The organism is Bradyrhizobium sp. CCBAU 51745 (genome assembly GCF_028128715.1).
Lineage (GTDB): Bacteria > Pseudomonadota > Alphaproteobacteria > Rhizobiales > Xanthobacteraceae > Bradyrhizobium > Bradyrhizobium manausense.
Genome location: NZ_LBJP01000093.1, coordinates 517,811 through 574,419 on the forward strand (window position 1 = coordinate 517,811; position 56,609 = coordinate 574,419).

54 protein-coding genes (1 of these 54 cut by a window edge) are annotated in these 56,609 nt (G+C 63.2%); 38 read left to right on the forward strand and 16 right to left on the reverse strand.

Features of this window, described 5'->3' with window-relative positions:
- Positions 1-455: 455 nt before the first annotated feature.
- The 3 genes from XH98_RS38605 to XH98_RS38615 form a co-directional block, all read right to left on the reverse strand.
- Positions 456-593 (reverse strand): hypothetical protein, encoded by a 138-nt coding sequence (locus XH98_RS38605; RefSeq protein WP_271621702.1) that lies wholly within the window; start codon positions 591-593, stop codon positions 456-458.
- Positions 594-1,012: 419 nt separating this feature from the next.
- Positions 1,013-1,240, reverse strand: a complete 228-nt coding sequence (locus XH98_RS38610; protein WP_057756911.1) for a hypothetical protein — start codon at positions 1,238-1,240, stop codon at positions 1,013-1,015.
- Between the two features lie 202 nt (positions 1,241-1,442).
- Complete coding sequence (locus tag XH98_RS38615; protein WP_271621703.1) at positions 1,443-1,787, reverse strand: response regulator transcription factor; 345 nt, start codon at positions 1,785-1,787, stop codon at positions 1,443-1,445.
- Between the two features lie 160 nt (positions 1,788-1,947).
- On the opposite strand from XH98_RS38615, the gene XH98_RS38620 reads away from it, so the two are divergent.
- Both XH98_RS38620 and XH98_RS38625 read left to right on the forward strand, forming a co-directional pair.
- Complete coding sequence (locus XH98_RS38620; RefSeq protein ID WP_271621704.1) at positions 1,948-2,898, forward strand: sensor histidine kinase; 951 nt, start codon at positions 1,948-1,950, stop codon at positions 2,896-2,898.
- Positions 2,899-3,215: 317 nt separating this feature from the next.
- Entirely contained in the window at positions 3,216-3,734 is a 519-nt protein-coding gene (locus tag XH98_RS38625) for a protein phosphatase CheZ (protein WP_271621705.1), read from the forward strand.
- A gap of 244 nt (positions 3,735-3,978) precedes the next feature.
- Here XH98_RS38625 and XH98_RS38630 read toward each other — a convergent pair whose 3' ends face one another.
- The 4 genes from XH98_RS38630 to hemE all read right to left on the reverse strand — a co-directional run bounded on the left by XH98_RS38630 (position 3,979) and on the right by hemE (position 8,307).
- Positions 3,979-4,125, reverse strand: coding sequence for a hypothetical protein (locus tag XH98_RS38630; protein ID WP_271621706.1), 147 nt, complete (start codon positions 4,123-4,125; stop codon positions 3,979-3,981).
- A 150-nt stretch (positions 4,126-4,275) separates the two neighbouring features.
- On the reverse strand, positions 4,276-5,016 hold the full coding sequence (locus XH98_RS38635; protein ID WP_271621707.1) for a serine hydrolase domain-containing protein: 741 nt from the start codon (positions 5,014-5,016) through the stop codon (positions 4,276-4,278).
- A gap of 440 nt (positions 5,017-5,456) precedes the next feature.
- Positions 5,457-7,088 carry a sensor histidine kinase gene (locus tag XH98_RS38640; protein WP_271599772.1) on the reverse strand — a complete coding sequence of 544 codons (1,632 nt, stop codon included), beginning with the start codon at positions 7,086-7,088 and terminating at the stop codon, positions 5,457-5,459.
- Positions 7,089-7,272: 184 nt separating this feature from the next.
- Positions 7,273-8,307 carry a uroporphyrinogen decarboxylase gene (hemE, locus tag XH98_RS38645; RefSeq protein WP_271621708.1) on the reverse strand — a complete coding sequence of 345 codons (1,035 nt, stop codon included), beginning with the start codon at positions 8,305-8,307 and terminating at the stop codon, positions 7,273-7,275.
- Between the two features lie 112 nt (positions 8,308-8,419).
- Here hemE and XH98_RS38650 point away from each other — a divergent pair, with 112 nt between their 5' ends.
- Entirely contained in the window at positions 8,420-8,635 is a 216-nt protein-coding gene (locus XH98_RS38650) for a hypothetical protein (RefSeq protein WP_271621709.1), read from the forward strand.
- A gap of 166 nt (positions 8,636-8,801) precedes the next feature.
- The gene (locus XH98_RS38655; RefSeq protein ID WP_271621710.1) at positions 8,802-10,706 is read left to right on the forward strand and encodes a diguanylate cyclase; all 1,905 of its coding nucleotides are present in this window, start codon (positions 8,802-8,804) and stop codon (positions 10,704-10,706) included.
- A gap of 6 nt (positions 10,707-10,712) precedes the next feature.
- Here XH98_RS38655 and XH98_RS38660 read toward each other — a convergent pair whose 3' ends face one another.
- Both XH98_RS38660 and trhO read right to left on the reverse strand, forming a co-directional pair.
- Positions 10,713-10,931: a SlyX family protein gene (locus XH98_RS38660; protein ID WP_220003974.1), complete on the reverse strand. Its 219-nt coding sequence runs from the start codon at positions 10,929-10,931 to the stop codon at positions 10,713-10,715.
- Positions 10,921-11,688 carry an oxygen-dependent tRNA uridine(34) hydroxylase TrhO gene (gene trhO / locus XH98_RS38665; protein WP_271621711.1) on the reverse strand — a complete coding sequence of 256 codons (768 nt, stop codon included), beginning with the start codon at positions 11,686-11,688 and terminating at the stop codon, positions 10,921-10,923. The genes XH98_RS38660 and trhO overlap by 11 nt, the downstream gene beginning before the upstream one ends.
- A 184-nt stretch (positions 11,689-11,872) precedes the next feature.
- Here trhO and ggt point away from each other — a divergent pair, with 184 nt between their 5' ends.
- From ggt to XH98_RS38690, 5 genes are all read left to right on the forward strand, one after another.
- On the forward strand, positions 11,873-13,459 hold the full coding sequence (gene ggt / locus XH98_RS38670; protein WP_271621712.1) for a gamma-glutamyltransferase: 1,587 nt from the start codon (positions 11,873-11,875) through the stop codon (positions 13,457-13,459).
- A 220-nt stretch (positions 13,460-13,679) separates the two neighbouring features.
- Positions 13,680-14,243 (forward strand): (2Fe-2S)-binding protein, encoded by a 564-nt coding sequence (locus XH98_RS38675; protein ID WP_271621713.1) that lies wholly within the window; start codon positions 13,680-13,682, stop codon positions 14,241-14,243.
- 4 nt (positions 14,244-14,247) lie between these two features.
- Positions 14,248-15,264, forward strand: coding sequence for an FAD binding domain-containing protein (locus tag XH98_RS38680; protein ID WP_271621714.1), 1,017 nt, complete (start codon positions 14,248-14,250; stop codon positions 15,262-15,264).
- A gap of 2 nt (positions 15,265-15,266) precedes the next feature.
- Positions 15,267-17,558: a xanthine dehydrogenase family protein molybdopterin-binding subunit gene (locus XH98_RS38685; RefSeq protein WP_271621715.1), complete on the forward strand. Its 2,292-nt coding sequence runs from the start codon at positions 15,267-15,269 to the stop codon at positions 17,556-17,558.
- Positions 17,559-17,620: 62 nt separating this feature from the next.
- On the forward strand, positions 17,621-18,085 hold the full coding sequence (locus tag XH98_RS38690; RefSeq protein WP_057756944.1) for an FKBP-type peptidyl-prolyl cis-trans isomerase: 465 nt from the start codon (positions 17,621-17,623) through the stop codon (positions 18,083-18,085).
- A gap of 168 nt (positions 18,086-18,253) precedes the next feature.
- On the opposite strand, the gene XH98_RS38695 is transcribed toward XH98_RS38690, so the two are convergent.
- On the reverse strand, positions 18,254-18,472 hold the full coding sequence (locus XH98_RS38695) for a CsbD family protein (RefSeq protein WP_271621716.1): 219 nt from the start codon (positions 18,470-18,472) through the stop codon (positions 18,254-18,256).
- Positions 18,473-18,598: 126 nt separating this feature from the next.
- Here XH98_RS38695 and XH98_RS38700 point away from each other — a divergent pair, with 126 nt between their 5' ends.
- The 3 genes from XH98_RS38700 to XH98_RS38710 all read left to right on the forward strand — a co-directional run bounded on the left by XH98_RS38700 (position 18,599) and on the right by XH98_RS38710 (position 20,184).
- Entirely contained in the window at positions 18,599-19,114 is a 516-nt protein-coding gene (locus tag XH98_RS38700; protein ID WP_057756946.1) for a cupin domain-containing protein, read from the forward strand.
- 126 nt (positions 19,115-19,240) lie between these two features.
- Positions 19,241-19,669, forward strand: coding sequence for a VOC family protein (locus XH98_RS38705; RefSeq protein ID WP_271621717.1), 429 nt, complete (start codon positions 19,241-19,243; stop codon positions 19,667-19,669).
- 26 nt (positions 19,670-19,695) lie between these two features.
- Positions 19,696-20,184, forward strand: a complete 489-nt coding sequence (locus XH98_RS38710) for a VOC family protein (protein ID WP_271621718.1) — start codon at positions 19,696-19,698, stop codon at positions 20,182-20,184.
- A gap of 173 nt (positions 20,185-20,357) precedes the next feature.
- Here the strand turns inward: XH98_RS38710 and XH98_RS38715 are convergent, their stop codons facing one another.
- Positions 20,358-21,494 (reverse strand): hypothetical protein, encoded by a 1,137-nt coding sequence (locus XH98_RS38715; protein ID WP_271621719.1) that lies wholly within the window; start codon positions 21,492-21,494, stop codon positions 20,358-20,360.
- 2 nt (positions 21,495-21,496) lie between these two features.
- On the reverse strand, positions 21,497-22,195 hold the full coding sequence (locus tag XH98_RS38720) for a FecR family protein (protein ID WP_271621720.1): 699 nt from the start codon (positions 22,193-22,195) through the stop codon (positions 21,497-21,499).
- 174 nt (positions 22,196-22,369) lie between these two features.
- Here XH98_RS38720 and XH98_RS38725 point away from each other — a divergent pair, with 174 nt between their 5' ends.
- Positions 22,370-23,674 (forward strand): phospholipid carrier-dependent glycosyltransferase, encoded by a 1,305-nt coding sequence (locus XH98_RS38725; protein WP_442868693.1) that lies wholly within the window; start codon positions 22,370-22,372, stop codon positions 23,672-23,674.
- A gap of 76 nt (positions 23,675-23,750) precedes the next feature.
- Here XH98_RS38725 and XH98_RS38730 read toward each other — a convergent pair whose 3' ends face one another.
- Complete coding sequence (locus XH98_RS38730; RefSeq protein ID WP_057756959.1) at positions 23,751-24,392, reverse strand: OmpA family protein; 642 nt, start codon at positions 24,390-24,392, stop codon at positions 23,751-23,753.
- A gap of 498 nt (positions 24,393-24,890) precedes the next feature.
- On the opposite strand from XH98_RS38730, the gene XH98_RS38735 reads away from it, so the two are divergent.
- From XH98_RS38735 to XH98_RS38800, 14 genes are all read left to right on the forward strand, one after another.
- Complete coding sequence (locus XH98_RS38735; RefSeq protein WP_271621722.1) at positions 24,891-26,300, forward strand: caspase family protein; 1,410 nt, start codon at positions 24,891-24,893, stop codon at positions 26,298-26,300.
- A gap of 255 nt (positions 26,301-26,555) precedes the next feature.
- On the forward strand, positions 26,556-26,813 hold the full coding sequence (locus XH98_RS38740) for a hypothetical protein (RefSeq protein ID WP_057756961.1): 258 nt from the start codon (positions 26,556-26,558) through the stop codon (positions 26,811-26,813).
- A gap of 122 nt (positions 26,814-26,935) precedes the next feature.
- On the forward strand, positions 26,936-27,190 hold the full coding sequence (locus XH98_RS38745; RefSeq protein ID WP_271621723.1) for a hypothetical protein: 255 nt from the start codon (positions 26,936-26,938) through the stop codon (positions 27,188-27,190).
- Positions 27,191-27,297: 107 nt separating this feature from the next.
- Positions 27,298-28,458: a winged helix-turn-helix domain-containing protein gene (locus XH98_RS38750; RefSeq protein WP_271621724.1), complete on the forward strand. Its 1,161-nt coding sequence runs from the start codon at positions 27,298-27,300 to the stop codon at positions 28,456-28,458.
- Positions 28,459-28,753: 295 nt separating this feature from the next.
- Positions 28,754-30,082 (forward strand): MFS transporter, encoded by a 1,329-nt coding sequence (locus tag XH98_RS38755; RefSeq protein WP_271621725.1) that lies wholly within the window; start codon positions 28,754-28,756, stop codon positions 30,080-30,082.
- A 250-nt stretch (positions 30,083-30,332) separates the two neighbouring features.
- Complete coding sequence (locus XH98_RS38760; RefSeq protein WP_271621726.1) at positions 30,333-31,439, forward strand: efflux RND transporter periplasmic adaptor subunit; 1,107 nt, start codon at positions 30,333-30,335, stop codon at positions 31,437-31,439.
- A 178-nt stretch (positions 31,440-31,617) separates the two neighbouring features.
- Entirely contained in the window at positions 31,618-34,755 is a 3,138-nt protein-coding gene (locus XH98_RS38765; protein WP_271621727.1) for an efflux RND transporter permease subunit, read from the forward strand.
- 33 nt (positions 34,756-34,788) lie between these two features.
- Positions 34,789-35,388, forward strand: coding sequence for a TetR/AcrR family transcriptional regulator (locus XH98_RS38770; RefSeq protein ID WP_271621728.1), 600 nt, complete (start codon positions 34,789-34,791; stop codon positions 35,386-35,388).
- Positions 35,389-35,544: 156 nt separating this feature from the next.
- Positions 35,545-36,168: a flavin reductase family protein gene (locus tag XH98_RS38775; RefSeq protein WP_271621729.1), complete on the forward strand. Its 624-nt coding sequence runs from the start codon at positions 35,545-35,547 to the stop codon at positions 36,166-36,168.
- A gap of 289 nt (positions 36,169-36,457) precedes the next feature.
- Positions 36,458-38,725: an acyl-CoA dehydrogenase gene (locus XH98_RS38780; RefSeq protein ID WP_271621730.1), complete on the forward strand. Its 2,268-nt coding sequence runs from the start codon at positions 36,458-36,460 to the stop codon at positions 38,723-38,725.
- Positions 38,725-40,008, forward strand: coding sequence for an acetyl-CoA C-acetyltransferase (locus XH98_RS38785; protein WP_271621731.1), 1,284 nt, complete (start codon positions 38,725-38,727; stop codon positions 40,006-40,008). The genes XH98_RS38780 and XH98_RS38785 overlap by 1 nt, the downstream gene beginning before the upstream one ends.
- 2 nt (positions 40,009-40,010) lie before the next feature.
- On the forward strand, positions 40,011-42,107 hold the full coding sequence (locus XH98_RS38790; RefSeq protein ID WP_271621732.1) for a 3-hydroxyacyl-CoA dehydrogenase NAD-binding domain-containing protein: 2,097 nt from the start codon (positions 40,011-40,013) through the stop codon (positions 42,105-42,107).
- Positions 42,108-42,114: 7 nt separating this feature from the next.
- Positions 42,115-42,525 (forward strand): acyl-CoA thioesterase, encoded by a 411-nt coding sequence (locus XH98_RS38795; RefSeq protein ID WP_271621733.1) that lies wholly within the window; start codon positions 42,115-42,117, stop codon positions 42,523-42,525.
- A 221-nt stretch (positions 42,526-42,746) separates the two neighbouring features.
- A complete protein-coding gene (locus tag XH98_RS38800; RefSeq protein ID WP_057756983.1) occupies positions 42,747-42,938 on the forward strand; it encodes a hypothetical protein in 192 nt (63 codons plus the stop codon).
- Positions 42,939-43,157: 219 nt separating this feature from the next.
- Here the strand turns inward: XH98_RS38800 and XH98_RS38805 are convergent, their stop codons facing one another.
- Positions 43,158-43,550, reverse strand: coding sequence for a nuclear transport factor 2 family protein (locus XH98_RS38805; protein ID WP_271621734.1), 393 nt, complete (start codon positions 43,548-43,550; stop codon positions 43,158-43,160).
- A 155-nt stretch (positions 43,551-43,705) separates the two neighbouring features.
- On the opposite strand from XH98_RS38805, the gene XH98_RS38810 reads away from it, so the two are divergent.
- Complete coding sequence (locus XH98_RS38810) at positions 43,706-44,380, forward strand: HAD family hydrolase (RefSeq protein WP_271621735.1); 675 nt, start codon at positions 43,706-43,708, stop codon at positions 44,378-44,380.
- Between the two features lie 112 nt (positions 44,381-44,492).
- Positions 44,493-45,338, forward strand: a complete 846-nt coding sequence (locus XH98_RS38815; protein WP_271621736.1) for a DeoR/GlpR family DNA-binding transcription regulator — start codon at positions 44,493-44,495, stop codon at positions 45,336-45,338.
- A gap of 6 nt (positions 45,339-45,344) precedes the next feature.
- On the opposite strand, the gene XH98_RS38820 is transcribed toward XH98_RS38815, so the two are convergent.
- Both XH98_RS38820 and XH98_RS38825 read right to left on the reverse strand, forming a co-directional pair.
- Entirely contained in the window at positions 45,345-45,770 is a 426-nt protein-coding gene (locus XH98_RS38820) for a type II toxin-antitoxin system VapC family toxin (protein ID WP_271621737.1), read from the reverse strand.
- Complete coding sequence (locus tag XH98_RS38825) at positions 45,767-46,048, reverse strand: type II toxin-antitoxin system Phd/YefM family antitoxin (protein ID WP_271621946.1); 282 nt, start codon at positions 46,046-46,048, stop codon at positions 45,767-45,769. The genes XH98_RS38820 and XH98_RS38825 overlap by 4 nt, the downstream gene beginning before the upstream one ends.
- Before the next feature lie 228 nt (positions 46,049-46,276).
- On the opposite strand from XH98_RS38825, the gene glpD reads away from it, so the two are divergent.
- The 9 genes from glpD to XH98_RS38870 form a co-directional block, all read left to right on the forward strand.
- Positions 46,277-47,827: a glycerol-3-phosphate dehydrogenase gene (gene glpD / locus XH98_RS38830; protein WP_271621738.1), complete on the forward strand. Its 1,551-nt coding sequence runs from the start codon at positions 46,277-46,279 to the stop codon at positions 47,825-47,827.
- Positions 47,824-48,900: an ABC transporter ATP-binding protein gene (locus XH98_RS38835; RefSeq protein WP_271621739.1), complete on the forward strand. Its 1,077-nt coding sequence runs from the start codon at positions 47,824-47,826 to the stop codon at positions 48,898-48,900. Before glpD ends, XH98_RS38835 begins: the two co-directional genes overlap by 4 nt.
- Before the next feature lie 13 nt (positions 48,901-48,913).
- Positions 48,914-49,999 carry an ABC transporter ATP-binding protein gene (locus XH98_RS38840; protein WP_271621740.1) on the forward strand — a complete coding sequence of 362 codons (1,086 nt, stop codon included), beginning with the start codon at positions 48,914-48,916 and terminating at the stop codon, positions 49,997-49,999.
- Positions 49,999-50,979, forward strand: a complete 981-nt coding sequence (locus XH98_RS38845; RefSeq protein ID WP_271621741.1) for a carbohydrate ABC transporter permease — start codon at positions 49,999-50,001, stop codon at positions 50,977-50,979. Before XH98_RS38840 ends, XH98_RS38845 begins: the two co-directional genes overlap by 1 nt.
- Entirely contained in the window at positions 50,979-51,785 is an 807-nt protein-coding gene (locus XH98_RS38850; protein ID WP_057757005.1) for a carbohydrate ABC transporter permease, read from the forward strand. Before XH98_RS38845 ends, XH98_RS38850 begins: the two co-directional genes overlap by 1 nt.
- An 11-nt stretch (positions 51,786-51,796) precedes the next feature.
- Positions 51,797-52,126, forward strand: a complete 330-nt coding sequence (locus tag XH98_RS38855) for a DUF2160 domain-containing protein (RefSeq protein ID WP_057757008.1) — start codon at positions 51,797-51,799, stop codon at positions 52,124-52,126.
- Between the two features lie 77 nt (positions 52,127-52,203).
- The gene (locus XH98_RS38860; protein ID WP_220003936.1) at positions 52,204-54,000 is read left to right on the forward strand and encodes an ABC transporter substrate-binding protein; all 1,797 of its coding nucleotides are present in this window, start codon (positions 52,204-52,206) and stop codon (positions 53,998-54,000) included.
- Between the two features lie 361 nt (positions 54,001-54,361).
- On the forward strand, positions 54,362-55,828 hold the full coding sequence (locus XH98_RS38865) for an FAD-binding oxidoreductase (RefSeq protein ID WP_271621742.1): 1,467 nt from the start codon (positions 54,362-54,364) through the stop codon (positions 55,826-55,828).
- Positions 55,829-55,841: 13 nt separating this feature from the next.
- Positions 55,842-56,609: the 5' portion of an ABC transporter substrate-binding protein gene (locus tag XH98_RS38870; RefSeq protein ID WP_271621743.1), read on the forward strand. It continues 312 nt past the right edge of the window; only the first 768 of its 1,080 coding nucleotides appear in the window; its start codon is at positions 55,842-55,844; its stop codon lies beyond the right edge, outside the window.

The window sequence follows — 56,609 nt, forward strand, 5'->3', positions numbered from 1 at the left end:
AACCAGGATGAAGTGCCAGAACGACGGGTTCGCGAGTGAAAGAGGTGAACTGAGGCAGCTTTACTGACGCTGGACAACGTTGGGAGGCGGACCCCCGTCGGCCTTGGGCAGCCCTTCGTCGTCTATCCGCTCCTTGAGGTCGGCGGCCCTCTCGATGAAGCCAGCCGCCACGGCTGGGTCGGAGCTCGTTTTGGCCAGCTTAAGTAGCGTCGCCGCTACTTCTCGGGTGTTCTTCGTAACCACGGCATTCCCTAACAAATATCAAGTGCAGGGAAGATTCTGAAACACCTGATTCCGTTCCGGGACTTGGTGCAAAAATGTACACAAGCGATAAAAAGGCCTCAGCTCCGGGGCTGGCGCCGCGCTGAGGCCTTTTGCCTCGGTCTTACGTTGTCGAGGCGTGATTTCCGAACAGACAAATTTGGGTCCGACTGTTTTGTTCCCCGCAACGGGCTTTAGTGCATCTTGCGGCGGAAGCCATCTGCGATTTTCCGCTGTTGCTCGATGTCCTCGCGGACCATCTGTCGCAATTCATCGATGGTCAAAGGAGTGTGGCGGACGACTGGCTTCGCTGGCGCTTCCTTGTCGGCCATGGGCTTGGAAAACCTCTCAGTCACCTGATCTCGATCGCTGCCGGTGGACCAGTGATCAATACAACAAACGTTATGCTTTGACACTCACACAAGTTAATGGGCTGGCCGCGAGCACTACCGTCAGATGGGCCTTACTAAGACACCAGCCAGAGCAAAATGAAATAGTTTGAGCGCATCGTTCGCCGTTGCTGCGATGGCTATCAGCGCGCCGAACTTCACTTGGTAAGGCATTCCCCGCCCCCGCATGTCGTCGGCCCGTCCGGCGCACCGGACGAACCGTTCTGCAATCACATCTTCGCTTAGTGCATGTGAATCAGGAAACAGCCGACGCCGCCGCCGACGAGTACGGCGGGCACGGCCCACAAAATCAAGACCGGCATTTCTCCTCCAATTGCTTGTCAGAGCAGCACGCCGAATGGTTATTGCTCGGTGCAGACCTTTGTGGTCTTCACGGCGGACTCGGCTTCCGTCTTGGTCGTGTAGACGCCGTCGCCCACGACCGTCGTGGTGGTGGTCGTTGGCTTGGTGTCGACGACAGTGCACTTCTTGGTGGTCGCGTCGCGAACGATGTAGAACTCGGCGGCGGTGGCCGCTTGGGTCACGAGGGCAAAAGCGGCGAGTGCGCCGCATACGATCAGCTTCTTCATGGTGTTCTCCTCAAACAGGGCTAAGTAGTCACTGCTAATGAGGAGGCTCGGCCGAAGTTCCACCTTTTCCCAGCGCGGCGGAACGCTGGAATCTCGTCACAGGGATGAACGGCGGCCCTTTCCAAGTGGGCTGCCTCCCGCCATCGATGACACCAAAGCGCGCGTCCTGCGTAGAGATCGACTAAATAGACGCCGCGCCCTTTTACTCTGCGATCTCCCTGATGGTCCGGACGAGTTCCTCGGGATTGAAAGGCTTCTTCACGATGCGGCTGCCCGGGACGGGGCGTGGTGTCGTTGGCGAGAAGCCGGTGGCGTAGATGACCGGCAGCTCCGGATCCTGCTCTCGGTATCGCTCCGCGATCTGCCACCCGTCGATCTGTCCCGGCAGCGTGACGTCCGTGACCAGCACATCCGCGACGCGGCGCTTGCACCAGGCCAGTGCCTCCTCGCCGTTGCTCGCGTGGATCACGTGATAGCCTGCCTCGCGCAGCGCCTCGACGACGAATTCGCGGATCAGAGGGTCGTCCTCAACAAGAAGTACGCTCACTGCTGGCTCTTAAAATCGCTTGCGTTATCAAGCAATCGAACGGCGCAACATGTGGGTCGTTCCCCATCCGAGGAAGGTTTGCGGGAGAGCCGGGCCGATGCTTGGACCTGGGTGCGCCAAGGCGAGGAACGGCTATCGGGGACAGGCGTTTTTTCAATTCATGAACAGGCTCTATCCGCTCGTTCTTGAGCACCGGCTTCCGACTCCCGTCCGGTACGGCGTCTCGGCGACAATGATGCTGGGCTGCGCCGTACTGCAGATGGTCTTGCAGATGCAGACCGGCTCGCCGGGGTATTTCCTGCTGCTCCCCGGCGTGTTTCTCTCGGGCCTGATCTTCGACCGCGGGTCAGGAATATTCGCCGCGATCATCGCCGTCGCAGTCGGCGCCTATCTCAGCTATGCCGGCAGCAACGGCATCGACTATTTCGCGCCCAATGCGCTCTTTGCGATCACCGCAGCCGGGACGGCCGCTGTGGCCGAATTCCAGCGCGCCGAACTGCGGCGGGTCATGCTGGCGGACAAGACCAAGGCCTTGCTTCTGCAGGAGATGGCCCACCGGACCAAGAACAACCTGGCGATCCTCGGCGGGATGATCAGGTTGCAGGCAAGGCACGGCGGTCCCGTAGTCGAGGCCGCTCTGGAATCCACTGCCCGTCGGTTGCAGGTGATGGCGGAGGTCTACGACCACCTTTCGCCCACACGAGATTCTCGCTCGGTGAACATGCGCTATTTCCTGAGCGACGTCGTCGAGAAGGTCTTCCAGTCCTTGGCTCCTTCCGGACCGATCGCCTTCCAGGTGGTCTGCGAGGACGTCGACCTCGCCAGCAACCACGCGCTCGCGATCGGCATGATCACGAACGAGCTTGTGACGAACGCGATCAAGTATGCTTTTCCCGGCGACAGACCCGGCCACATCGCGGTCGCGTTCTCGAGTGGCACCGGCATCGAGCTCTCGGTCTCAGACAACGGCGTAGGCCTACGGGAGGGGGAAGAGCCCGGGGGATTGGGGTCGCGCATCGTTCAGCTGCTGGCCCAACAGCTCGAAGGCGAAACGTCCTACGAACGGCTCGATCCCGGCCTCAAGGTCCGGGTGCGGGCGCATCCTCGATAGTTCGGTACGGAAGCGAGCGTAGCTCCGCTAGGCGCCAAGAACCTTCTCTTCGTTCGGTATTTTCCCGGGGTGTCGAATTTCATCAGCTTTAACAATTTCTCAGAATGATCACGCTCATGATGCGGGAGTCTGACCAACAAGCAGAAGCCCTTGCTGCAATGAGGAAAGCCATTGCCGCGAGTTGCCCGGCCGAACGCCAGAAGTGGCTTCGGGTTGCTTTGGCTTGGGCTGACCTCGCGCGTCGCTCTAAGGGCAACCTCGCCGCGTAGAGGCAGCCCTGATCGCGACGTTTTTGCCCCGGAATTCGGAGATCTCTGATGATTGCGCCAGAAGAAGAGAGGATGCTGAAAACGCTCTTGGTCGAGATGTTCGGCCACATCAGCAGCATGCGGCGGGAATTTGCCGCTCTTCAAGGCGACACCAAGGGCAGTTTCGCGACGATGACAGACACCCTCGACGCGATCGTCGAGAACACGGAGGCAGCTGGAAATGCGATCCTCGAAAGCATGGAGGCAATCGGCGACAGCGTCGCGAAGTTGCAGAGCGTCAACGATTCGACCGCCGCGTCAGTATGCGATGAGATCGCCAATAGCTCAAACAAGGTGTTCGAGGCTTGCGCATTTCAGGACCTTACAGGGCAGCGGATCACGCGAGTGATCAAGTCGCTGCAGTTTATGGAGGACCACATCAACAGGCTGGTCCGCATGTGGGGAAAAGAGGAGCTGGCACGGCTAGCTGCCGAGCTTGCCGTCCAAAGCGCCCCAGACTTTCTGCAGGGCCCACAGCGGCCGACCGCGGCGATTTCCCAGGACGACATCGACAAGCTGTTCGCGTAAACAGATGGCACCAGTTTCGTCTTAACCGGGTCACTTGCGGAGACTTGCTTCTTTGGCCGGGTTTTCCTGAGGCTCATTCCAAAGCGGGTCTGAGGGCGGGGTGTCCACGTCGGCTTGGGGCCAAAACCGGTCCGTGCCGCAATGCTGAGCAAGGTCAACTACGGACCCATACGCCGACATCCGATTTGTCACCTCGGTTTCGCCATCGACGTGTTGCGATGAGCCTGAATGCGGACCAGGTCACCTATCCAGAAAACGACGGATAGCCCAGCCACGAAAAAGCCGGGTGGGGACCGGGCAGGGCTGCGCCGACCAAATTGGGCATGATCGCCATGCCATGAAAGCCGTTGGTCAGCACGACGATCGCGCATCCTTGTTGCTGCGAGCCCATCGCGAAGGCCTTAAATCTCCCGCGATCGCAGTCGCCCTACTGAAAAAAGGCGCTGGTATCTGTCTCAAGACCCCAGCCGAGTCCCCATGCAATCTGCGCGTCTTGGATGCGCACCTGTGGTTCGAGCCAATCGCTAGCGGCTTCTCGCTTTTATCCTGTCCCCGACAACACTGCCGTCAGGAAGAGAGCGTAGTCCTCCGCCGTCGTCAGCAACGAAGCCGCACTGTTGGGCACGAGCCGCCTGATTGTCGTGCCGGGCTTTTCTTCCGCGTCGTGCGGGGCCGCATGGTTCGTTTCGAATGCTGACTGCCAAACATAGCTTGATCGATTCATGCCGAGCGGTTCGAAGATCAAACGACGGATAGTTGTATCGAGGTCTTCGCCGGTGACCGATTCGACGACGCGTTGAAGCCAAACGAAGCCCTCGCCGGAATAGCTGAAGCGCTCCCCCGGAACAAAGTAGGTCTTGAGCGGATGTTCGGCCGAACGCCAATTGGGAAGTCCAGATGTGTTGCTTAGGACGTGGAGTATGGTGATGGTGGCCGCACGGGGATCGTCTGCCACATAGTCCGGGACGTATTGCGACAACCGGGCGTCGAGTGTGAGCTTACCCGCACTGACGAGTCGGAGAACACAGTAGGCGAATAGAGGCTTGGACAGCGAGGCCGCCGCAAAGACCGTTTGTAGATCGACTGCAATCCTGTCGTGCGAGTTGCGGACAGCGGCAGTAATTCGCGTTGTTGCCTGACCATCCCTTACGATCGCCATGGACAGACCGGGGACCCGCGCGTCGGCAATGAGCTGTTCAAGGGCTGATGCTGAAAAATGAGACACTTGAAGGAGTTTCCAAAGACCGCTGTCTTTGTAGCAGAAAGTCGAAATGAGAGGCATAACCAATCTTAACGATGACACCGAGGCCGCTGTTCAATATCTGGTTTGGACCCTCGAAGAGACCGAAATGATTGGCAGTCGGGATGCCGCCGACTATGCGCATCTCGCAATCGACGCGTTGCGCAAGCGCAGGCCTCGGCGTGCAAAAGAACTGTCGCTACGTTCGGACCCGTCCTAGCGTCTCGGCCAGCGTCACCGCGCCGAATGGCTAGGTAAGATAAGCGAGGCAACCGGATTTATGTGCAGCCTTGATACTCGAAGTCAGGCCATTGAGTGCGGATTCAGCGAGGTATCGCATCATAAGCACCCAGGCGTTCTTGCCTTTTGATAATGTTAGAGCTGAAAACGCCATTATCGTGGTTGTGAGGAACTCTCGGTGGAGAGGCAAAAAAGGATTTAGGGTGGAAAGCCAATTTTGATTGCATCGAACGTCGCAATATTCATCCTGCGACAGGCAGCACTAGTTCAAAGACCGAACCTTCTGAACTCGACTTTCCAAGTCTCAGCTTGCCTCCGTTCTTTTCAATCAAGTTTGCCGAGATGCCGAGCCCCAGGCCCATTCCTTCCAATTTGGTGGAAAAGAATGGATCGAAAATTCGCTCTCGGTATTGGTCAGGAATTCCGGGTCCGGAGTCGTGGACGGATACAACTACGTTCGATTGACCATCGAAGCTGGCCTTGAGCTGCAGAAGTCTTGCCGCCGCAGGGCGCGCCTTCATCGCATCCATGGCATTCCTGACAAGGTTTAGGAGCACCTGCTGGAGCTCCAACCCGTCTATGCTCACGTCCGGCAGGTCATGTTCCAGCTCCGCAGTTACGGTGATTCCCTCAGCCCGAAGATCGTGTTTGAGCAACCGCAAGGCGAGTTGCGCCGAACTTGCGGGGTTGGTTGACGTACCTTGATGGACTCCCTTTGTGGTCAGCTCTCGAATACTGGAAATGATTGCGCCTGCCCGCAGGCCGTCGGCTTCGATGTCACCAAGTAGTTCTTCGATGTCCGCGACATTGACTGGCGCCGATCGCAGCTGGAGACGCGCCGTGTTGGCATTCAGTGTGATGGCCGCCAAGGGACTTCTCAGCTCATGGGCAAGTGCGCCCGTGACAGCCTGTATGCTTAAATTCCGATATGCGAGCTCGCGTCGCTGCAGTGCAATGGCACTGGCAAGACGAGAATAAAGCAGCATCGTTTCGATGATCAAGACCACCAGAAGCATGCAACTGCTGACAAGCACAAAGCCGCGCGCAGCGTACCAGCCGACGCTGAATCGTACCGAGCTGGCGAACATCGCCACCAGGAAGTTCGGCATGCAAGCCAGCAATGTCACAAGTAACCACAGATCAAGGATCGTATGTCGGCGAGAAAGCAGAACAGCGAGAGTTGTCGCTCCCCATAGCGCCAAAACCAGATTGATCTGGTTGCCGAATTGCGTCTGTTGCCTGACGTCGTCGGTGTAAAAGCTGGGAAGATATTGCGCCTTTGTCGCTACGATCCAAGTCAGTACCGCAACCATCGACATGACCGCCGCAACAGTGGCTAGGATTGTTGCCCTGATCGATCCCCTGGGCCGCTCGGCTCCATCCGTATGCTTGGTAAGCGCGTAGATCAGGATCGCCGCCGGAAACGTCGTGTGCCAGAGAACGTACAACCAACCCGGCGTGTTCAGGCCGTCACCGATAAGACCGTTGGGAGCGTAGCCGCCAGGGAATGACAGGGTTTGCAGAAATGCGAACGAGCCGCTGCAAATGTAAGCACTCGCGACAGCAAGAAGGGCCCGCTGCGGCTGGATAGCATATTGTGCAAACAGAAGAGATGCGGTTACGCCATCCGCAATGGCCAAGGCTGTTTGCAGGACCGGGATAAAGGCATCTATCCGACCCAGTTGAATACTTGCGAACGGCGCAATTGCCACTGCCGCCGCAACCAGCAGGAACGCCACTCCGGTTGCCACAGTCTGATGATGCCTGTCGGCAGGCAAGTTTGCAAAAACCAAGGGGAAATCTTGCTCTGCCGACCGAGCGACATCAGCTTTGCCCGTCGGTCCATCGCGTTGCGGTGCGTCATCACAGATCAAACGGTCGCCTCGTCTAACGTCGACCGGTCGCTGACAGCCTGCGAATTACGACCAGCGGGATGATGCCATCCTACATCTGTTTTGCCCGACGGGTCAAACGATATTCGGAAAAATCAAATTAGGTGCGGCGCGAAATTCTTCAATGATTTGTACTGTGCATGGGGTTGTTTTCGCAGGTCGGTTTTCACCCCCGCACCCGCCTGATCATCTGCTCGACATGTGCGATCGGCGTTTCCGGCTGGATGCCGTGGCCGAGATTGAAGATGAAGCGGCCTTGCGCAAAATTTGCCAGCACGTTGTCGACCGCGCGGTCGAGTGCCGCGCCGCCCGTGATCAGCACCAGCGGATCGAGATTGCCCTGCACGGCGACGCGGCTCTGCACCCGCTCACGGATGAAGGCGGGCTCGGCGGTCCAGTCCATGCTGACGGCATTGACGCCGGTCGCTTCGACATAACCAGGCAGTTGCGCGCCCGCCCCGCGGGGGAAGCCGATGATCTTCGCGTCAGGCACCTTGGCGCGCACGCCGTCGACGATGCGCCGCGTCGGCTCGGTTGACCAGCGCGCGAATTCGGCCGGTGGCAATACGCCAGCCCAGGTGTCGAAGATCTGCAAGGCGTTGGCACCCGCGTCGAGTTGGGCCAGCAGATAGTGGATCGAGCTCTCGACGAGCACGTCGATGATCTTCGCAAACGCCTCGGGATGCCGGTAGGCCATCATCCGCGCCGGCGCCTGGTCGGGCGTGCCGTGGCCCGCGACCATGTAGGTCGCAACCGTCCACGGCGCGCCGCAGAAGCCGATCAGCGCCACTCTTGGATCGAGCGCACCGCGCACGATCCTGAGCGCCTCGAACACCGGCGCGAGCTTGCCGAAGTCGGCCTGCGCGGCGAGCGTTCCGACCTTGGCCGGATCATCCAGCGGTTCGAGCCGCGGACCTTCGCCGACCTCGAACCGCACCGCGCGGCCGAGCGCATGGGGGATCACCAGGATGTCCGAGAAGATGATCGCCGCATCGAAGCCAAACCTTCGGATCGGTTGCAGCGTGACTTCGGCGGCAAGCGCCGGATTGAAGCAGAGATCGAGGAAGCCGCCGGCCTTGGCGCGCACCTCGCGATACTCAGGCAGATAGCGGCCCGCCTGCCGCATCATCCACAAAGGCGGTACGGCTTGCCGCTGGCCGGAGAGCACGTCGATGAAGGGCTTTGTCGCAGACTGGGGCACTGATGGTCCTGATGCAGAGTTGAGGCTCCTGATACACCGCCGCGGGCGGAAGCGGAACAGGGGAACCAGCGCAAATGCGCCGCGTTGACCCCGCCAATGGAGGAGGAATTCCATGGCCCAGACGTTCAATCCCGCGCCGCATGACAAGCATGCCGAGGACCTGCGCGAAGCCCTCGCGGCGGATCGCCACGCCAAGCTCGACACCGGGTTGAAGGACAGCTTTCCCGCCTCCGATCCGGTCAGCGTCACGCAGCCGACGCCCTCGAAGGCCGATGCGGACGCCGAACATCCCACGCTCTGGGACAAGGTCAAGGCGATCTTCAGCTAGGGACCGCGAGTTTCCGACAGGTTTGCTAAGACCTTGTTAGTGATCTGCCGAAGTCCCGGTCCGTAGGAGTACGGAAAAGCCCGTAGATGAATGCGAATCCCTGTCAGCGCTTCAGGGATCACTAAGAGAAGCGGCAGAATTTCCCCCCATTGGAGAATTCTGTCGCATGAACGTCGTCTCACTGAGAGCCGGATGGAGCCGCCTGCCGTTGCGCGCGGCGGCTTTCGTCGTGCTCACTTGCGTCGCGATCCTCGGCGTCAGTGGCTGGCGCGAATGGGCCGCGCGCGATCAGGTGCTCAGGGGTGCCGAGACCGAGATGGCGAACGTCGCCCGCTCCTTGACGCAGCATGCCGAGGACAGCCTCGATTTGCTGGATTCGGGCGTTGTCGGTGTCGTCAGCCGTCTCGAGATGGACGGCACTGACCCGTCCACGATCGCCAAACTCGGCAACGTCCTTGACGCGCGCAAGAAGGCGGTCGCGCGCATCCACAGCCTCGCCATCATCGACGACCGGGGTAACTGGCTGACCTCGCCCGGTGCCATCGCATCGACGCTCAGCGACGATACGTTCTTCCGTCACCATCAGCTCTCGCCGAAGCGCGAGGCCTATGTCGGTCACCCCGTAAAGAGCCTGCTCGACGGGCAATCGGTCGTCACGCTGTCACGCCGGTTCAACAAGCCGGATGGCAGCTTCGGCGGCGTCGTGCTTGCAACTATCAGCGCCGGCTATCTCTCGCGCTTCTACGAGCAGTTCGAGATCGGGCGCAACAGCTCGATCGCGCTCGTGCATGGCGACGGCCTGATCATCGCGCGCAATCCGAACAACGAGCGGTTCGTCGGACGCAGCGTCGGCGACGGGCCGCTGTTTCGCGACCCGAGCCTACAGCGGCCGAGCGGCGCCTATCATTTCAAGTCGCCGCTGGATGGCGTCCAACGAGTCAGTTTCTTCAAGCGCAGCAGCAGCTACCCGCTCGTTGTGCTCGCGACCGTCGACAAGGACGAGCTCCTGGCGCCGTGGCGCGCCGCGGCGATCTCGCGCATGCTGCATGTGCTCGCGCTGGTGATGCTGATCGCGATCATCGGCGCGGTGCTGGTGCGGCAGTTGCAGCGCGGCCAGCGCATGGCGGCGGCCCTGATCGAGAAGGAGGCGCATTTCCGCCTGCTCGCCGAAGGCTCCAGCGACATGGTCACCCGCATCGGGCTCGACGAGCGGCTACGCTATGTTTCGCCGTCGTCCAACCGCGTCGTTGGCTGGCGGCCCAATCAGCTGATCGGCACGGAGGCGCTCGCCGGCATCCATCCGGAGGACCGCCCGCATGTCCAGACCATCATCGATGCCATGAAGCGTGGCGACATGGAGGAAGCGCGCGTCACCTACCGCAACGTGCACCGGCAGAAGTCCGAGGTCTGGCTGGAATCGACCATGCGCGTGACGCGCAAGGAGAACGGCACTGTCGACGGCGTGGTCGCGATCTCGCGCGACATCACCGAGCAGAAGAATCTGGAGACAAGGCTCGAGACGCTGGCGATCGAGGACAGCCTCACCGGGCTTGCGAACCGCCGCCGCTTCGACGAGCGACTGAAGGAGGAATGGGCGCGCGCGTACCGCGACCGCTCCAGCCTTGGCCTCTTGATGATCGACGTCGATCACTTCAAGGCCTACAACGACGAATATGGCCATCCCGCGGGTGATGCCTGTCTGCGCGTGGTGGCAAAGACCATTGCGGCCGAGGTGCAGAGGGGCGGCGATCTCGCCGCCCGTTATGGCGGCGAGGAATTCGCCATGCTGCTGCCGAACACCGATGCCGCCGGTTGCGCCCGGCTCGGTGAGCGGATCCGCAACGCCATCCGCGATGCCGGCCTGGTTCATGCCTCCAATCCTGCAGGGCCTTGCGTCACCGTCTCGGTCGGCGGCGCGGCTTGCCGGCCGGCGGTGGAGCGGACCGCGGGCACGAGCTCGCTGGTGGAGGCCGCCGACCGCGCACTCTACGCCGCCAAGGATGCCGGCCGCGACCGGCTGATGATGTCCGGCGAGGTCATGAACCTGTTGCCCAGAGCGTCAGGTCAGTAATCGCGCTCAATAATGCGGCGGGCGCTCGTTGGCAGGGCCCGGCGCGTTGGTCTCGGCGTCCTGCAGCCGCTCGCCGAGCTCTGCGACCTTCCGCGTCAACGCATCGATCTGCTTCCACTGCGCGGTGATGGTCTGGTTCAGCGTCTCGATGGTGTCGTCCTGATAGGCAAGGCGCATCTCCAGCGCGTCGATGCGTTCGGCAAGCGTCTTGATGTCATTCGTCACCGGCGTGCCCCTCATCCCGTTCGCGGAGACCAATTTCTTGCAGGCCATGGCCAAGCGCGACACGTTCGTCGAACACAAAACATTCGCCGCGCCAGCGGCTCTGCGCCTCCGGCACCTCTTCCAGATATTTCAAGATGCCGCCCTTGAGGTGGTAGACCTCGGCAAAGCCACGCGCCAGCAGATGCGAACTTGCCTTCTCGCAGCGGATGCCGCCGGTGCAGAACATTGCGATCTTGCGATGCTTGGCCGGATCGAGCTTTTGCGCGGCAAAGTCCTTGAACTGGCCAAAACTCTTGATGTCGGGGTCGACCGCACCCTCGAACGTCCCCATCGCCACCTCGAAAGCGTTGCGGGTGTCGAGCACCAGCGTGTCAGGCGAGGTGATCAGCGCGTTCCATTCGCGCGCGTCGACATAGATGCCGACCTGCCGGGTCGGATCGGCGCCCGCATCGCCAAGCGTGACGATCTCCTTCTTCAGCCGCACCTTGAGCCGGCCAAACGGCATCGCCTCGGCTGTCGAACATTTCAGCTCGAGATTGTTCAGCCGGCCGCCAAACATAGCTCCATGTGCGAGCTCATGGGCGAAGGCGTCAATCGCGTCGGCCGACCCGGCGATAGTACCGTTGATGCCCTCATGAGCCAGCAGCACGCTGCCCTTGAGGGACAGGCCGGCACAGAACGCCCGCAGCGGCTCGCTCAGCTCGCGGAAATCGGGCAGGGCAGCGAATTGGTAGAAGGCGCAGACCTTGTAAATCATGCGCCCGTTTAGCAGGCGGCCGGCGCCCAGAAAACCCGCAAGGAACAGCTCTATTCTCAGCGAATGGCAGCCATTTCGCTGGTATGCCAGCATTGCCCGGACGGCCTGGAATGTGTCATGAAGGTCCGGTTTTTCCGAGACGGCGCGGCGCGCGCCCCAACGGTTCTGAGAGAGCAAAACTTCGATGAGAAATTTCCACTTCCCCGGCAGGTCCACGGTCCACGCCACCAATGCGATGGTGGCGACCTCGCATCCGCAGGCTTCTCTTGCCGCGATCGAGGTGCTGCGCGAGGGCGGCACGGCGGTGGACGCGGCGGTGGCGGGTTCTGCCCTGCTCGGCGTGATCGAGCCGCAATCGACCGGCATTGGCGGCGATTGTTTTGCGCTGATCCAGCCGCGCGGCGAGGGCAAGATCATCGCCTATAATGGCTCCGGCCGGGCGCCAAAGGCCGCCAACGCCGACTGGTATCTCGAGCGCAAGATCAATTCCGTGCCGCTGACCTCGGCCCATGCGGTCTCGATCCCCGGCGTGATCGATGCGTTTGCGACCGTGCTGCGCGACCACGGCAAGTTCGGTTTCGACCGTCTGCTCCAGCCCGCGATCAAGGCTGCGGAGGAAGGCTATGTCGTCGCCCCCCGCATCGCCTTCGACTGGAAGAACCAGTTCGAGAAGCTGAAGAACGGTACCAACACCGTGCGTTACCTGCTGCCGGGCGGCAAGCCGCCGGTCGCCGGTGATGTCATCCGCCAGGCCGAGCTCGGCAAGACGCTGCGCGCGATCGCCAAGGACGGCCGCGACGCCTTCTACAAGGGCGAGATCGCGGAGGACATGGTCGAGACCCTGCGCGGCATCGGCGGCCTGCATACGCTCGACGATTTCGCCGCGCACACCACCGAAGTCACGACGCCGATCGGCACCATGTACAAGGGTTACGACGTCTGGCAGTGCCCGCCGAACGGTCCGGGCGTGACCGCACTTCTGATGCTCAACATCCTGTCGCGCTTCGACCTCACCAAATACGCCCCCGTCAGCGTCGAGCGCTTCCATCTCGAGGCGGAAGCTGCGCGTATCGCCTACATGAACCGGGAGATGCATGTCGCCTCTCCCGACCATATGAAGATCAACGTTGCCGAGATGCTCGAGAAGGGCTTTGCCGACGAGTATATCAGCAAGATCCGCATGGATGGCATGCTCGACCTGCCCAATGTCGCGCCGCCAATGAATCCCTCGACCATCTACATCACGGTGGTGGACAAGGATCGCAACGTCTGCTCGTTCATCAACTCGGTCGCGCATTCCTTCGGCTCCGCCATTGTTTCCAACAAGACCGGTGTGCTGTTCCAGAATCGCGCCGGCGGCTTCCGCATCCAGCCGGGTCATCCGAACTGTATCGAAGGCGGCAAGCGCCCGCTGCACACGATCATGCCGGGCCTGCTCACCAAGGGCGGCCGTTCCACGATGTCGTTCGCAGTGATGGGCGGCCAGTACCAGCCGACCGGGCAGACCCATCTGCTGACCAACGTCCTCGACTATGGCTGCGACGTGCAGGAGGCAATCGACATGCCGCGAGGCCTGCACTACGAGGGCCAGTACCAGCTCGAGGACAGCGTGCCGGCGGCGGTCGTCGAAGGCTTGAAGAAGCTTGGCCACAAGACCACCAGCGTGGTCGGCCCGCTCGGCGGCGCCCAGGCGGTCTGGATCGATTGGGACAAGGGCACGCTGACCGGCGGTTCCGATCCGCGCAAGGACGGTTGCGCGCTCGGCTATTGATCGTCGCGCGAGGTTCCTCGCAACAAGATCAGGAAAAGTTGACGGAGGGCGGCGCGGCATCGACAGCGCCGCCCTTTTCCGTTCGGAACGGAGGTCATGGCCCAAAGTTGGTGGGCGATGAGCGGTGCAGGCGTGCGCTGCCTTGTTGTCGAAGCGGCGGAGGCCGGCCATGTCCGATCATCCAAGTTCCCAATCATCCGGATACGATAGGCGTTCCTTCATGGCAGGTGCTGCCGGCAGCGCGCTTGTTCCGCTGACCGCGCGCGCGACCGTGCAGGAGGCACGAGCGGCAGTGGCGCAGGATCCGGCGCTTCCCGTCGACGTCACGCTGCGGGTGAATGGTCAGGAAAAGCGTCTGAGTCTCGATGCGCGCACCACGGTGCTGGACGCACTGCGCGAGCATCTCAAGCTCACCGGCAGCAAGAAGGGTTGCGATCACGGCCAGTGCGGTGCCTGCACGGTGCTGATTGGCGATCGCCGCGTGGTGTCGTGCCTGACGCTCGCACTGGCCGCTGAAGGGCAGGAGATCACGACCATCGAAGGCCTCGCAACCGACGACCGCCTGCACCCGATGCAGCAGGCCTTCATCGACAACGATGCGTTCCAATGCGGCTATTGCACGCCAGGCCAGATCATGTCGGCGATTGCCTGCGTGAAGGAGGGACATGCCGGCACCGATGCCGAGATCCGCGAATATATGAGCGGCAACATCTGTCGCTGCGCCGCCTATCCCAACATCGTCGCCGCGGTGAAGCAGGCCACGCCCGAGATCATGAAAGGCTAGGCGAATGCGACCATTTTCTTACCAGAGGGCGACAGACCCCGACATGGCCGTGCAGGCACTCAGCGCCGCTGCGGCGGCCAACAAACCGTTGACGCAGGCCTCGGCCCAGCCGCTCGCCGGCGGCACGACGCTGATCGACCTGATGAAGCTCGACGTGATGCGGCCCGCCGCGATCGTCGACATTAATCCGCTCGCGCAGGGGTGGTCGGCGATTTCGCCCGGTCGCGAGAACCTGCGGCTCGGTGCGCTCGCAAAGATGTCCGACGTCGCCGCGCATGACAAAATCCAGCGCAATTATCCCGTGATCGCCAATTCCCTGAAGCTCGCCGCCAGCGCCCAGCTCCGCAATATGGCGACACTGGGCGGCAACGTAATGCAGCGGACGCGTTGCAGCTATTTTCGCGATGTCTCCTATGAAAATTGCAACAAGCGCAATCCCGGCTCCGGCTGTGCCGCGATGGACGGCATCAACCGCATGCATGCGGTGCTCGGGATCTCCGATCAGTGCATCGCGACTTACCCTGGCGATTTCGCCCAGGCGCTGATCGCGCTGGATGCCACGGTCGAGGTTACCGGCAAGTCCGGCACCCGCAGCATGCCATTTGCGGAACTCCACAAGGCTCCCGGCAACACGCCCGAGATCGAGACGACGCTGCAGCCAGGCGAGTTGATCTCGGCCTTTCTTATTTCCGGCCGCTGGCCACGCTCGGTTTATCTGAAGGCGCGCGACCGGCAATCCTATGAGTTTGCGCTGTCCTCGGCTGCGGTTGCGCTGGACGTGCAGGATGGGACGATCCGGGACGCGCGCGTGGCGCTTGGCGGCGTCGCGACCGTGCCCTGGCGCGCTCGCGAAGCGGAGGCGCAGCTGAAGGGACAAAAATTCGACGACGGTCTGGCGCAGCGCGCCGCCGATGCTGCATTCGCTGAGGCCAGGGGGCGCCAGCACAACAGCTTCAAGATTGCGCTCGGCAAGCGCGTGGTGGCGCGTGCGCTCCGGCAGGCCGGAATGATGGAGATATGACCATGACCGCTGCCGCTCCCGAGCCGAAGGCGAATATGGGCAAGCCCGTGCCGCGTTACGATGCGGTTGCGAAGGTCACAGGGCGTGCAACCTACGGGTCCGACATGCCGCTGGACAATCCCGCCTATGCGTTCCTGGTCACCAGTGCGATCGCCAAAGGCCGCATCAACAGCTTCGATCTCGACGATGCTAAACGCGTGCGAGGCGTGATCGACATTGTCACGCACGAGAACGCGCCCAACCTGAACGAGTCAAAGCTGTTCAGCAATGGCGGTTATGCTGGCACCACGATCCAGCCGCTGAAATCGACCGACATTGCCCATGACGGCCAGATCATCGCGGTGGTCACCGCCGAGAGCTACGAGGCCGCGCGCGAAGCCGCCAACCGCGTCAAGGTGAGCTACACAGCCGCAACCCCGAGTGCGAGCTTCGACTCGCAGGGAACGACGAAAGCCGCCGCAAAAGGCCAGAACGCGCAATTCAAGGAAGACCCCAAGGTCGGCGACTTTGCCAAGGCGTTTGACGAGGCCGAGGTGAAGGTCGATGCCTCCTACGAGACGCCGACGCAGCATCATAACCCAATGGAGCTTTTTTCGACGAGCTGCGCCTGGATGGGCGACACTCTCGTCATCTATGAGCCCAGCCAATATGTCCACGGCCTGAAGAACGGCGTTGCCGAACAGCTCGGCATCGACGCCGACAAGGTGAGGGTGGTCAATCCGTATGTCGGCGGCGGCTTTGGCTCGCGCGGTTCGATGACGCCGAGAACTGCGATCATTGCCGGCATCGCGAGGCGGCTGAACCGGCCGATCAAGCTGGTTCCGACCCGCGACCAGGGCTTTACGATTGCGACCTATCGCGCCGAAACCCGCCACGAGATCAAGCTCGGCGCGAGCCGGGACGGCAAGCTGGTCGCGCTGAGGCATGAAGGCGCCGAGGTCTCTTCGCGCGCCGATCCCTATTGCGTCGGCGGCACCAAGACCACGACGCGGCTCTATGCCTGCCCAAATGTCGACAGTCTCGTGTCGATCGTGCGCGCCGACCGCAACACGCCGGGCTTCATGCGCTCGCCGCCTGAGGTGCCGTATTTGTTTGCGCTGGAGAGTGCGATGGACGAGCTGGCTGTGAAGCTCAACATGGATCCGATCGAGCTCCGCCGCGTCAATGACACGACCAATGAGCCGATCGACGGCAAGCCTTACACGTCGCGCTCGCTGATGGCGTGTTTCGACGAAGCGGCCAAAGCCTTCGGATGGGCACAGCGCTCGGCGGCGCCGAAATCGATGTCCGACGGTGACTGGCTCATCGGCTATGGCTGCGCGGCCACCTGCTATCCGACGCAGATGGCTCCGGCAGCGGCTCGCGTTCGCCTGCAGCGCGACGGCCGTACCCGCGTCGAGATCGCCGGCCACGAGATCGGCACCGGTGCCTACACCATCCTTGCACAGACTGCCGCCGAGCGGCTCGGCGTGCCGCTGGAGAAGGTCGCGGTCTTCATTGGTGACAGCGACCTGCCGCCGGGGCCCGTTGCTGGCGGATCGAATTCGACGGCCAGCACCTGCTCCGCTGTGATGATGGTGTGCGATCAGGTTCGTCAGCGCCTGTTCAAGGCGCTGATGCCGAACGAGAGCCTCACGGACAAGGCCAAGGAAACCGTTGGCATGGGGCAGACCCCGTCGACCCAGGCGGCCAAGGGCGATCGCCCGCTGGATCTGGAGAAGGCTTTCGACGCACTCGGCGTCGGCGTGGTCGAGGAATATGGCGAATGGAAGCCGGAAGGCGCGCCGCAAGATTCCTTCAAGGCGATGCACAGCGGCCACCCGCGGCTCGTCGGCGGTGCGGCCATGAAGGACAAGATCGCCTATGCCTTCGGCGCGGAGTTCGTGGAAGTCCGGATCAATCGCTTCACCCACGAGATCCGCGCGCCGCGCCTGGTTGGAGCGTTTGCGGCGGGTCGCATCATGAATCCGCGCACGGCTCGCAGTCAGCTGATGGGCGGCCTGATCTGGGGCATGTCCTCGGCGCTGCTGGAGGCCACGGAGATCGACGCGCGCACCGCACGCTATGTCAACGACAATTTTGCCGACTATCTCATTCCCGTGAATGCCGACGTCCCCGGCGTCGAGGTGATCCTACTCTCCGAGCAGGATGATCACATTAACCCGGCCGGCGCCAAGGGGCTCGGCGAGCTCGCCAACGTCGGCACCAACGCCGCGATCTGCAACGCGATCTATCACGCCACCGGCCAGCGCATCCGCAAGCTCCCCGTGCGGCTGGAAAATATCGAGGTCTAAAGGGGGTGGAAACGGCGTCGGCCTTGCGCTAGACACCTTCGGCCTCAAAGGGAAGGTGTCTTATGCAGCGTGTCCAGCGCGTGCTCCTCGCCATCATGTCGGCATTCGCGATCACGTCGATCGGCGGTGTGCCGACGTTTGTTTCCACCACGGCCTCGGCCCAGACCGCAGGAAAGACCATGACCACAGCTTCAGGATTGCAGATCACCGATAGCGTCGTCGGCACCGGCGCCTCGCCGAAGCCCGGCCAGATTTGCGTGATGCACTATACCGGCTGGCTCTACGAGAACGGCCAGAAGGGCAAGAAATTCGACTCGTCCGTCGATCGCAACGAGCCTTTCGAGTTTCCCATCGGCAAGGGCCGCGTCATCGCCGGCTGGGACGAGGGCGTTGCCACGATGAAGGTCGGCGGCAAGCGCACGCTGATCATCCCGCCGCAGCTCGGCTATGGCGCGCGCGGCGCCGGCGGCGTGATCCCGCCGAACGCGACGCTGATGTTCGACGTGGAATTGCTCGGCGTGAAGTGACGGCGCATTCCGCCTCGTCATGCCCGGGCCTGTCCCGGGCATCCACGTACTTCCTTCGTTCGGCCAAGACGTGGATGGCCGGGTCAAGCCCGGCCATGACGGATAGAGATCAACACAAACAAAAAGACCGGCCCCTCGGCCGGTCTTTTCGCTTTCAATGCTAGCGCGCTACTCCGCCGCGCGACGTGCGGCCGCAGCGGCGCGATCGATCGCTTCCTTCGCTGCGTCCTTGGCATCGCCCATGGCCTTTTGGCCCTTGCCCTTCACTTCCTGGACGGCGCCTTCGCCCTGCAGGCGTTCGGAACCGGTGACTTCGCCGATGTCCTGCTTGGCCTTGCCGATGGCTTCGTTGGCGTTGCCTTTGATCTTGTCGCTGGTGCTACCCATGAAACTATCTCCTTCCAGATTGCTCGCGATGACAACGCTGGGCAGCTATGAGGGTTCCGATTTGGTATGGCTTGATAGGTCGCCTTTGGGTAGTTTCGCGCACGGAACCAGCAGAAAGCAAAGTCGATGACCGGCCATGACCACAGCCATTCCCACCATGACCACGAGCACCAGGATGATCGATGGAAGCATGACGGCGTGCGCGTCATTCCCGGCAATCAACTCGATACCAATGTGCCCTCGACGCCAGGCATGGACCGCGCGGCCGCGATCAATTTCGCCCGCGTCGGCGCGCAGAAATTGTGGGCCGGCACCGTCAGCATCAAGCCCGACGCCAAGACCGGCGCGCATCACCACGGCCATCTCGAGAGCGTCATTTACGTGGTGAAGGGCAAGGCGCGGATGCGCTGGGGCGAGAGCCTGCAATTCACCGCCGAGGCTGGTCCCGGCGATTTCATCTTCGTGCCGCCCTACGTGCCGCACCAGGAGATCAACGCCAGCCCCGACGAGGTGCTGGAATGCGTGCTGGTGCGCAGCGACGGCGAGGCGGTTGCGATCAATCTGGACATCGAGCCGGTCGAGAAGCCCGAGACCGTGCTGTGGATCGACCCCGTGCATCGGGATCCGAACGAGAAGAAGTAACAGCAAGGCTCGCGGGGCCGGTGCGACCAAACCCCGCAGCCGTCTCGGCAAAATAATTCGGCATGCGCTGTCGGATGGCGGCCCCAGTCGTCCGTCCTTGGGCAGAACCCCGCCCAAGGAGCTCCCATGCCCAGGATGATTTTCGTCAATCTGCCCGTGACCGATCTCAAGCGCGCGACCGCCTTTTACGAGGCGGTCGGCGCGACCAGGAACCCGCAATTCAGCGATGACACGGCAAGCTGCATGGTCTTTTCCGAGACCATCTACGTGATGCTGACGACTCACGACAAATTCCGTCAATTCACGCCGAAGCCGATTGCCGACGCCAAGACCTCGAACCAGGCGCTGTTCTGCCTGTCCGCCGACAGCCGCAAGGAGGTCGACGATATCGTCGGCAGGGCCAAGGCTGCGGGCGGCGTGGCCGATCCCAGCCCGGTTGACGAATACAATTTCATGTATGGCCGCAGCTTTGAGGATCCGGATGGCCATATGTGGGGCGTGAACTGGCTGGACATGACAGCCGTCCCGCCGAAGCCCGCCATGGCGAACGCCTGATCGAAACCTGAAGAGGAGCATTCGCGATGTCCAAGCTCGTGCCCTGCATGTGGTTCAACGGCGATGCCGTCGATGCCGCCAAGTTCTACGTCTCGCTCGTTCCGAACTCGGAGATCACGCACGTTCAGCACAACGTCTCGGATAGCCCGTCCGGCAAGGAAGGCTCGGTGCTGGTCGTCGAGTTCACGGTGGCCGGGCAGCCCATGGTCGCGCTCAACGGCGGCATGAAGATGGAATACACGCATGCGATCTCGCTGATGATCCAGTGCGACGACCAGGCCCAGGTCGACAGCGTCTGGAATGCGTTCCTCGCCCATGGCGGCAAGGAAGAACAGTGCGGCTGGCTTAGGGATCGCTGGGGCGTGGCCTGGCAGATCGTGCCGAAAGTGATGTTCGAGTTCCTCACCAGCCCCGATAAGGCGGCCGCCGCCCGCGCATGGCAGGCCATGATGAAGATGGTGAAACTGGACGTGGAGGTGTTGCGGCGAGCGTTCGAGGGCAAGTCTGCGGCGTGAGGGCCAGTGCCGTTGCTAACACGAGAGATGTCATCGCCCGCGAAGCGGGCGATCCAGTATTCCAGAGGCCTTCGTCGAAGAGCTCGCTCTCACAACGACCGCCGCGGCGTACTGGATGCCCCGGCCAAGCCGGGGCATGACAGCGGAATTCGTGGTTATACACGAACCCGATGCTAATAATTGATCCTAAGCCCGACGCCGCCGTGGATCGTGTTGCCGACAGGCTGCGGGCCCAGGGTGCCGTTGGCGAAGAGGTCCACGACCCAGCCCTTCTGCACACGGAAGCCGAGACGGCCGCCATACTCGAACCAGCCCTGGTTGCCCATCGTCGGCACCACCATGCCGTTGCCGGTCACGGTGGCGACGATGCCGCTGTGGCTGGCGAAGGACTGCACCCAGCCGCCGTTGATATTGGTCTCGATATCGTTGGCGAAGAGATGGGTCCACTGGCCGCCGATCTTGACGAGGCTGGTGCGGTCGGTGCCCGTTGCAATGGTGGCGTCGAATGGATTGAACGCGACCGTGTTGTCGGCATAGCCTGACACGCGCTGCCAGAGCTGCCAGAGTTCGATGGAAGCTGCGACCTCATCGCGCGGTGACAGGCGACTGATCCAGCCGGCGCGGCCATAGACCGCATAATTGGAAGCGTCGGCTGAACTCGTCACGCTGACCGGACCGAGGCTGGAGGTGTAGCTGCGGGTGTAGCGCGCCTTTTCCCACGGCGTCAGGATCGTGCCGACGTCGAAGAACGGACGCGATGAGCCCCAATCGGTGAAGTCATAGCGCAGCGCAAAGGCGCCGATCGGCGCGCTGGTGATGTGATAGCCGCCCTCGCTGTATTGCGTGTAGGCGATACCGGCAAGCAGCGACAGGTTGGGCGTCAGCTCCTTGCGGCCGTGGATGCCCGCCGAGAACGAGCCGGCCGACCCGAACGCGCTGATGCAGTCGCTGCAATTGATCTGCTCGTTGACGCCAAGCAGCACCGTGCCGAGCACACGGTTGGTGATCATCTGATTGAAGCGCTGGCCTGCGAGGCCATTGACCGAATTGCCGCTGGAATCGGAGCCGGTCGGCGTTGGGCTCGGCGATGGGGTCGGGCTTGGCGACGGCGATGGGCTCGGGGAGGGCGATGTGCCTGGTGTCGGTGACGGCGAATAGGTCGGTGAAGGGGAGGGCGTCGGATTGCCGCACTCGGATTCGCAAAAGGTCGCGGCTGTCGCCGGGCGGGCGTCGAGCGCGAACAGCGTGAGCGCGGCGGCTGCAGCGAGTGTGCAGGCCAGTGCGAGGCGTTTGAAGTCGGGCTTTGCCATCGTCAGCGTCCACACAGCATACCGTCGTCATGGACGGCGGGCGTGGTCGGCGAGGCATCGGCATATTGGTTGACGGCGCACAGACCGGCATTGGCGGCGCAGTTGGCTGCGAACGTCCAGGGCGGCGAGTTGGTCTTGGTGATCGTGACTTTGCCGCCGGTCGAGGTGATGATCGCGGTGTCGCCCGGCTGGGTGAGCTGGATGCACTGGAAGCTCAACGTGCAGACGCTCGCCGCTCCCTCCTGAAGCACGACGACCGAGCGGCTGCGCTGCGAGAGGATGTCGAGGATTGTGCCGCGAACGCCGATGGTCGCCAGCGGCGTCGTGATCTTGTAGGCGGTCTTCTCCGAATGTCCGGTCACGAAGCGGAATGCGCCGGTCGCCATTCGGATGGCGACGTCGCGATAGCTGTGCTCGTCGTTGAAGACGGTGCGATCGAGCTTCAGCGTCGCACTCGGCCCGAGCGAAAGATTGGTGCTGTCGGCCATGACAAAACGCGCCGCACTGTCGGCACCGGTGCGCACGGTCTCGTCGCGCAGCATGCTGTCGCCGACATTGATCGGCGTCGTGCTCGCGGCCACACGCAGCACTTCGTTCTGGACGAGGACGGCTTCGCCGACACGCGTCTGGGCCTGCACAGAAGGCGCAGCGCACAATGCAGCCGACAGCAATGTTAGGAAAAGCAGAAAACGCAGATTCATGTCGTAACCGATCGATGCCCCTGATCGTGCTGGATCGCGCACGGCTCGCGTTGTGGCAGAATTATCACAGGCGGCGCGAGACGAGCGTTAGCTTAGTGACAGTTGCGGCAGAATGCGTTCAATGCATCGGCCGAGTGATTTTTTATTCGCGGTGACGCAGATTTGCCACGCAAAATAGCCCTACAGCAGTCGCTTGAAGCACATGCGGTGCCGACGACGTCGCGAAGCGCAGTGATCGCTGTCGCGATCTTCCTAGCCGCGCATTTTGCGCTGCTGATCGGGCTGACGACGCCGGACAAGTTCGTGTTCGACGAGGTGCATTACGTGCCGGCAGCACGGCAGATGCTGGGCTTCACTGCGCCGCAGCCGATGCTCAATCCGATGCATCCGCCGCTGGCGAAAGAGCTGATCGCGGCATCGATCGCGGCATTCGGCGACAACGCACTGGGCTGGCGCTATCCGGCGACCTTGTTCGGCGCGCTCGCTGTCGTCGCGATCTATCTCTGCGGGCTCGCGCTGTTCGGCTCGCAAGCACCCGCGATTGCGACGGCGCTGATCGCGGCCTTCAACCAGATGCTTTATGTGCAGGCGCGCATCGCGATGCTCGACATCTTTGCACTTAGCCTCGGCTTGCTCGCCATCGCTGCTTTCATGCACGGCTTTCGGCGAGAGCGGCCGCAGGCGCTGTTCGCGATCGCGGGTGCGTTGTTCGGTCTCGCAGCTGCCTGCAAATGGAGCGGCTTGTTTCCGCTCGCTGTCTGCATCGCAATCGTTGCGGTGATCCGCCTGATGCAGGGCTGGCATACTCTGTTTGCCGATGCGAAGCCAACCGACTGGTACCGCCCTGATCTCTGGCCCACATTCAGGGCGCATCATGCCGCGCTCTGCTTCGCGCTGTTGCCGGCAGTGACGTATATCGCCGCCTTCGTTCCGCTCTACGGCCTGTCGCTGCCGGATCTGATCGAGGCGCAGCGCCGGATCTTCGCCGACAACACCACCACTGCGATCGCCGGCCACACCTATATGAGCTCGTGGCCATCCTGGCCGTTGCTGGCGCGGCCGGTGTGGTTCCTGTTCGACAAGACATCAGACGACAACGTCGCGGCGATCGTCTTCCTCGGCAATCCGCTGGTCGCCTGGCCGGCGCTGCTCGCGCTTGCCGTTGTGTTGCGCGACGTCATCGTCGCGCGTCGTTGGGATGCGTTTCTGATCGCGGCGTTCTATTTCGGCTGCTGGCTCGCCTGGGCTTTGCTCCCGCGCACGCTGGGCTTCATCTACTACTATCTGCCGGCCGCAACGGTTGCGTCGCTTGCGCTGGTCTATGCGCTGCGCCGAGAGGGACTGCCGCGCTGGCTGCTGTGGGCCTATGTCGGCATGGCTGCCGCCGGCTTCGCGGTGATGCTGCCGATTTCGGCGGCCTTCATCGGCACATCGATGCAGACGTTCAACCGGCTGATGCTGTTTCAGAGCTGGATCTGACGACAGAAAACCGCCTGCCAGTCTCGCGGCAGGCGGCTTCGATTGTTGCAATAGCGTCTCAGGTCACTTGTTCAGATCATTTGGACGCGGTCTTGGTGTCCATGTTCACGACCTGGACGCGGCGGTTGATCGGGTCGGCGCCGTTGGCGGCGTCCTTCAGCTTGGTCTTGCCATAGCCGACGGTGACGAGGTCACTGCCGTTGAGACCGTAGTTCTGCACCAGGTACTTCTTGATAGTGTCGGCGCGACGCTCCGACAGGCCCTGATTGTACTCCTCCGTGCCGATCGCATCGGTATGGCCGGCGACCACGAAGGTCGAGCCTTTCAGCGACGGGTCGGACAGCGCCTTGCCGAGGGCTTGCACCGATGCCACCGAGGTCTTGGCGATGTCGGCCGAGTTGTAGTCGAACTGGATCTCCAGATCGATGTTCGGCTTGGTCGAAGCAAGCTCGGCGATCTGGTCACGTTCGCCCATCGAGAGCGAACGGGTCTGCCGGTTGCGCACGGAATTCAGGAAGGTCGCTTCCTTGGCCTGCGCGGTCGGATCGGCCTGCGGACCGACGGAGAGGCCGCGGGTGATCGGCTTCGGCTTCAACGCATCCAGGATCTGGCTGGACGAGACGTTGCTGTCGCCGGCGAAAGCCAGGCCCGCCGTCAACGACAGCGCGGCCGTGAGCGTGATCGCCTTCAGTCCAAACGACTTATTGAAATGGGTCATTGTCGTATCCTTGCTGTGACGCCTGATGGCGATTTGATGCTCCGAGCATAGGGAAGGTTCAAAAGCTCCGATGTGATGCGGGTCACATTCCAAAGGGCCGAAACGTCCGCTGCATCCTAGCGCCGGAGCCAATCGGCACCATGGCATTGCTCGCGCCACTGGCACCGCGCTACCATCAGAAAGGAGCGCTGTCTCATTCGGCATCGAAGCAGAATCCTGATCCATCACGCATTCTCGGACGAGGTTTCAATAGCTGCTGGACTCGCAGCTCCAGCGGGTACAATCTTTTGCCATTGCTCGTCACCTGCCGGATTGCCCGCTGCGTTAGCAGCCCGAAAAGCGATCGTCGCAGCGACTCCCAGCTCGGTTCGGGCAGCAGAAATCCCCGAGTGATCCAAATCACAGTGCGTCCTTGTGAGTTGGATCAGATTGCTCTCATCGGATCGGCTAAGGCCGATGCGAGAGCAGCGAAGAAGTTTGGATCAGGGGAGAATGATCATGCGCTTCTTGATCGCAGCAATTTCACTCGCAGCATTCATCGTCAGCGGCAATACGGCCTTCGCTGACAAGCGCGTCGCCTTCGTGGTCGGCAATGCCGCCTACAAGAACGTCCCGCAGCTTCCCAACCCCGCGATCGATTCCAAGGCGATGGCCAGGGTGCTGCGCAATGTCGGCTTCGATGTCGTCGAGGGAGCCAACCTCACGCGCGACGCCATGACTGCAAAACTCCTGGAGTTCGGCAAGAAGAGCGAGGGTGCCGATGTCGCGGTGTTCTTCTATGCCGGCCACGGCATTGCCGTGAACGGCATCAACTACCTGTTGCCGATCGATGCAGACCTGAAATCCGAGATGGACGTCAAGCTGGGCGCGGCGATCAATGTCGACCTCACGCTAGATCAAACCATGTCGGACGCGAAGGTGAAGCTCGTGTTCCTGGATGCCTGTCGTGACAATCCTTTCGCGGCAAAGATCCGCTCGGCGAAAGCCACCCGGTCGGTCAACGTCCGGGCCGGTCTGGCAGAGATGAAGTCGGGCGAGGGCACGCTGATTGCCTTTGCCACCGGCCCAGGTCAAACCGCGCTCGACGGCGAAGCCGGGACCAACAGTCCGTTCACGCGCGCGCTTGTCGCCAACATTGCCCAGCCTGGGATCGAGATCCAGCAGGCGATGACCAAGGTCCGCGCCCAGGTCAGTGACGAGACCGGCAAAGGGCAATTGCCTTGGGGGCACACCAACCTGACGGGCAACGTCTACCTCAATCCGGTTGGCGGGCTGGCTGCGGGCGCGACTGACACGTCGAGCGCGCCGGTGTTGGCCGCGAGCAAGCAAGGCTCCGACGTCGAGCTCGAGTTCTGGCGCTCGATCAAGGACTCCAACAAGGTCGAGGAGCTCAACGCCTATCTCACCAGCTATCCCAACGGCACGTTCAAATCGATCGCACTCGCCCGCATTGCGGCGTTGCAGGATGGTCCATCCAATGCCACCCGCAACCTGTCGGTTGGGATCGATCCCGCGACCTTCACGGAAGAGGCCAACCAAGTATCTGAAGACCAAATTGGTCTGGACAAGAGCCAGCGTCGTGACGTGCAGCGTCGCCTCACCGGGCTCGGTTTCGACGTCAAGGCGACAGGCCAGTTCGACGACGAGGCGCGTTCCGTGATCAGGCGGTGGCAGGCTGCGCGCGGTTATCCCGCTACGGGCTATCTCAACAAGCTCCAGCATAAGGCTCTGCTGTCGGAGATTGTCTCGACCCGCGCGGCTTCCTCGGAACAGGCAGACGATGAGCCGGCGCACCGCCGTTACTCGGGCGGTGGCGGCCGCCGCCATTATAGCGGCGGTGGTGGCGCTCCGGCAGGACCCGGTGGTCTACTTGGCGGTATGATGGGCGGGTTGTTCGGCCGCCGCTGAGGGGGGCAGGGGAGTAAGCAAAAGGCGGCCCGCTTTGGGCCGCCCATTATTCCGGAACCAGCGCTTACCGATCGTCGCAAAGCTGTCGCGGCATGGCCTGCGTGCGAACAAGAATTTGGCCAGATACGCGCCTAGCAGACCTCGACGAGCCGTCACCGCAAGCCGAAGGGAGCCGAGTTCCATCCAGTGCCGAGGCCCAGTGACTATCAATTCCATCGCAGCGGCCCGCCGGATCGGACTGTGTCTCTGAGCGCCATGCCGATCTACGTCGGCGCGGCGATGATCGCGGTGTCGATCCTGCTTTCGACGCTGATCACGGGCTTGACCTCCCGCTATGTCGGTCTCGAAGCTCCGACCGACGAGAACATGTGGCTGGTCGATCGCCTGACCGGCAGCGTCTTTCGCTGCGGGGCGGAGGGGCGGGGCAGGGCCTCCTGCGAGCCCGACATCGCCACCGGCAGCCTCGGTGACCGGCCCAACGACCGGACCAAGGCACCGAAGAACGGCCGTTAACGTCGGCTCGCTTTGCATTGCAGCAAGAAAATTGTCTTCTCCACGAAACGTTCTCGCCAGAAAATACGTAATTGCGAATGCCGGCATGACGCCGGTTTCGTTTTACTTAAGGAGACTTTTCGATGAAGACCTTGCTCAGCGCCGCAGCCTTTGTCGCGTTCGCTCTTTCCGCTTCGCCCGCATCCGCCGCCATGATGGCGTGCACCAGCGCCAATATGATGAAATCGACGGCCATGATGACCGGCACGGCCGACACGCCCGCCAAGATGGCCATGAACAAGGAAATGGCCATGGCCAATACGGACATGAGCATGGGCAAGATGAAGGGCGCCTGCATGCATTACATGAAGGCCCAGAAGGCCATGTCGATGAAGTAGGCCTCGGTCGCACCCATCCAGCCGCGCTGTCAGCAGATGGCAGCGCGGCTTTTCTATGCCGCGTTGTTCTTTCTCCCGGCGCGAATCCCGCTACATTGCCTCGCGCAATGCCCCGCGCCCCAAAACCCCTCCCAATCCCGACGACACAGGCCCGGCAGATCTGGCTGCGGGCCCAGCGGCTCGACACGCGTGAACCATTCGGGGAAGGGCCGCAGGCGGTCAAAGACGCGGTCGCCCATCTCGGCTATGTGCAGATCGACACTATCAACGTGATCGAGCGCTGCCACCACCACATCCTGTTCAGCCGTATCCCGTCCTATCGCCGCGCCGATCTGCGTCATGCCCAGAGCGTCGACAAGAGCGTGTTCGAATACTGGACTCATGCACTGTCCTACGTACCGTCGGATGATTTTCGCTTTTTCCTGCCGGCCATGCGCGAGCACAAGCGCGAAGGGCACAAATGGTACGCGTCGGTAACGCCGGCCGACACCCGCAAGGTGATGCGGCTGCTACGCGCCGGTCCCCTGACCATCCGCGACATCGAGGACGATGTGCTCACCGAGAAGGAGCATCTCTGGCAGAGCCGAAAACCTTCGAAGCGGGCGCTTCAGCTGGCCTTCTATACCGGCGTCGCGACCATCGGCGCGCGCCAGGGCATGCTCAAGACCTATGATCTGATGACGCGGCATTTCGGCTGGGACAAATTGCCCAAGCCGGCATCGCCGAAGGAGATCACGGCCTATCTGCTCGACCGCGCGCTGCGCTCGCAGGGCATCGTCAGTCTCGATTCGATCTGCCATCTCGATGCGCCGAGCAAGAAGGCGGTGGGCATCCTGGTCGCTTCGCGCGTTCGGCGCGGCGAACTCGTGCCTGTCGCAATTGAAGGCGCCGGCAAGCAGGAGCATTGGGCGACGCCCGCGGCGCTCGAGCCTGCCGAGGTGCCGCCGGATCTCGTCCACATCCTCTCGCCGTTCGATCCGCTGATCATCCAGCGCAAGCGCACCAATCTTATTTTCGGCTACAACCATCTGTTCGAGGCCTATGTGCCGAAGGCCAAGCGCAAGCTCGGCTATTTCGCGCTGCCGGTGCTGGTCGGCGACGAGATCGTCGCCGCGCTCGATCTCAAGACCGACCGGCAGGCGAAGAAGGTGTTGATGCAGAAATGGATCTGGGTCGGGCAGGGCAAGAAGACGGCAGGGCGCAAGGAGCTGAAGCGGAAGATCGAGGAAGAACTCCACCGGTTCGAGCGGTTTCAATTGGCGGAGTGAGGCAGCCTGCTCGCCATGGTGACGGTCTCATAGGGTGGGCAAAGTCTCGTAGGGTGGGCAAAGCGGAGCGTGCCCACGCATTTTTGGAGATCGAGAGAGATGGTGGGCATGGCGCAAGAGCGCCTTTGCCCACCCTACGAGACCGCGAGAAGATGCGGGCGCGGGTCAGCGATGTCGGTAGCAATGCGGCAGAATGATTCGGCTGCGTCCCATGCATTGCTTGCTCCATTGACTCTTTGCCGGCGATGCTCAAAACCGGGATCAGCTCACAAAAGCAACAATACGGGGGGACGCCATGAGCCAGACCACGACCTATACCGCTTCCGCCGGTGCGAAAAGCGCCATTGAGACCTCAACGATCAGCGCCATCTCCTGGCGCCTGATTCCGTTCCTGGTGCTGGCCTACTTCTTCTCCTATCTCGATCGCGTCAATCTCGGCTTCGCCGCGCTGACCATGAATGCGGAGCTGAAGTTCACCCCGCTGATCTTTTCCTGGGGCGCCGGCATCTTCTTCATCGGCTATTTCATCTTCGAGGTGCCGAGCAACCTCGCGCTGGAAAAGTTCGGCGCCAGCCGCTGGATCGCCCGCATCATGGTGACCTGGGGCATCATCTCGGCGCTGATGGCGCTGGTGAGCGGCGTGACCAGCTTCTACGTCCTGCGCTTCCTGCTTGGCGTCGCCGAAGCCGGCTTCTTCCCCGGCATCATCCTCTATCTCACCTATTGGTATCCGGCCGAATACCGCGCCCGCTTTCTCGCAGCCTTCGCGATCGCGGTGCCGGTTTCGACTGTGATCGGCGCGCCGATTTCGGGCCTGTTGCTCGGGCTCGACGGCGTGATGGGTCTGAGGGGCTGGCAGTGGCTGTTCATTCTCGAGGGCATTCCCTCGGTGCTGCTCGGCATCGTCACCTGGTTCTATCTCACCGACAAGCCGGAGAAGGCGGACTGGCTCTCGGCCGAGCAGAAGGCCTGGCTCAAGGCGAAGCTCGATTCGGAGATCGCCGCCAAGCAGGCGGTGAAGCATCTGTCGCTCGGCGAAGCCTTGTCGTCACCGAAGGTGATCGCACTCAGCCTGATCTATTTCGGCTTCGTCGGTGCGCTCTATGGCATGCAGTTCTGGCTGCCGCAGATCGTCAAGGCGTTCGGCCTCACCAATGCCCAAACCGGCTTCGTCACTGCAATCCCTTATCTGTTCGGCACCATTGCCATGATCCTGTGGGCGCGGCATTCGGACGCCACGCGCGAGCGCGTGATGCATGTCGGCGCGCCCATGATCCTGATTGCGATCGCGCTCGCCATTTCCAGCTATCTCACCGACCCCACCCTGACCATGGTGGCGCTGACCTTCGCAGCGATCGGCGTGTTCTGCGTCTTCGGCGTGTTCTGGACCTTGCCGACCGCCTGGCTCTCCGGCACGGCGGCCGCCGGCGCCATCGCGCTGATCAACTCGATCGGCAATCTCGCCGGCTTCGGCGGGCCGTATCTGATCGGCTGGGTCAAGGAAGCGACGGGGCAGACCTCGACAGGTCTGTTGGTGCTCGCCGTGCTGCCGCTGCTCGCCGGCATTTTGGTCTTCATCGGCGGCCACGAGAGCAAGCACGAGTTCGGCGACCAGGGGCGCTAGAGACGCCGCACCGCTGACGTAGGTTCCGTAGGGTGGGCAAAGGCGCTCTGCGCCGTGCCCACCCTCTCTCCCGACTACGAAAAATGCGTGGGCATGCTACGCTTGCCCACCCTACGATAGCACCTTCGGCACCGTTTTTCTCGATCCTTACCATCTCTTAACGATCACGCATTACTGATGACTGACGATTATTGACTTTTATCAGTGATTATTCGACATTCCTCTCATTGCAGATGCAGGAGTGTCCCCGATGTTGGTTCGGTCGATTTTGTCCAGCTATTCCAGGCTCTTGGCGGGCGTGTCGCTGGCCCTGATGGCCGCGGCGCTGGCCGGATGCAACGATTCCGTGGCGCAAAAAGCCGAGCCGCCGCGGCCGGTCCTGGTCGCGACCGCGCATTATGACGCCGAGATCCCGGAGCGCAGCTTCGTCGGCACCATCAAGCCCCGCATCGAGAGCGATCTCGGTTTCCGCGTCGCCGGCAAGGTCGCAAGACGCCTTGTTGAGGTCGGCCAGACCGTGGACGTGGGCCAGGCACTCGCCACCCTCGACGAGGTCGATCTGAAGCTCCAGGCCGAGCAGGCCGTCGCCGAACAGACCGCCGCAACCGGCGTGCTGGCCCAGGCCGCCGCGGCCGAGCAGCGCGCCAAGGATCTGAAAGCCAAGGGCTGGACCACGGACGCCGCGATGGATTCGAGCCGCGCCGCGGCTGACGAAGCCCGTGCGCGCCTTGATCGCGCCGTCCGCTCGGTCGAGCTGACCAAGAATTCCCTTTCCTACGCGACGCTTGTTGCCGACGCCCGTGGCGTCGTGACCGCAACGCTGATCGAGCCCGGCCAGGTGGTCGCCGCGGGCCAGGCTTCGATCCGTGTCGCCCGCTTTGCCGAAAAGGAAGCGGTCGTCGCGATCCCTGAGACGCTGGTTGGGCGCGCCAAGTCGGGCGTCGCCAGCGTCACTCTTTGGTCTGAGCCGGACAAGAAATATGTCGCCAAGTTGCGCGAGATCGCGCCGGCCGCCGATCCGGCCACGCGCACCTATCTCGCAAAATTCTCGCTGCCCGAGGCTGGCGACAAGGTCGCGCTCGGCATGACCGCGACGCTGACGCTGTCGGATGCCGGCACCGAGCGCGTCGCGCGGCTGCCGCTGTCGGCGCTGTTCAACGAAGGCGGCAAGCCGTCCTTCTTCGTCGTCGACGGCAACGGCGCGGTCACGCTCAAGCCTGTTGTGGTGAAGTCCTACGACAGCAACGACGTCGTCATCACCGGCGGCGTCGACGAGGGTGCCAAGATCGTCGCCCTCGGCGTGCAGAAGCTCGACCCCGGTCAGAAGGTGCGGGTCGTGTCGGCGCTGTCTTTCTAGGCGTGACTACCAGTTACGTCGTGTGAGGTGAGCTTCTGCCTTTGCCCCTACGCAAAGGCTGAAGCGGCGAAGCGATCCAGAACCTGCCCAGCCCCCTGGATTGCTTCGCTGCCTCGCGACGACGGTTGATCAGAGCGGCTGTCGTTTGGGCAATTGGATCGATTTTCCGGAGAGGGCGATGAAGCGCTTCAACCTTTCGGCCTGGGCCGTCAGCCATCCGACGCTGGTCCTGTTCCTGATGCTCGTGCTCGGCGTTGCCGGCTTCTTCTCCTATCAGAAGCTCGGCCGCGCCGAAGATCCGTTCTTCACGGTGAAGGTGGTCAACGTGTCCGTGCTGTGGCCGGGGGCGACCGCACAGGAGATGCAGGCCCAGGTCGCCGATCCCATCGAGAAGAAGATCCAGGAGCTGCCCTATTTCGAGAAGGTGCAAACCTATTCCAAGCCGGGCTTCACCGCGCTCCAGGTCACCTTCCGCGATTCCACGCCGCCAAAGGACGTGCCGTATCTCTTTTATCTGCTGCGCAAGAAGCTGGTCGACGTGCAGGGCCAGTTGCCGGCCGGCATTCTCGGACCCGTCGTCAACGACGAATTCTCCGACGTCGATTCCATCCTCTACATGATGACCGGTGACGGCGCCGACTACGCCCAGCTCAAGAAGGTCGCGGAAGGTTTCCGCCAGCGCCTCCTCAAGGTGCCCGGTGTCACCAAGGTCGACATGTACGGCAACCAGGACGAGCGCATCTACGTCGAGTTTTCGCACGCCAAGCTCGCCACGCTCGGCATCACGCCGCAGGCGCTGTTCGATTCGCTCGCCAAGCAGAACAACGTGACGCCGGCCGGCACGGTCGAGACCTCGTCGCAGCGCGTGCCGCTGCGCGTCACCGGCGCGCTCGACGGCGCCAAGGCCGTGGCCGAGACCCCGGTCGAAAGCAATGGCCGTGTCTTCCGCCTCGGCGACATCGCCACCGTCACCCACGGCTATGTCGATCCGCCGAGCTTCGTCGTCCGTCAGGAAGGTAAGCCGGCGATCGGCATCGGCGTCGTCACCGCCAAGGGCGCCAACATCCTCGAGCTCGGCAAGGACGTCGAGAAAGCGACCGCCGAATTCATGAAGGCGGTGCCGCAAGGCGTGGACGTCTCGCTGATCGCCGATCAGCCCAAGGTGGTCGAGCATGCCGTCGGCGAGTTCGTGCACTCCTTCATGGAAGCGCTCGCGATCGTGCTGTTCGTCTCGTTCCTGGCGCTCGGCTGGCGCACCGGCATCGTGGTCGCGCTGTCCGTGCCCTTGGTGCTCGGTATCGTCTTCATCGTCATGAACTCGATGTCGCTCGACCTGCACCGCATCTCGCTCGGCGCGCTGATCATCGCGCTCGGGCTTCTCGTGGATGATGCCATCATCGCGGTCGAGATGATGGTGGTGAAGATGGAGCAGGGCTGGGACCGCATGCACGCGGCGTCCTTTGCCTGGGAATCAACTGCGTTTCCGATGCTCACGGGAACGCTGGTCACGGCCGCTGGCTTCCTCCCCATCGGCTTTGCCAATTCCGCGGTCGGCGAATATGCCGGCAGCATCTTCTGGATCGTGGCGATTGCGCTGATCGCCTCCTGGTTCGTGGCGGTGATCTTCACGCCCTATATCGGCGTCAAGCTGCTGCCGAACATCAAGGTCCACGCCAACCACGATCCGCATGCGGTCTACGAGACCCGCATGTACCGCGGCTTGCGTGCCGTCGTGCAATGGTGCGTCAACCACCGCATCACCGTGGTGGCCGCGACCGTTGGCGTGTTCGTGGCCGCGATCGTCGGCTTCGGCCATGTCCAGCAGCAGTTCTTCCCCCTGTCGGAGCGGCCCGAGCTGTTCCTCCAGCTGCGCCTGCCTGAGGGCACCGCCTTCAACGTCACCGAGAAGGCCGTGAAGAAGGCCGAGACGCTGCTGAAGGACGACAAGGACATCGAGACCTACACCTCCTATGTCGGCCAGGGCTCGCCGCGCTTCTGGCTCGGCCTCAACCCGCAACTGCCGAATGAGGCGTTCGCCGAGATCGTCATCGTCGCCAAGGGCGTCGAGGGGCGCGAGCGCGTCAAGGCCAAGATCGAGGGCGCCGTCGCCGACGGCATGCTCACCGAAGCGCGCGTCCGCGTCGACCGCTTCAATTTCGGCCCTCCCGTCGGCTTCCCCGTGCAGTTCCGCGTGATCGGGCCTGACGCCAACAAGGTGCGCGAGATCGCCTACCAGGTTCGCGACGTCATGCGCGAGAACAAGAACGTCAAGGACGTCCAGCTCGACTGGAACGAGCAGTCGCCCTACCTCAAGCTCGTCGTCGACCAGGACCGCGCCCGCGCCATGGGCTTGACCCCGCAGGAGGTCTCGCAGGCGCTGGCCATGCTGATCTCCGGCGCTCAGGTCACGACCGTGCGTGACGGCATCGAGAAGGTTGGCGTGGTCGCCCGTGCGGTCCCGTCCGAACGTCTCGACCTCGGCGGCGTCGGCGATCTCACCATCACCTCGAAGAACGGTGTTGCCGTGCCGCTGCAGCAGATCGCCAAGATCGAATACGCCCACGAGGAGCCGATCATGTGGCGGCGCAACCGCGACATGGCGATCACGGTGCGCTCCGACGTCGTCGACGGCGTGCAGGCGCCTGATGTCACCAACCAGATCACGCCGAAGCTTCAGGCGATCAAGGACGGCCTCGAGCCGGCCTACCGCATCGAGCCGGGCGGTGCGTTCGAGGAATCCGCCAAGGGTAATGCCTCGATCTTCATCCTCTTTCCGATGATGGTCATGGTGATGCTGACGCTGCTGATGATCCAGTTGCAGAACTTCTCACGCCTGTTCCTGGTGTTCCTGACCGCGCCGCTCGGCATTGTCGGCGCCTCCTTCGGCCTCAACATCGCCAATGCCCCGTTTGGGTTCGTGGCGCTGCTCGGCCTGATCGCGCTCGCCGGCATGATCATGCGCAACACCGTCATCCTGGTCGACCAGATCGAGACCGACGTCAGCCACGGCCTGACCCGCCGCGAGGCGATCGTGGAGGCGACCGTCCGCCGCGCCCGTCCCGTGGTGCTGACGGCGCTCGCCGCCATCCTGGCCATGATACCGCTGTCGCGCTCAGCGTTCTGGGGCCCGATGGCGATTACCATCATGGGCGGCCTGTTCGTCGCGACGTTCCTGACGCTGCTGTACCTGCCGGGCCTCTACGCCCTCTGGTTCCGCAAGAGCCTGGACGAGGCCGGAACGCCCGAGCAGCCTGCCGCACCGCAACATGGCAGCGATGACCCGCACGCAATTCCGCTTGCCGAAGCGGCTGAATAGATGAGAAGACTGCTGACCAACGAGTCCTGACTGATGGCCCTTGTTTCGGAACATATCGAAGTCGACACCCGGGATCGCATCCTCGAGGTGGCCGAGCGGCTGTTCCGTCAGATCGGCTACCAGAAGACCACGGTCGGCGACATCGCCAAGGAGCTCAGGATGAGCCCCGCCAACGTGTATCGCTTCTTCGAATCGAAGAAGGCGATCCATCAGGCGGTGGCGCGCTCGCTGATGGGCGAGGTCGAGCTGGAGGCGCAGCGGATCGTGGCGCGGCCCGGTCCGGTGCTGCCGCGCTTCCGCGAGCTGCTCACCACCGTCAATCGCATGAACACCGAGCGCTATGTCGGCGACAACAAGCTGCACGAGATGGTCGCGGTCGCGATGGAGGAGGACTGGGACGTCTGCGTCACCCATATGGAATGCGTCGCCGGAATGATCGGCCAGATGATCGCGCAGGGCGTCGCCTCCGGGGAGTTCGAGGCGCCGGACCTGCATCTGGCCGCGCTCTGCGCCTGCAGCGCGATGATCCGCTTCTTCCACCCCCAGATGATCGCCCAGTGCGCCACCAAGCCGGGTCCGACCATCGACCAGATGATCGATTTCGTCATCGCCGGTCTGTCCCCGCGCCACTGACGGGCGAGCGGGTTTCCCCCTATAAACCCACTTGCCGTCATTCCGGGGCGATGCGAAGCATCGAACCTCAGGTGCGCAATGGCGCACCGGGGAATCTCGAGATTCCGGGTTCGCGCTGCGCGCGCCCCGGAATGACGGAGAGTGGAGAGCCAGCGCGTGACAGAGAAAGACCTGCATTTCTACGAACCTTCCAAGGGCCACGGCCTCAGGCACGACCCTTTCAACGCCATTATTGCGCCGCGGCCGATCGGCTGGATCTCGTCCCGCGATGCCAAGGGCCACGTCAATCTCGCGCCCTATAGCTTCTTCAACGCCTTCGCTTACGTGCCGCCGATCATCGGCTTCTCCTCCACCCACTGGAAGGACTCGGTCGAGAACATCCAGCAGACCGGGGAGTTCGTCTGGAATCTCGCCACCATGGATCTGGCCAAGCAGATGAATGCGACCGCCGCGCATGTCGCGCCCGAGGTCGATGAGTTCAAGCTCGCAGGGTTGACGGCGGTCCCGGGCAAGCTCGTCAACGTGCCGCGCGTCGGCGAGAGCCCGGTCGCCTTCGAGTGCAAGGTGTCCGATATCGTCCGTCTCAAGGGTGCCGACGGCAAGGAGGCGAATGCCTGGCTGACGCTCGGCGAGGTCGTGGCCGTCCACATCGACAAGGCCATGATCAAGGACGGCGTCTACCAGACCGCGGCGGCCCGCCCGATCGTGCGCGCAGGCCGCCGCGGCGACTATTTCGAGATCAAGCCGGAAAACATGTTCGAGATGGTCCGGCCGGATTAGGTCGCGTCTCGCTCCACACGTCATTCCGGGGCGACGCGTAGCGTCGAACCCGGAATCCATTCATCGACCAACGCTGCCGCACGATGGATTCCGGGCTCGCGCCTGACGGCGCGCCCGGGAATGACGGCCGAGATGCTGTCCCCGAACCCTCCCGGAACTGTCCCCGCGCCCAGGCCGTTATGGTTCGAGCGGCCGCCCGACCGCGTCAATGTCGCAGGCGAGATGTTCCCCTCCAGCGGCCACTTTCCGCTAAAATGCCCTGTCACCGCGCCGATCCATGAGGTCCGCCATGAGCTTCCGCCGCGACAGACTGACAAAACCGATCTTCTCCTGGGCCCGCGGCGTGCTGCCGGCGATGTCCGACACCGAGCGCGAGGCGCTGGAGGCTGGCGACGTCTGGTGGGACGCTGACCTCTTCACCGGCAACCCCGACTGGTCGAAGCTGCTGAAGACCCCGCAGGCGACATTGACCGCCGAGGAGCGCGCCTTCCTCAACGGCCCCGTCGATGAGCTCTGCGCCATGCTCGACGAGTGGAAGATCTTCTGGGAGTGGCGCGACCTGCCGCAGGACGCCTGGACCTTCATCAAGCGCGAGAAGTTCTTCGGCATGATCATCCCGAAGCAATTCGGCGGCCTCGGCTTCTCGCCCTATGCCCATTCGGAAGTGGTGCGGAAAATCTCGACCCGCTCGATCGCTGCCGCCGTCACGGTGATGGTGCCGAACTCGCTTGGCCCCGGTGAGCTCCTGATGCGCTTCGGCACGAAAGAGCAGCAGGAGCGCTGGCTGCCGCGGCTTGCCGACGGCCGCGACATTCCCTGCTTCGGCCTCACCAGCCCGGAGGCGGGCTCCGACGCCGCCTCGATGGTCGACAGCGGCATCATCTGCAAGGGTGTGTTCGAGGGCCGGGAGGTCACAGGTCTCCGGCTGAACTGGCATAAGCGCTACATTACGCTCGGCCCCGTCGCGACGCTGCTCGGCCTCGCCTTCAAAGCCTATGATCCCGATCATCTCGTCGGCGATCAGGAAGAGCTCGGCATCACCGTCGCGCTGATCCCGACCCATCTGCCCGGCGTCGAGATCGGCCACCGCCATCTGCCGTCGATGCAGGTATTCCAGAACGGCCCGAACCGGGGCCGCGACGTTTTCATTCCGCTCGACTATGTCATTGGCGGCCAGGAACGGCTGGGCCAGGGCTGGAAGATGCTGATGACGGCACTCGCTGCCGGCCGCGGCATTTCGCTGCCCTCTCTCTCTGCGGCCGGTGCCGCCTATGCGGCGCGCACCACCGGTGCCTATGCCCGCATCCGCGAGCAGTTCGGCATCTCCATTTCCAGGTTCGAGGGCGTCGAAGAGCCGCTCGCGCGCATCGTCGCCACCGCTTACCAGCTCGACGCCGCGCGGCGGCTCACTTGCGCGGCGCTGAATGCCGGCGTCCACCCCGCCGTGATATCGGGCATCATGAAGCTGCATGCGACCGAACGCATGCGCATCGCGATCGACGATGCCATGGACATCCACGGCGGCAAGGCCGTGATCGACGGCCCGCAAAACTATATCGGCAATCTGCACCGCGCCGTGCCTGTCGGCATCACCGTCGAGGGCGCCAACATCCTGACGCGCAACCTGATCATATTCGGGCAGGGTGCAATCCGCGCCCATCCCTATCTGCTCGACGAGATGAACGCGCTTGCGGACGCCGACCGCGAGCGCGGGCTTACCGCGTTCGACAGGGCGTTCTGGAAACATGTCGGTCACAGCTTCCAGACGCTGCTCCGCGCCTTCGGACGAAGCTGGACTTTTGGCGCTTTCGCGCTGGCGCCGGATGCCGGCGATGCGACACCGTTCTATCGCCAGCTCTCGCGCTACTCCGCCGCGTTCGCGCTTTGCGCGGATATGGCGCTGCTGACGCTTGGCGGCGCGCTCAAGCGCAAGGAGATGTTGTCGGCGCGTTTCGGCGACATCCTCTCCGAGCTGTACCTGCTCTCGGCCGCGCTGAAACGCTGGCAGGACGAGGGTCGGCAGAAGGAGGATTTTGCCGCGCTGGAATGGTGCATGGCGACGGGCTTCAAGACCATCGAAGCGAGGTTTGCCGAAATCCTCGCCAATTTGCCGAACCGCTTCGTCGCCGTCATCCTCAAGCTCGTGGTCCAGCCCTTCGGTGCCCGCGTACTCGGTCCCTCCGATCGCGTCGTGCATCGATGCGCCAGCCTCGTGCTCGAGCCCTCGGCCGCACGTGAGCGCCTCACGCCGGATCTCGCCCATGTCGATGACGACAGTGGCTTCGCCCGGCTGGAGCGCGCCTTCAAGCTGGTCGCGGCGACCGACGCCATTGCCAAGCGCGTGCGCGCCGCGCATGTCCGGGACTGGAAGGACGCGGTGACCAAGGGCGCGATCACGCAGGCCGAAGGCGAGCAGCTCGCTTCCGCTCATGCAGCGGTCACAAGCGTCATCGAGGTCGACGATTTTGCGCCGGAGGCGCTGTCGCCGATTTACAAGAAAATCGGCGACGTGCATCAGTTCTTCCAGGAACTCGGTGAACAGAGGGCGGCGAGCTGATGGCACGACCGGTATTCATCATCGACGGCAGCCGGACGCCGTTTCTGAAGGCGAGATCCGGGCCGGGGCCGTTCACGCCCGTCGATCTTGCCATGCAATGCGGCCGGCCGCTGTTGGCGCGCCAGCCGTTTGCGCCAACGGATTTCGACCAGGTCATCCTCGGCTGCGTCAACGTCATCGCCGACGAGATGAATCCGGCCCGCGTCGCCGCACTCCGGCTCGGCATGGGCGAAGACATGGTTGCCTTCACCGTGCAGATCAATTGCGGCTCCGGGATGCAGTCGATCGACACCGCCTATCGCTATATCCGCGAGGGCCATGCCGACATGATTTTGGCGGGTGGCACCGAGGCGCTGAGCCACGCGCCGCTGGTCTGGCCGAATTCCGGCGTGCGCTGGTTCGCTGGCCTCGCCACGGCCAAAGGCCTAGCCGCGAAGCTCGCCGCAGCGTTCAAGCTGCGGCCGCGCTATCTCAGGCCGATCATCGGCCTCGAGCGCGGGCTCACCGACCCCATCACCGAACTGAACATGGGCCAGACCGCCGAAGTCGTCGGTCATCTCTTCGGCATCACCCGCGCGCAGTCCGATACCTATGCCGCCGAAAGCCATCGCCGGCTCGCCCATGCACAGGCCGAAGGCTTCCTGAAAGGCGAGGTCGAAACTGCGTTCTCCCGAGACGGCAAATTCTTCGACCACGACGACGGCGTGCGGCCGGACTCCACGGCCGAGACGCTGGCAAAACTCCGGCCGGTGTTCGAGCGTCCCTGGGGCCAGGTCACCGCCGGCAATTCCTCACAGATCACCGATGGCGCATCGTGGGTGATCCTCGCCTCTGACGCGGCTGTGGCAAAACACAAGCTGACGCCGAAAGCCGCGATCGTCGACAGTAACTGGGCCGCGCTCGATCCCAGCATCATGGGGCTCGGCCCCGTGATGTCGGCGACGCCGCTTCTGACCCGCAACAACCTCACCCTCCAGGACGTCGAGACCTGGGAGCTGAACGAGGCCTTTGCCACGCAAGTGCTCGGCTGCCTCGCCGCCTGGAACGACGACAAGTTCTGCCGCGAGATTCTCAAGCTCGACGGCGCCGCCGGCGAGATTGATCGCGAAAAACTCAACGTCGATGGCGGCGCCATTTCGCTCGGCCATCCCGTCGGCACCTCAGGCAACCGCATCGTGCTTCATCTCGTCAATGCGATGAAGCGGCTCGGCACGCGGCGCGGGATTGCCACCGAATGCATCGGTGGCGGGCTCGGCGGCGCCATGCTGATCGAGGCGGTGTGACCATGGATTCAAAAATCATGACCGCGCTCGGCGATCGCGTGCTCTCGCTCGGGCCCCCGCCGGCAGCAGATGGTCCCTACAAGCACTTCAAGCTGACGCGTGACGCCGACGGCGTCGCCTGGCTGTTGTTCGATCGTGCCGATTCCAGTGCCAACACGCTGTCCTCCGATGTGATGGAGGAGTTCGACGCCGCCCTCGCGGCGATCGAGACCGAGCGCCCCGCTGGCCTCGTGATCCGTTCGGCGAAACCGTCCGGCTTCATCGCCGGCGCCGACGTCAACGAATTCCGCGGTGCGTCCGATCCCAAGGTGGTGGAAACGCGAATCCGAGCCGCGCATGCGGTGGTCGATCATCTGGAAGCTCTCAAGCTGCCGACGGTCGCGGTCATTCACGGTTTCTGCCTCGGGGGCGGGCTCGAGGTCGCGCTCGCCTGCCAGTCGCGCATCGCCATCGACGGCGCGCGCTTCGGCTTCCCGGAGGTGATGCTGGGCCTGCATCCCGGCCTCGGCGGCACCGCGCGCTTCACGACGCTGGTCAATCCGACTCAGTCCATGGCGCTGATGCTGACCGGCCGTACCATCGATGCACGCCGTGCCAAAGTGCTTGGCCTCGTCGACAGCGTGACGCAGGAGCGTCACGTCAGGGGCGCCGTGAAGGACGTGTTGTTCGGCCGCCTGAAGCGGGCGAAGCCCGGCCTGCTCACCCGTGCGGCCAATCTCGGCCCCGTGCGCGGGCTGCTTGCCAAGCGCATGCGCACCGAGACGGCGAAGGCCGCGCCGCGCGAGCACTATCCCGCGCCCTACGCGCTGATCGATCTCTGGGAGACGCATGGCGGCAGCAAGGCCGCGATGCTGCAGGCGGAGCAGGCCTCCTTCGCCAGGCTGATGGTGACGCCAACCGCGCAGAATCTGATTCGCGTCTTCTTCCTGCGCGAGCAGATGAAGAAAGCTGCAGGCTCCGGCAACACGATCAAGCACGTCCATGTTATCGGCGCCGGCGCCATGGGTGGCGACATCGCGGCTTGGGTCGCCGGGCAGGGGCTGCGCGTCTCCCTGGCAGATATGAAGGCCGAGCCGATCGCGGGCGCAGTGAAGCGCGCCGCCGAGCTCTACGGCAAGATCATCCGCAAGCCGACCGAGGTGCGCGACGCGCTCGATCGGCTGATCCCGGACATGGACGGCGAGGGCGTCCGCAATGCCGATCTCATCATCGAGGCGGTGCCGGAAAAGCTCGAGCTGAAGCAGAAGGTCTATGCCGGCCTCGAGCCCAGGATGAAGCCCGGAGCGATCCTTGCGACCAACACGTCGAGCATTCCGCTTCAGGATTTGCGCACCACGCTGAGGCGGCCGGAACGGCTGGCCGGCCTGCATTTCTTCAATCCAGTATCGCGCCTGCAACTGGTCGAGGTCGTCAGCCATGACGGCAACGACGCGCAAGTGCTGAAGGAAGCGCTCGAGTTTGTCGGCGCGATCGATCGCCTGCCGCTCGCGGTCAAGAGTTCGCCCGGCTTCCTCGTCAACCGCGCGCTGACGCCCTATATGCTCGAAGCCATGGTGATGCTGGACGAGAAGACCGACCAGCGCCTGATTGATGCGGCGGCGGAACAGTTTGGCATGCCGATGGGACCGATCGAGCTCGCCGACCAGGTCGGTCTCGATATCTGCCTCGATGTCGGCGACATGCTCCGCGCCAAGTTCGGCGACATGCTGCCGCCGACGCCGGCCTGGCTGCGCGAGAAGGTCGCCAAGGGCGAGCTCGGCCGCAAGTCCGGCAAGGGCTTTTACACCTGGAAGGACGGCAAGGCCGAGAAGGCGCCATTACCCGAGACCGGTCCGCGCGTCACCGATCAGATGATCGACCGCCTGGTGCTGCCGATGTCCAATGTCTGTGTCGCAGCCCTGCGCGAAGGCATCGTCGACGATGGCGATGCGGTCGACGGCGCCATGATCTTCGGCACGGGTTATGCGCCGTTCCGCGGCGGTCCCCTGAACTATGCGCGCACGCGCGGCGTGGAAAATATTGTATCCAGCTTGCGCGCGTTGGCCGAGCGATTCGGCGAACGCTTCGCGCCCGATCCGGGCTGGGACAATTTCAAGTGAGATCCACATGACTGAAACGTCCGACACCGAACCGAGCGGCGATCTCTGCATCCGCACCTTGGCGATGCCCGCCGACACCAATGCCAATGGCGACATCTTTGGCGGTTGGCTGCTCAGCCAGATGGATGTCGGCGGCGGCGTGTTCGCCTCGAAAGTCGCGAAGTCGCGCACTGTTACGGTCGCGATCGAGGCGATGAATTTTCGCAAAGCGGTTTATGTCGGCGATCTCGTCTCCGTCTACGCCACCCTCGTGCGCGTGGGCCGCACCTCGATGACAGTCCATCTCGAAGCCTGGGCGCTGCGGCGGCGCGAGCTGCAACCGATGCTCGTGACCGACGGCAACTTCACCTATGTCTCGATCGACGATCACGGCCACCCACAAGTGATCCATCGAAACGATCCGCCAATCGCGACGTAATCGCGCGCGGCGCTTCGTCCCGTCTCCCGAAAACTTGCGGCATCGCGAAACGCGGCACTGATGAGTCAACCCGTCGCTTCTTTGCCAAGAACAGGTCACAAAACGGATGAGGTCCCGGCGTACTCAATAGCCCGTCGATTCGGGGTGGAACGGCCGATTTGCCCTCAGGAACCTTTGGGCAAAATCGTCGTTATTTGCCCGCACTGAGGAATCCACGGGCCATGCCAGATAGCTACATTATCGAAGTTAACTCAGAGACCGCGGGCATCGTCGTGCGCGGTCAGGGAGGCTACCGCTTCTTCGCCTCGTCCCATCAATTCAATCGCCTCGAAGGCCAGCTCTTCCGCAACGCCCGCGAAGCCGAACGTGCTGCGCGCAAGCTGGTGAACGGCGATGTGAAGGAGGCGGCGTAGTAGCCGCTCCCGAGCGCCGGAGCGTGGTCGGAAATTTTTGCAGCCCTTGATGCCGTTGCCTTTTCCTTCTCCCCTTGTGGGAGAAGGTGGCGCGAAGCGCCGGATGAGGGGTATCTCTCCAACTCGCAAGATCGTTCGTGAGGAGAGATACCCCTCACCCGTCTCGCCGCTAACACGGCGAGCCACCCTCTCCCTCAAGGGGAGAGGGAAAGAGCATGATCACAATTTCGTCGCGGAGCGCGACAACAGCTTCCACTCGTCGCCCTGTTTCTGCCAGTTCATCAGGATGTGGAGGCTGTTTGCCACTTTCTTTCCGTCGGTCATCAGCTCGGCCATCCAGTGGAAGCGGACGATCGCGGCAGGGCCGACGATCTTGATGGTCGGATCCTTGTACGCAATCGACAGAAATTTCGTCTTGCCGTCCGTGGCATTGGCGACGAAGGCTGCCTTGTCCTCGAGGAAGCCGTTGGAATGGCTGTAGCTCAGATCGTCCGCGCATAGCGCACTGAGCGCCTTTGGATCGGCCGCGATCTGGGCGAGGCGAAAAGCCTCGACTTTTTGTGCCACCGCCTCAAGGTCGGTCCTGGCGGCGTGATCGCGATCGAGTGTCATCGTATCCTCCATTCTTGATGTTGCGGCCAATGTCGCAGCCGCATTCGATTTTGTCGAGTGTCACGTCGCCATCGCCGCAACGGGCTGCATTGCGTCATTAGGGCCAAGTTGATACGTCTCGCGCATCGTTGCGCCGTGCGCGAGAGGAACACGATATGATCCAGGGACTGGGCAGGGCATTGCTGTTCGACATCGACGGCACGCTCGCCAACACCGACCCGCTGCACTTGAGGGCGTTCAATCAGGTGCTGGGCCCGCACGGCCATGTCTTCGACCACGCGCGCTTCTCCAGGGAGCTGCAAGGCTTCGCCAACGTCTCGATCGGTGAACGCTTTTTGCCTGACGAGACATTGGAGCGCCGCGCCGAGATTCTCGGTGAGAAGGAAGCAGTGTTCCGCGACCTGGTCGCGGGGCAGATCGAACCGTTGCCGGGCCTGATGGAGCTGCTCGACCGCGCCGATGCTGCCGGCATTCCCATGGTCGCCGTCACCAACGCGCCGCGTCTCAATGCCGAGCTGTTGCTCTCCGGCCTCGGCATCACGCAGCGCTTCAAGGCACTTGTGATCGGCGACGAGCTGCCATACGGCAAGCCGCATCCGCTGCCCTATCAGGAGGGGCTGCGCTTCGTCGGTGCCAGCGCGGCAGCCTCGATCGCCTTTGAGGATTCCCGCTCCGGCGTGCAGTCGGCCACCGCCGCCGGTATCCCGACCATCGGCATCCGGACCAGCCTTAGCGATGCTGACCTTGTCGGATCCGGCGCGGTCGCCTCCGCCAGCGCCTTCGACGATCCCGAGCTGCTCGCGCGGCTCGCGCGCGCCATGGCGTGGTAAGGCTTGGTTCGGTCAGAAAAAAGGGCTTCATCCGTGAACCGTGATCGGCATGCGCATTGACCGCGCGCGCGGGAAGCCGCACCATGCACCATTCTGATTTGAGGCCATTGCCGTGACCGGATTAACCCATCGCCAAGCCGAGATTCTCAACATCGCCCGCGCCTCCGGCCGCGTCATGGTCGAGGAGCTGGCGCGCCGGTTCGAAGTCTCGGCGCAGACCATCCGCAAGGATCTCAACGATCTCTGCGAGCGCCGATCGCTCACCCGTATCCACGGCGGCGCCATCATCGCCTCAGGCGTCGAAAACCTCGCCTATGAGGCGCGGCGCTTCGTGGCCGCCGACGAGAAGAAGGCGATCGGCGCCGCCGCAGCATCGCTGATCCCGAACGGCTGCTCGCTGTTCATCAACATCGGCACCACGACGGAGGAGGTGGCGAGCGCGCTGACCTCGCACGAGGATTTGCTGGTCATCACCAACAACCTCAATGTCGCCATGCTGCTCTACCGCCATCCCCGCATCGAGGTGGTGGTCGCCGGCGGTACGGTGCGCCGCGCGGACGGCGCCGTGGTCGGCTCGACCGCAACGCAGCTGATCGGCCAGTTCAAGGTCGACTACGCCATCATCGGCGCCTCCGCGATCGACGAGGAGGGCGCGCTGCTCGACTTCGACTATCGCGAGGTGCAGGTGGCGCAGGCCATCATCGCCAATGCCCGCAGCGTCATGCTGGTCGCCGATTCCACAAAACTTCGCCGCAGCGCGCCGGTCCGCATTGCGCACATGACCCAGATCCAGACCTTCGTGACCGACCAGGAGCTGCCCGAGCGCCTGGCCACGATCTGCCACAGCAAGGGCATCGAGGTGGTGGAGGCGATGCCGAAGAGCGCGGACATCGATGATCCCCAGGTCGATGCGCAGGATGCGGCGCCTGAAGCCGCACCCGTGGTGCGGCTACGATAAGAGTTTTTACACGCCGTCCCAGGGGTTGAGCAGCGGCACGCCGAGCGCGGCAAAATCCTTCACGTTGCGGGTGACGAGCGTGAGAGTGTTGGCGAGTGCAGTCGCCGCGAAGAATCCATCCATCACCGACAACGCGATGCCATTGCGGCGACTCTGCGCCATTAGATCGCCCCAGCGCTCAGCCACGGCATGATCGATCGGCAAGATGCGATCTGCAAAACGGGCCGGCAGATCATGGGTTAGCCAGGCACTTAGCGCCGTACGCCGGCGTCCGTCATCCAGCAGGGCAACGCCGCGACGAAGCTCGGCGATTGTGGCAACGCTGATGAAGGCGCGATCCTCATCAATCGTATCGAGCCACGCCATGACTTTCGGAGAAGGCGCCGGCCGTTGAACCTCCGACAGCACAACGGTGTCGAGGAGCAGGTTCACGGTATCTCGTCGCGTGGTTCGTCATGTACGCGTTCAAATTCGAGCTCAGCGCCGCGCAGTGGCGAGGCCAGCAGAAACTCGGCGAGCGTGCCCTTGCGGGCAGTCTTTCGCGCCCATTCTTCGGCGGAAACCACCACGGCGTTGGGCTTGCCATGACGAGTGATGATTTGTGGACCGGTTTGGGCGCGGTCGACCACCTCGGACAAGCGGGCCTTCGCGTTGGCGAGCGTCCACGTGTCGGTGGGGTGTGAATCTGAAGGGGGGCTGCGACCCGGCATGCCAAGAACCAATATGACTATTATGACTATATAGGCGTGAGATGACCATTCAAGAGCGGGGCTGCGTGCAGCGACACCACTTTGGCTGCCCAATTTGACGGCGAACTGCCCCACAGAAAGTTCCATTTTCGCTTCTTTCCGTCTCTCTTTCGTCTTGCTTTCGTTTTCTGGTGTGATCTAATCAAAAACGAAAGCTGCCGGCTCGACTGAACGAGCGGTTTCCGGGGGATGCGTCTGTTGGAGCGTATTTTCGACCTCGCCATCATTGGAGGCGGTGTTAACGGTTGCGGCATCGCGCGCGATGCCGTGGGCCGCGGCAACACGGTTTTCCTGTGCGAAATGAACGATCTGGCGAGCGGGACGTCGTCCTGGTCGACCAAGCTGGTGCATGGCGGCCTGCGCTATCTCGAATATTACGAGTTCCGGCTGGTCCGCGAAGCGCTGATCGAGCGCGAGATCCTCTGGGGCATCGCGCCCCACATCATTCGCCCGCTGCGTTTCGTTTTGCCGCACCACGCCGGACTGCGTCCGGCCTGGCTGCTGCGCCTCGGCCTCTTCCTCTATGATCACATCGGCGGCCGCCATCTGCTGCCGGCGACGCGTTCGCTCGATCTCAGGCGCGACGAGGTCGGCAAGCCGCTGATCCCGAATCGCTACAGCCGCGCATTCGAATATTCCGACTGCTTCGTCGATGACGCCCGCCTGGTCGTGCTCAATGCGCGCGATGCCGCCGACAAGGGCGCCGAGATCCGCACCCGCACCCGCGCGACGGATATCAGGCAATCCGACGGCGTCTGGACCGTCAGCATGGTCGACACGCTGACCGGTGCGCGTTCGCAGATCCAGGCCCGTGCCCTGGTCAATGCCGGCGGTCCCTGGGTCGAGGACGTGCTCGGGCGCGGTGCCGGCGTCAACGCGAAAGCCAAGGTGCGGCTGGTGCAGGGCTCGCACATCGTGGTCAAGAAGCTCTACGACCACGACCGCGCCTACATGTTCCAGAACGCTGACGGCCGCATCATCTTCGTCATTCCCTATCAGGACGACTTCACGCTGATCGGCACCACCGACCGCGACTATGACGGCGATCCCTCCAAGGTGAAGGCGACGGCGGAGGAGATCCAATATCTCTGCGCTGCCGCGAGCGAGTATCTCGCCAAGCCCGTGACGCCTGAGGACGTGGTCTGGACCTATTCCGGCGTACGTCCGCTCTATGACGATGGCGCCAGCGAGGCCAAGGCCGCGACCCGCGACTATGTGTTCGAGCTCGACACGCCCGGCGGTTCGCCCCTGCTGTCGATCTACGGCGGCAAGATCACGACCTACCGCCGCCTTGCCGAAGAGGCGCTGGAGCGGCTCGCGCCCTATCTTCGCAGTGCGAAAGCACGCGAAGGCTGGACCGGCAAATGGCCGCTGCCTGGCGGTGACATGGACGTTTCCGCCGTCGATGGTCTGATCGCCGAACTCCAGCGCGGCTATCCTTTCCTGAGCCACGGGCATGCGCGACGTCTCGCACGCGCTTATGGCACCCGCGCCATCAAGCTGCTTGGCGACGCCAAATCGGCGGCCGATCTCGGCCAGGCCTTTGGCGCAACTCTGACCGAACGTGAGGTTCGCTACCTGATGACGAACGAATGGGCGGTGACCGCCGAGGATATCGTCTGGCGCCGTTCCAAGCTTGGCCTGCGTCTATCTGCCGACGAAATTGCCGCCCTGGACGACTGGATCAGGACCCAAATTGTATCGCAAAGTCCTCTGCTGGAAGCAGGAGGACGCTCATGAGTGTGACACTCGAGCACGTGACCCGCACCGTCGACGGTATCGAGCATATCCGCGATGTCTCGCTGACGCTCGAGAGCGGCACGCTCAACGTGCTGCTCGGACCGACACTGTCTGGCAAGACCTCGATCATGCGCCTGCTCGCCGGCCTCGACAAGCCGACCACGGGCAAGGTGCTGGTCAATGGCAAGGACGTCACGGGTATCGACGTGCGCCAGCGTTCGGTCGCAATGGTGTATCAGCAGTTCATCAACTACCCCTCGCTGACGGTCTACGAGAACATCGCCTCGCCCTTGCGCGTGCAGGGCAAGCCGCGCGAGGAGATCGAGACGCGCGTGGCGGAAGCCGCCAGGCTGTTGCGGCTCGAGCCGTTCCTGAAGCGTACGCCGCTCCAGCTCTCCGGTGGCCAGCAGCAGCGCACCGCGATGGCGCGCGCGCTGGTGAAGGGCGCCGACCTCGTGCTGCTCGACGAGCCGCTCGCCAATCTCGACTACAAGCTGCGTGAAGAGCTGCGCGCCGAGCTGCCGCGCATCTTCGAGGCCTCAGGCGCGATCTTCGTCTATGCCACGACCGAGCCGACCGAGGCGCTGCTGCTCGGCGGCAACACGGTGTGCATGTGGGAGGGCAAGGCGCTCCAGATCGGCGAGACGCCCGGCGTCTACCGCCGTCCCCAGACGTTGCGCGTCGCGCAGGTGTTCTCCGATCCACCGCTCAACCTCGTCGGCATCGAGAAGAAGAACGGCTCCGTGCAATATGCGGGAGGCATCGCCGCGCCGGCGTCCGGCCTCTATTCGTCGCTCGCCGACGGCGCTTATCGCGTCGGTTTTCGCGCCCACCAGCTTGCGCTCGCCAATGGCGAGACTGATCGCCACGCCTTTCATGCCACTGTGACGGTGACCGAGATCACCGGTTCGGAGAGTTTTGTGCATTTGACCCGCGACGGATCGAACTGGGTTGCGGTGCTGCACGGCGTGCACGAGTTCGAGCCGGGTGAGACCATCGATGCGGTGCTCGATCCCAATGATATCTTCGTCTTTGATGCGGCAGACCGCTTGGTCGCCGCTCCGAGCTCGTAAGGGGAGATGCGCGATGGCCCGCATTGACCTCGTCGATCTCGCCCATTCCTACGGTGGCAATGCCGCGCCGCAGGAAACCTTTGCGCTGAAGCCGGTGACCATGACCTGGCGGCAGGGCGGCGCTTATGCGCTGCTCGGACCAAGCGGCTGCGGCAAGACCACGCTGCTCAACGTGATCTCCGGCATCATCACGCCCTCGCGCGGGAAAATCCTGTTCGACGGCCAGGACATCACACCGCTGTCGACCCAGAAGCGCAACATCGCCCAGGTGTTCCAGTTCCCGGTGATCTACGACACCATGACGGTGGGGGAGAACCTGGCATTTCCGCTGAAGAATCGCGGCGTGCCCAAGGCCGAGATCGACAAGCGCGTCGCCGAGATCGGCCGTCTGCTCGATCTCGAGCCCTACCTGAACCGCAAGGCGACGCGGCTCACCGCCGACGCCAAGCAGAAGATTTCGCTCGGCCGCGGCCTCGTCCGCTCCGATGTCGCCGCCGTGCTGTTCGACGAGCCGCTGACGGTGATCGATCCTGAATTGAAATGGCAGCTCCGCTCCAAGCTGAAGGCGCTGCATCGCGAGCTCGATCTCACGATGATCTATGTCACCCACGATCAGACCGAGGCGCTGACCTTCGCCGACACCGTCGTCGTCATGCATGACGGTCGCGTGGTGCAAAGCGGCACGCCGGCCGAGCTGTTCGACAAGCCCGCCCACACCTTCGTCGGTTATTTCATCGGCTCGCCCGGCATGAACATCCTGCCGGCCGAGGTGAAGGGACGGCAGGCCAGGGTCGACGGCCATGTCATTGCGCTCAACCGCAGCTACGACAACCTGCCCGCAGGCGCCAAGATCGAGATTGGCGTGCGTCCGGAATTCGTCGACGCGGTTGCGCCGGCGTCCGGCCTGCTCAGCGCAAAGATCGAGCGCATCGATGATCTCGGCCGCATCCGTTTTGCGCGCGTCCGCCTCGGCGAGGCCAGGATCGCGGCGCGTGCGCCGGCCGGCTTCACCGGCTCCGACGGCAATGCCGGGCTGAAATTCGATCCGGCACACGTCCACGTCTATGCCGACAGCCTTCTGGTTGAGGGAGCCGCCTGATGGACAAGACCATCAACCAAAAAGCCTGGTTCCTGGTGCTGCCGGTGTTCCTGGTCGTCGCCTTCTCCGCGGTGCTGCCGCTGATGACGGTGGTGAACTATTCGATGCAGGACACGTTCGGCAACAACCAGTTCTTCTGGAACGGCGTCGGTTGGTTCAAGGAATTGCTCGATCCCTCGACCGATCTCGGCGGCCGCTTCCTGGCCTCGCTCGGGCGCAATCTGTTCTTCTCGCTGGTGATCCTCGCGATCGAGGTGCCGCTCGGCATCGTCGTCGCGCTGTCGATGCCGCGGCAGGGCTGGACGGTGGCCGCCTGCCTCGTCACCCTCGCACTGCCGCTGCTGATTCCGTGGAACGTCGTCGGCACGATCTGGCAGATCTTCGGCCGTCCCGACATCGGCCTGCTCGGCTATACGCTCAATGCGATGGGCCTCGACTACAACTACGTGGCCAACGCAGTCGATGCCTGGGTCACCGTCATCGTGATGGACGTCTGGCATTGGACCAGCCTCGTCGCGCTGCTCTGCTACGCCGGCCTGAAGTCGATTCCCGAGGCCTATTACCAGGCCGCCCAGATCGACGGCGCCTCGCGCTGGGCCGTGTTCAAGGCGATCCAGCTGCCGAAGATGAACCGCGTGCTCTTGATCGCGGTGCTGCTGCGCTTCATGGACAGTTTCATGATCTATACCGAGCCGTTCGTCGTCACCGGCGGCGGCCCCGGCAACTCGACCACTTTCGTGTCGATCGAGCTCGTCAAGATCGCGCTCGGCCAGTTCGACCTCGGCAAGGCCGCCGCGCTCTCGCTGGTCTACAATCTGATCATCCTGATCGTCTGCTGGATCTTCTACACCGTGATGACCAATGCAGGCGTCGAGCGTAAGGCACAGACGGCGAAGGAGCCGGCGGCGGAGCCCAAGCCCGCGGGCGCGCTCCAGCCCGCGCCCGCGCCCGCGCTCAAGCCGAAGGAAGGAGTGGCCTGATGCATTCGATCCCCGGCCGCCGCCTCATCATGGGGCTGTTCCTGATCTTCCTGATGTTGCCGATCTACTGGCTCGTCAACATGAGCTTCAAGACCAACGGCGAAATCGTCTCGACGATGACGCTGTGGCCGCATACCCCGACGCTGCAGCACTACAAGCGCATCTTCACCGATGAGAGCTGGTATTCCGGCTATATCAACTCGCTGGAATATGTGGTCCTCAACACCATCATCTCGATTTCGGTGGCGTTGCCTGCGGCCTATGCGTTCTCGCGCTATCGCTTCCTCGGCGACAAGCACCTGTTCTTCTGGCTGCTGTCGAACCGCATGGCGCCGGCGGCGGTCTATGCGCTGCCGTTCTTCAACCTCTATTCGGCGATCGGCCTGTTCGATACGCCGTGGGCGGTTGCGCTCGCGCACTGCATCTTCAACGTGCCGCTGGCGGTGTGGATCCTCGAGGGCTTCGTCTCCGGCGTGCCGCGCGAGATCGACGAGACGGCCTTCCTCGACGGCTATTCCTTCCCGCGCTTCTTCGTCCGCATCCTGGTGCCGCTGATCGCGAGCGGCATCGGTGTCGCCGCCTTCTTCTGCTTCATGTTCTCCTGGGTCGAGCTGCTGCTGGCGCGGACGCTGACCTCGGTGCAGGCCAAGCCGATCGCGGCGATCATGACGCGCACGGTGTCGGCAGCCGGCATGGATTGGGGCCTGCTGGCGGCCGCCGGCGTTCTCACCATCATTCCGGGCGCGCTCGTGATCTGGTTCGTCCGCAACTACATCGCGCGCGGTTTTGCGCTCGGTCGCGTCTAAGGGAGGCAATCATGGAATCCATTGCGTGGATGGCTTGGACGCTGCCGACGGCGATCTTCTTCGTCGCGCTCGCCTGCACGCTCGCGGTGATGACGTGGCTCGCGGCTGCTTATCCCGAGGCCGAGCGTGTCGGCGTGCTCAGCATTCCGACCACGCGCGGTGATCGCCTGTTCATCTCGCTGATTCTCGCGGCCGTCATTCACCTGGTGTGGATCGGCCTCGTCGGCACCGACCCGATCGCCTCGGTGCCGATCGGTGAAGAGAGCATCGAGATTTCGAGCCTGTGGCTCGCAAGTGGAATTTCGCTGGTCACGGCCGTGCTCATTTTTCGCACGGTCTGAAGCTTGCGAAGGGACGGCCAGATCCGGGAGGCAACCCGGGCCTGTATAAAAGTTTGTCGCTGCAACGGAGGAACAACATGCGACAGTTTAGGAGAAGGAAAGGTCCATTGACCAAAATCAGCTTTCTGACCGTATCGAGCGCCGCGGCCATTCTCGCCACCGCGTTCGCTGCCTCGGCGCCGGTCCGCGCCGCGGACGACGCCACGATCCAGAAGTGGATCGCGGAATTCCAGCCCTCGACCCTGTCGAAGGACGACCAGAAGAAGGAGCTGGAATGGTTCGCCAAGGCGGCCGAGCCCTTCAAGGGCATGGAGATCAACGTCGTCTCCGAAACCATCACGACCCACGAATACGAGTCGCAGACGCTGGCCAAGGCGTTCACCGAGCTCACTGGCATCAAGCTCAAGCACGACATCATCCAGGAAGGTGACGTCGTCGAGAAGCTGCAGACCCAGATGCAGTCCGGCAAGAACGTGTACGACGGCTGGATCAACGATAGTGACCTGATCGGCACGCACTTCCGCTACGGCCAGACCATCGTTCTGTCGGACTACATGACCGGCGAGGGCAAGGACGTCACGGATCCGATGCTCGACGTCAACGACTTCATCGGCAAGTCGTTCACGACCGCGCCGGACGGCAAGCTCTATCAGCTTCCCGACCAGCAGTTCGCGAACCTCTACTGGTTCCGCTACGACTGGTTCACCAACCCGGACTACAAGGCCAAGTTCAAGGCCAAGTATGGCTACGATCTCGGCGTGCCCGTGAACTGGTCGGCGTATGAAGACATCGCCGAGTTCTTCACCAACGACATCAAGGAGATCAACGGCGTCAAGGTCTATGGCCATATGGACTATGGCAAGAAGGACCCGTCGCTCGGATGGCGTTTCACCGACGCCTGGCTCTCGATGGCCGGCAACGGTGACAAGGGCATCCCGAACGGCCTGCCGGTCGACGAGTGGGGCATCCGCATGGAAGGCTGCCGCCCGGTCGGCTCGTCAGTCGAACGTGGTGGCGACACCAACGGTCCTGCGGCAGTCTACTCGATCACCAAGTACCTCGAGTGGCTGAAGAAGTACGCGCCGCCGCAGGCGCAGGGCATGACCTTCTCTGAAGCAGGCCCCGTGCCGGCTCAGGGCAACATCGCCCAGCAGATGTTCTGGTACACCGCCTTCACCGCCGACATGGTGAAGCCGGGCATCGCCGTGATGAACGCGGACGGTACGCCGAAGTGGCGTATGGCTCCGTCGCCGCATGGCGCCTACTGGAAGGAAGGCATGAAGCTCGGCTACCAGGACGCCGGCTCCGTGACGCTGTTGAAGTCGACCCCGGCGGATCGCCGCAAGGCAGCCTGGCTCTATCTCCAGTTCATCATCTCCAAGACGGTGTCGCTGAAGAAGAGCCATGTCGGTCTCACCTTCATCCGTGAATCCGACATCTGGGACAAGTCGTTCACGGAGCGTGCGCCGAAGCTCGGCGGCCTGATCGAGTTCTACCGCTCGCCCGCGCGCGTGCAGTGGACCCCGACCGGCAACAACGTGCCTGACTATCCGAAGCTCGCGCAGCTGTGGTGGCAGAACATCGGCGATGCGTCGTCGGGTTCGAAGACGCCGCAAGCCGCGATGGATGCGCTGGCCGCTGCCCAGGACTCCGTGATGGAGCGTCTGGAGAAGTCGGGCGTCCAGGGCAAATGCGGTCCGAAGCTGAACAAGAAGGAGTCGGCCGAGTACTGGTTCGCCAAGGCCGAGAAGGACGGCACCATCGCGCCGCAGCGCAAGCTCGCCAACGAGAAGCCGAAGGGCGAGACGGTTGACTACGACACGCTGATCAAGTCGTGGCCGGCCAGCCCGCCCAAGCGCGCCTCGCTGCAGTAAGCAACGTCTGACAACGACGACGAAAGGCCGGGAGCAATCCCGGCCTTTTTGTTTTGGTGCACCCTCCGGTGCTTCCACACCGTCATTGCGAGCGCAGCGGAGCAATCCAGGACTCTCGGCGGGGGGACTCTGGATTGCTTCGCTGCGCTCGCAATGACGCGCTTGTTGAGGAAGGCGCCCGCCACACCTCGGTGTCGTCCTGGCGAAGGCCAGGACGACACCGGGCAAAGGCCGCGCACCCCCGCTTGACTCCCCGTCACATCGAATTCATGATCAGCATAATGCGATTGAAGTAATCGTATTGCGATTACAAGCGCAGACGCCGCTTGGGCCGGCATCGGCCCGTCCCGGAGGTCGGTAGATGCCATTGATCGAGGCGTTCAGGCAGTTGCTGGGCGACACGGCCGTGCTGACGCGCGAGGAGGATCTCGCTGCTGTCACCGAGGATTGGCGCGGCCGGTTTCACGCGCCGGCGCTCTGCGCGGTGCTGCCGTCGACCACGGAACAGGTCGCCGCCATCGTCCGTCTCTGCGTCGCCCATGATACGCCGGTGCTGCCGCAGGGCGGCAACACCAGCCTGTGCGGAGGCGCGACGCCGTCAGGGCAGGGCAAGCCACCGGTCATCGTCGCGCTGACGCGCATGCGCCGGATCCGCTCGCTGGATCCCGTCAACAACACCATGGTGGTCGATGCCGGCTGCGTGCTGGCGACTGTTCAGGAGGTCGCCGCGTCCGCTGGTCGGCTTTATCCCGTCAGCCTCGGCGCCGAAGGCTCCTGCCAGATCGGCGGCAATATCGGCACCAATGCCGGCGGCACCGGCGTGCTCCGCTACGGCAACACGCGCGACAACGTGCTCGGGCTGGAAGTCGTCCTGCCGGATGGTTCGGTCTGGGACGGCCTTTACGCGCTGCGCAAGAACAATACCGGCTACGATCTCAAGCATCTCTTTATCGGCTCTGAAGGCACGCTCGGCATCATCACCGGCGCGGTGCTGAAGCTGCATCCGCTGCCGACGGCGGAGTCCGTCGCCTGGCTCGCGGTCGACAGTCCGCAGGCCGCGCTCAAGGTGCTCGGCCTGTTCCAGGCGTCGTGCAGTTCGCGGCTTTCCGCTTTCGAGCTGATGAATGCGAAGCAGATTGAACTCGTGCTCGAGCAGGTGCCGGGCCGGCGCTGCCCGGTCGCGGAGATCGACGCCTGGCATGTCCTTGTCGAACTCTCCGACACCGGCGATGCAGCCGCGCTCGCGGCGACGATGCAGACGGTACTCGAGCAGGCGCTCGAGACCGGGCTCGTCCGCGACGGCGTGGTCGCCACCAGCGAGGCCCAGCGCAAGGCGATGTGGCTGGTGCGTCACAGCGTGTCGGAAGCCAACAAGAAAGCGGGCGTCGGCCTGACCTCGGATACCGCGGTGCCGGTCTCGACCGTGCCTGATTTCATCGACCAGGCCATGGCGGCCGTGCGCGCGATCGTGCCGGGTCTGCCGTTCATCATCGTCGGCCATATGGGCGACGGCAACATCCATCTCATCCCCTTCTTCAGCTTTGCCGAATGGGACGCGCTGCCGAACCGCGACGAGACTGCGCAGCGGATCCGGCGCGCCATGAACGATGTCGCCAGTTCCTTGCGTGGCACCTTCAGCGCCGAGCATGGCGTCGGGCGCACGCTGACCGGCGAGATGATCCGCTACAAGCCGCCGGTCGAGCTCGCTCTTATGCGCGCCGTGAAACAGGCGTTCGACCCATCGGGCCTGTTCAATCCCGGCCGCGTTCTGCCGCCGTCGTCGACGACTGAGGTGACCGCAACTTCGCCGACCAATGCAACATCGTAGAGAGGGGACTGACATGACAAACGCATCGAAGCTCATTACTTCCCGCCGTCGTCTGCTGCTTGGCGCCGGAGCCATCGCGCTGGCCGCACCGTCCGTCTGGTCGCCGTCGCGCGCCGCCGGCAAGCGCATCGTCGTGCGCGACGATGGCGGCATCTACACCAAGGCCTACGGTGCGGTGTTCTACCGTCCGTTCACCGAAGCGACCGGCATCGAGGTCGTCGGCGTGCAGGCCAATGCCGAGCCGGTCGCGCAGATCAAGACCATGGTCGATACCAAGAACTACACCTGGGACATGGCCAAGATCTCCTGGCCTGCGATCGAGATCCTGACCAGCGGCGGCAAGCAATATCTGGAGAAGCACGGTCTCGAATCCGAGCCGGTCATCAAGTCGATCCCGGCTGAATTTGCTTCCCCCTACGGTGTCGCCACCAACGTCTACACCACCGTGCTGGCCTACCGCACGGACGCCTTCAAGGGCCGCAAGGCGCCGCAGTCCTGGGCTGATTTCTGGAACGTGGCGGAGTTTCCGGGACGCCGCGCCGTGCGCAAGCATCCGTTCGACACGATCGAGCAGGCGCTGATGGGGGCGGGCGTGCCCACTGCGCAGGTCTACCCCTGCGATCTCGACAAGGCTTTTGCCTCGCTCGACAAGATCAAGTCGCAGGTCGCGGTGTGGTGGACCAGCGGCGCGCAGGTCGAGCAGATGCTGACCTCGGGCGAGATCGATCTGCTGCCGACTTGGGTGTCGCGTCCCCAGGCCGCGCAAGCAGCCGGCGCGCCG

Excerpts from the sequence above, each read along its gene's own strand:
- XH98_RS38605 (WP_271621702.1), bottom strand. The coding sequence starts at position 593 with ATGGCCGACAAGGAAGCGCCAGCGAAGCCAGTCGTCCGCCACACTCCT.
- XH98_RS38610 (WP_057756911.1), bottom strand. The coding sequence starts at position 1,240 with ATGAAGAAGCTGATCGTATGCGGCGCACTCGCCGCTTTTGCCCTCGTG.
- XH98_RS38620 (WP_271621704.1), top strand. The coding sequence starts at position 1,948 with ATGAACAGGCTCTATCCGCTCGTTCTTGAGCACCGGCTTCCGACTCCC.
- XH98_RS38625 (WP_271621705.1), top strand. The coding sequence starts at position 3,216 with ATGATTGCGCCAGAAGAAGAGAGGATGCTGAAAACGCTCTTGGTCGAG.
- XH98_RS38630 (WP_271621706.1), bottom strand. The coding sequence starts at position 4,125 with ATGGGCTCGCAGCAACAAGGATGCGCGATCGTCGTGCTGACCAACGGC.
- XH98_RS38635 (WP_271621707.1), bottom strand. The coding sequence starts at position 5,016 with ATGCCTCTCATTTCGACTTTCTGCTACAAAGACAGCGGTCTTTGGAAA.
- XH98_RS38650 (WP_271621709.1), top strand. The coding sequence starts at position 8,420 with ATGGCCCAGACGTTCAATCCCGCGCCGCATGACAAGCATGCCGAGGAC.
- XH98_RS38655 (WP_271621710.1), top strand. The coding sequence starts at position 8,802 with ATGAACGTCGTCTCACTGAGAGCCGGATGGAGCCGCCTGCCGTTGCGC.
- trhO (WP_271621711.1), bottom strand. The coding sequence starts at position 11,688 with ATGATTTACAAGGTCTGCGCCTTCTACCAATTCGCTGCCCTGCCCGAT.
- ggt (WP_271621712.1), top strand. The coding sequence starts at position 11,873 with ATGAGAAATTTCCACTTCCCCGGCAGGTCCACGGTCCACGCCACCAAT.
- XH98_RS38675 (WP_271621713.1), top strand. The coding sequence starts at position 13,680 with ATGGCAGGTGCTGCCGGCAGCGCGCTTGTTCCGCTGACCGCGCGCGCG.
- XH98_RS38680 (WP_271621714.1), top strand. The coding sequence starts at position 14,248 with ATGCGACCATTTTCTTACCAGAGGGCGACAGACCCCGACATGGCCGTG.
- XH98_RS38685 (WP_271621715.1), top strand. The coding sequence starts at position 15,267 with ATGACCGCTGCCGCTCCCGAGCCGAAGGCGAATATGGGCAAGCCCGTG.
- XH98_RS38690 (WP_057756944.1), top strand. The coding sequence starts at position 17,621 with ATGCAGCGTGTCCAGCGCGTGCTCCTCGCCATCATGTCGGCATTCGCG.
- XH98_RS38695 (WP_271621716.1), bottom strand. The coding sequence starts at position 18,472 with ATGGGTAGCACCAGCGACAAGATCAAAGGCAACGCCAACGAAGCCATC.
- XH98_RS38700 (WP_057756946.1), top strand. The coding sequence starts at position 18,599 with ATGACCGGCCATGACCACAGCCATTCCCACCATGACCACGAGCACCAG.
- XH98_RS38705 (WP_271621717.1), top strand. The coding sequence starts at position 19,241 with ATGCCCAGGATGATTTTCGTCAATCTGCCCGTGACCGATCTCAAGCGC.
- XH98_RS38710 (WP_271621718.1), top strand. The coding sequence starts at position 19,696 with ATGTCCAAGCTCGTGCCCTGCATGTGGTTCAACGGCGATGCCGTCGAT.
- XH98_RS38715 (WP_271621719.1), bottom strand. The coding sequence starts at position 21,494 with ATGGCAAAGCCCGACTTCAAACGCCTCGCACTGGCCTGCACACTCGCT.
- XH98_RS38720 (WP_271621720.1), bottom strand. The coding sequence starts at position 22,195 with ATGAATCTGCGTTTTCTGCTTTTCCTAACATTGCTGTCGGCTGCATTG.
- XH98_RS38730 (WP_057756959.1), bottom strand. The coding sequence starts at position 24,392 with ATGACCCATTTCAATAAGTCGTTTGGACTGAAGGCGATCACGCTCACG.
- XH98_RS38735 (WP_271621722.1), top strand. The coding sequence starts at position 24,891 with ATGCGCTTCTTGATCGCAGCAATTTCACTCGCAGCATTCATCGTCAGC.
- XH98_RS38740 (WP_057756961.1), top strand. The coding sequence starts at position 26,556 with ATGCCGATCTACGTCGGCGCGGCGATGATCGCGGTGTCGATCCTGCTT.
- XH98_RS38745 (WP_271621723.1), top strand. The coding sequence starts at position 26,936 with ATGAAGACCTTGCTCAGCGCCGCAGCCTTTGTCGCGTTCGCTCTTTCC.
- XH98_RS38750 (WP_271621724.1), top strand. The coding sequence starts at position 27,298 with ATGCCCCGCGCCCCAAAACCCCTCCCAATCCCGACGACACAGGCCCGG.
- XH98_RS38755 (WP_271621725.1), top strand. The coding sequence starts at position 28,754 with ATGAGCCAGACCACGACCTATACCGCTTCCGCCGGTGCGAAAAGCGCC.
- XH98_RS38760 (WP_271621726.1), top strand. The coding sequence starts at position 30,333 with ATGTTGGTTCGGTCGATTTTGTCCAGCTATTCCAGGCTCTTGGCGGGC.
- XH98_RS38765 (WP_271621727.1), top strand. The coding sequence starts at position 31,618 with ATGAAGCGCTTCAACCTTTCGGCCTGGGCCGTCAGCCATCCGACGCTG.
- XH98_RS38770 (WP_271621728.1), top strand. The coding sequence starts at position 34,789 with ATGGCCCTTGTTTCGGAACATATCGAAGTCGACACCCGGGATCGCATC.
- XH98_RS38780 (WP_271621730.1), top strand. The coding sequence starts at position 36,458 with ATGAGCTTCCGCCGCGACAGACTGACAAAACCGATCTTCTCCTGGGCC.
- XH98_RS38785 (WP_271621731.1), top strand. The coding sequence starts at position 38,725 with ATGGCACGACCGGTATTCATCATCGACGGCAGCCGGACGCCGTTTCTG.
- XH98_RS38790 (WP_271621732.1), top strand. The coding sequence starts at position 40,011 with ATGGATTCAAAAATCATGACCGCGCTCGGCGATCGCGTGCTCTCGCTC.
- XH98_RS38795 (WP_271621733.1), top strand. The coding sequence starts at position 42,115 with ATGACTGAAACGTCCGACACCGAACCGAGCGGCGATCTCTGCATCCGC.
- XH98_RS38800 (WP_057756983.1), top strand. The coding sequence starts at position 42,747 with ATGCCAGATAGCTACATTATCGAAGTTAACTCAGAGACCGCGGGCATC.
- XH98_RS38805 (WP_271621734.1), bottom strand. The coding sequence starts at position 43,550 with ATGACACTCGATCGCGATCACGCCGCCAGGACCGACCTTGAGGCGGTG.
- XH98_RS38810 (WP_271621735.1), top strand. The coding sequence starts at position 43,706 with ATGATCCAGGGACTGGGCAGGGCATTGCTGTTCGACATCGACGGCACG.
- XH98_RS38825 (WP_271621946.1), bottom strand. The coding sequence starts at position 46,048 with ATGCCGGGTCGCAGCCCCCCTTCAGATTCACACCCCACCGACACGTGG.
- glpD (WP_271621738.1), top strand. The coding sequence starts at position 46,277 with ATGCGTCTGTTGGAGCGTATTTTCGACCTCGCCATCATTGGAGGCGGT.
- XH98_RS38835 (WP_271621739.1), top strand. The coding sequence starts at position 47,824 with ATGAGTGTGACACTCGAGCACGTGACCCGCACCGTCGACGGTATCGAG.
- XH98_RS38840 (WP_271621740.1), top strand. The coding sequence starts at position 48,914 with ATGGCCCGCATTGACCTCGTCGATCTCGCCCATTCCTACGGTGGCAAT.
- XH98_RS38845 (WP_271621741.1), top strand. The coding sequence starts at position 49,999 with ATGGACAAGACCATCAACCAAAAAGCCTGGTTCCTGGTGCTGCCGGTG.
- XH98_RS38850 (WP_057757005.1), top strand. The coding sequence starts at position 50,979 with ATGCATTCGATCCCCGGCCGCCGCCTCATCATGGGGCTGTTCCTGATC.
- XH98_RS38855 (WP_057757008.1), top strand. The coding sequence starts at position 51,797 with ATGGAATCCATTGCGTGGATGGCTTGGACGCTGCCGACGGCGATCTTC.
- XH98_RS38860 (WP_220003936.1), top strand. The coding sequence starts at position 52,204 with ATGCGACAGTTTAGGAGAAGGAAAGGTCCATTGACCAAAATCAGCTTT.
- XH98_RS38865 (WP_271621742.1), top strand. The coding sequence starts at position 54,362 with ATGCCATTGATCGAGGCGTTCAGGCAGTTGCTGGGCGACACGGCCGTG.